Annotated in this window: 48 protein-coding genes and 2 pseudogenes (1 of these 50 running past the window's edge); 37 read left to right on the plus strand and 13 right to left on the minus strand. The window is 64.7% G+C overall.

The window, feature by feature from the left end; genetic code table 11:
- Both tnpA and HNE04_RS17555 read right to left on the minus strand, forming a co-directional pair.
- Positions 1–224 (minus strand): IS66-like element accessory protein TnpA (gene tnpA / locus HNE04_RS17550; protein WP_172221903.1); only part of this gene is annotated, 224 nt, incomplete at its 3' end.
- An 801-nt stretch (positions 225–1,025) separates the two neighbouring features.
- Entirely contained in the window at positions 1,026–1,493 is a 468-nt protein-coding gene (locus HNE04_RS17555; RefSeq protein WP_172221906.1) for a ferritin-like domain-containing protein, read from the minus strand.
- Between the two features lie 130 nt (positions 1,494–1,623).
- Between HNE04_RS17555 and HNE04_RS17560 the strand changes: the two genes are divergently transcribed.
- The 7 genes from HNE04_RS17560 (at position 1,624) to HNE04_RS17590 (ending at position 10,556) form a co-directional block, all read left to right on the plus strand.
- Positions 1,624–3,471, plus strand: coding sequence for an FAD-dependent oxidoreductase (locus HNE04_RS17560; RefSeq protein WP_172221909.1), 1,848 nt, complete (start codon positions 1,624–1,626; stop codon positions 3,469–3,471).
- Positions 3,472–3,559: 88 nt separating this feature from the next.
- Positions 3,560–3,961, plus strand: a complete 402-nt coding sequence (locus HNE04_RS17565; RefSeq protein ID WP_172221912.1) for an ester cyclase — start codon at positions 3,560–3,562, stop codon at positions 3,959–3,961.
- Between the two features lie 116 nt (positions 3,962–4,077).
- A complete protein-coding gene (locus HNE04_RS17570) occupies positions 4,078–4,413 on the plus strand; it encodes a helix-turn-helix domain-containing protein (protein WP_172221915.1) in 336 nt (111 codons plus the stop codon).
- Between the two features lie 435 nt (positions 4,414–4,848).
- Complete coding sequence (locus HNE04_RS17575) at positions 4,849–5,070, plus strand: hypothetical protein (protein ID WP_172221918.1); 222 nt, start codon at positions 4,849–4,851, stop codon at positions 5,068–5,070.
- A 109-nt stretch (positions 5,071–5,179) separates the two neighbouring features.
- On the plus strand, positions 5,180–6,574 hold the full coding sequence (locus HNE04_RS17580) for an HlyD family secretion protein (RefSeq protein WP_172221921.1): 1,395 nt from the start codon (positions 5,180–5,182) through the stop codon (positions 6,572–6,574).
- Entirely contained in the window at positions 6,571–8,751 is a 2,181-nt protein-coding gene (locus HNE04_RS17585) for a peptidase domain-containing ABC transporter (RefSeq protein ID WP_172221924.1), read from the plus strand. Before HNE04_RS17580 ends, HNE04_RS17585 begins: the two co-directional genes overlap by 4 nt.
- A gap of 32 nt (positions 8,752–8,783) precedes the next feature.
- The gene (locus HNE04_RS17590; RefSeq protein ID WP_172221927.1) at positions 8,784–10,556 is read left to right on the plus strand and encodes a lipid II:glycine glycyltransferase FemX; all 1,773 of its coding nucleotides are present in this window, start codon (positions 8,784–8,786) and stop codon (positions 10,554–10,556) included.
- Between the two features lie 13 nt (positions 10,557–10,569).
- On the opposite strand, the gene HNE04_RS17595 is transcribed toward HNE04_RS17590, so the two are convergent.
- Entirely contained in the window at positions 10,570–11,298 is a 729-nt protein-coding gene (locus tag HNE04_RS17595) for a GntR family transcriptional regulator (protein WP_172221930.1), read from the minus strand.
- Positions 11,299–11,456: 158 nt separating this feature from the next.
- On the opposite strand from HNE04_RS17595, the gene HNE04_RS17600 reads away from it, so the two are divergent.
- Genes HNE04_RS17600 through HNE04_RS17645 form a run of 10 tightly spaced genes read left to right on the plus strand, consistent with a single transcriptional unit; the run spans position 11,457 to position 20,836 of the window.
- Positions 11,457–12,305 (plus strand): SDR family NAD(P)-dependent oxidoreductase, encoded by an 849-nt coding sequence (locus HNE04_RS17600; RefSeq protein WP_172221933.1) that lies wholly within the window; start codon positions 11,457–11,459, stop codon positions 12,303–12,305.
- A 58-nt stretch (positions 12,306–12,363) separates the two neighbouring features.
- On the plus strand, positions 12,364–13,572 hold the full coding sequence (locus HNE04_RS17605; protein WP_235965134.1) for an ABC transporter substrate-binding protein: 1,209 nt from the start codon (positions 12,364–12,366) through the stop codon (positions 13,570–13,572).
- A gap of 54 nt (positions 13,573–13,626) precedes the next feature.
- On the plus strand, positions 13,627–14,529 hold the full coding sequence (locus HNE04_RS17610) for a branched-chain amino acid ABC transporter permease (protein ID WP_172221936.1): 903 nt from the start codon (positions 13,627–13,629) through the stop codon (positions 14,527–14,529).
- Positions 14,526–15,503, plus strand: coding sequence for a branched-chain amino acid ABC transporter permease (locus HNE04_RS17615; RefSeq protein ID WP_172221939.1), 978 nt, complete (start codon positions 14,526–14,528; stop codon positions 15,501–15,503). The genes HNE04_RS17610 and HNE04_RS17615 overlap by 4 nt, the downstream gene beginning before the upstream one ends.
- The gene (locus HNE04_RS17620) at positions 15,500–16,264 is read left to right on the plus strand and encodes an ABC transporter ATP-binding protein (RefSeq protein WP_172221942.1); all 765 of its coding nucleotides are present in this window, start codon (positions 15,500–15,502) and stop codon (positions 16,262–16,264) included. The genes HNE04_RS17615 and HNE04_RS17620 overlap by 4 nt, the downstream gene beginning before the upstream one ends.
- Positions 16,257–16,976, plus strand: a complete 720-nt coding sequence (locus tag HNE04_RS17625) for an ABC transporter ATP-binding protein (protein WP_172221945.1) — start codon at positions 16,257–16,259, stop codon at positions 16,974–16,976. The genes HNE04_RS17620 and HNE04_RS17625 overlap by 8 nt, the downstream gene beginning before the upstream one ends.
- 27 nt (positions 16,977–17,003) lie before the next feature.
- Positions 17,004–17,756, plus strand: a complete 753-nt coding sequence (locus HNE04_RS17630; RefSeq protein WP_172221948.1) for an SDR family NAD(P)-dependent oxidoreductase — start codon at positions 17,004–17,006, stop codon at positions 17,754–17,756.
- A gap of 7 nt (positions 17,757–17,763) precedes the next feature.
- On the plus strand, positions 17,764–18,498 hold the full coding sequence (locus HNE04_RS17635) for an SDR family NAD(P)-dependent oxidoreductase (RefSeq protein WP_172221951.1): 735 nt from the start codon (positions 17,764–17,766) through the stop codon (positions 18,496–18,498).
- Positions 18,495–20,225 (plus strand): FAD-binding protein, encoded by a 1,731-nt coding sequence (locus HNE04_RS17640; protein WP_172221954.1) that lies wholly within the window; start codon positions 18,495–18,497, stop codon positions 20,223–20,225. The genes HNE04_RS17635 and HNE04_RS17640 overlap by 4 nt, the downstream gene beginning before the upstream one ends.
- Positions 20,222–20,836, plus strand: coding sequence for a glutathione S-transferase (locus HNE04_RS17645; RefSeq protein ID WP_172221957.1), 615 nt, complete (start codon positions 20,222–20,224; stop codon positions 20,834–20,836). The genes HNE04_RS17640 and HNE04_RS17645 overlap by 4 nt, the downstream gene beginning before the upstream one ends.
- 47 nt (positions 20,837–20,883) lie before the next feature.
- Here the strand turns inward: HNE04_RS17645 and HNE04_RS17650 are convergent, their stop codons facing one another.
- On the minus strand, positions 20,884–21,810 hold the full coding sequence (locus HNE04_RS17650; protein ID WP_172221960.1) for a LysR substrate-binding domain-containing protein: 927 nt from the start codon (positions 21,808–21,810) through the stop codon (positions 20,884–20,886).
- A 109-nt stretch (positions 21,811–21,919) separates the two neighbouring features.
- Here HNE04_RS17650 and HNE04_RS17655 point away from each other — a divergent pair, with 109 nt between their 5' ends.
- The 5 genes and pseudogenes from HNE04_RS17655 (at position 21,920) to HNE04_RS17675 (ending at position 28,096) form a co-directional block, all read left to right on the plus strand.
- Positions 21,920–22,924, plus strand: a complete 1,005-nt coding sequence (locus HNE04_RS17655) for a Bug family tripartite tricarboxylate transporter substrate binding protein (RefSeq protein ID WP_172221963.1) — start codon at positions 21,920–21,922, stop codon at positions 22,922–22,924.
- A 3-nt stretch (positions 22,925–22,927) separates the two neighbouring features.
- Positions 22,928–24,451 (plus strand): UxaA family hydrolase, encoded by a 1,524-nt coding sequence (locus tag HNE04_RS17660; RefSeq protein WP_172221966.1) that lies wholly within the window; start codon positions 22,928–22,930, stop codon positions 24,449–24,451.
- Between the two features lie 70 nt (positions 24,452–24,521).
- Positions 24,522–26,006, plus strand: a complete 1,485-nt coding sequence (locus tag HNE04_RS17665) for an NAD-dependent succinate-semialdehyde dehydrogenase (protein WP_172221969.1) — start codon at positions 24,522–24,524, stop codon at positions 26,004–26,006.
- Positions 26,003–26,598, plus strand: a pseudogene (locus tag HNE04_RS17670) (aldolase/citrate lyase family protein). Before HNE04_RS17665 ends, HNE04_RS17670 begins: the two are co-directional and overlap by 4 nt.
- Before the next feature lie 13 nt (positions 26,599–26,611).
- Complete coding sequence (locus HNE04_RS17675; RefSeq protein ID WP_172221972.1) at positions 26,612–28,096, plus strand: FAD-binding oxidoreductase; 1,485 nt, start codon at positions 26,612–26,614, stop codon at positions 28,094–28,096.
- On the opposite strand, the gene HNE04_RS17680 is transcribed toward HNE04_RS17675, so the two are convergent.
- Together HNE04_RS17680 and HNE04_RS17685 are read right to left on the minus strand one after the other, a co-directional pair.
- Positions 28,056–29,120: a glycosyltransferase family 2 protein gene (locus tag HNE04_RS17680; protein WP_172221975.1), complete on the minus strand. Its 1,065-nt coding sequence runs from the start codon at positions 29,118–29,120 to the stop codon at positions 28,056–28,058. The two genes, HNE04_RS17675 and HNE04_RS17680, sit on opposite strands and share 41 nt — an antisense overlap.
- A 26-nt stretch (positions 29,121–29,146) precedes the next feature.
- Positions 29,147–29,974: a glycosyltransferase family 2 protein gene (locus tag HNE04_RS17685; protein ID WP_172221978.1), complete on the minus strand. Its 828-nt coding sequence runs from the start codon at positions 29,972–29,974 to the stop codon at positions 29,147–29,149.
- 90 nt (positions 29,975–30,064) lie between these two features.
- On the opposite strand from HNE04_RS17685, the gene HNE04_RS17690 reads away from it, so the two are divergent.
- From HNE04_RS17690 to HNE04_RS17725, 8 genes are all read left to right on the plus strand, one after another.
- The gene (locus tag HNE04_RS17690; protein ID WP_172221981.1) at positions 30,065–31,231 is read left to right on the plus strand and encodes a glycosyltransferase family 4 protein; all 1,167 of its coding nucleotides are present in this window, start codon (positions 30,065–30,067) and stop codon (positions 31,229–31,231) included.
- Between the two features lie 2 nt (positions 31,232–31,233).
- Positions 31,234–32,535, plus strand: coding sequence for an O-antigen polymerase (locus tag HNE04_RS17695; RefSeq protein ID WP_172221984.1), 1,302 nt, complete (start codon positions 31,234–31,236; stop codon positions 32,533–32,535).
- A gap of 578 nt (positions 32,536–33,113) precedes the next feature.
- On the plus strand, positions 33,114–34,319 hold the full coding sequence (locus HNE04_RS17700; protein ID WP_172221987.1) for a right-handed parallel beta-helix repeat-containing protein: 1,206 nt from the start codon (positions 33,114–33,116) through the stop codon (positions 34,317–34,319).
- Between the two features lie 54 nt (positions 34,320–34,373).
- Positions 34,374–35,945, plus strand: coding sequence for a chain length determinant protein EpsF (locus HNE04_RS17705; RefSeq protein ID WP_172221990.1), 1,572 nt, complete (start codon positions 34,374–34,376; stop codon positions 35,943–35,945).
- Positions 35,932–36,837, plus strand: coding sequence for a polysaccharide biosynthesis tyrosine autokinase (locus HNE04_RS17710; protein WP_172221993.1), 906 nt, complete (start codon positions 35,932–35,934; stop codon positions 36,835–36,837). The genes HNE04_RS17705 and HNE04_RS17710 overlap by 14 nt, the downstream gene beginning before the upstream one ends.
- 59 nt (positions 36,838–36,896) lie before the next feature.
- Complete coding sequence (locus HNE04_RS17715; RefSeq protein WP_172221996.1) at positions 36,897–38,126, plus strand: oligosaccharide flippase family protein; 1,230 nt, start codon at positions 36,897–36,899, stop codon at positions 38,124–38,126.
- Positions 38,123–39,241 carry a right-handed parallel beta-helix repeat-containing protein gene (locus tag HNE04_RS17720; protein WP_172221999.1) on the plus strand — a complete coding sequence of 373 codons (1,119 nt, stop codon included), beginning with the start codon at positions 38,123–38,125 and terminating at the stop codon, positions 39,239–39,241. The genes HNE04_RS17715 and HNE04_RS17720 overlap by 4 nt, the downstream gene beginning before the upstream one ends.
- Positions 39,242–39,257: 16 nt before the next feature.
- Positions 39,258–40,850 (plus strand): GMC oxidoreductase, encoded by a 1,593-nt coding sequence (locus HNE04_RS17725; RefSeq protein ID WP_172222002.1) that lies wholly within the window; start codon positions 39,258–39,260, stop codon positions 40,848–40,850.
- 22 nt (positions 40,851–40,872) lie between these two features.
- Here the strand turns inward: HNE04_RS17725 and HNE04_RS17730 are convergent.
- Together HNE04_RS17730 and HNE04_RS28115 are read right to left on the minus strand one after the other, a co-directional pair.
- Positions 40,873–42,057, minus strand: a pseudogene (locus HNE04_RS17730) (glycosyltransferase family 4 protein); the annotation flags it as partial.
- Positions 41,976–42,758 (minus strand): Rossmann-fold NAD(P)-binding domain-containing protein, encoded by a 783-nt coding sequence (locus tag HNE04_RS28115; protein ID WP_172222008.1) that lies wholly within the window; start codon positions 42,756–42,758, stop codon positions 41,976–41,978. The pseudogene HNE04_RS17730 and the gene HNE04_RS28115, both read right to left, overlap by 82 nt.
- Before the next feature lie 423 nt (positions 42,759–43,181).
- Between HNE04_RS28115 and HNE04_RS17740 the strand changes: the two genes are divergently transcribed.
- Together HNE04_RS17740 and HNE04_RS28560 are read left to right on the plus strand one after the other, a co-directional pair.
- Positions 43,182–44,567: an undecaprenyl-phosphate glucose phosphotransferase gene (locus HNE04_RS17740; protein ID WP_172222011.1), complete on the plus strand. Its 1,386-nt coding sequence runs from the start codon at positions 43,182–43,184 to the stop codon at positions 44,565–44,567.
- Between the two features lie 192 nt (positions 44,568–44,759).
- Positions 44,760–44,957, plus strand: a complete 198-nt coding sequence (locus tag HNE04_RS28560) for a DUF3606 domain-containing protein (protein WP_407926609.1) — start codon at positions 44,760–44,762, stop codon at positions 44,955–44,957.
- On the opposite strand, the gene HNE04_RS17745 is transcribed toward HNE04_RS28560, so the two are convergent.
- Positions 44,864–47,353: a cellulase family glycosylhydrolase gene (locus HNE04_RS17745; RefSeq protein WP_172222014.1), complete on the minus strand. Its 2,490-nt coding sequence runs from the start codon at positions 47,351–47,353 to the stop codon at positions 44,864–44,866. The genes HNE04_RS28560 and HNE04_RS17745 overlap by 94 nt on opposite strands.
- A 382-nt stretch (positions 47,354–47,735) precedes the next feature.
- Entirely contained in the window at positions 47,736–47,867 is a 132-nt protein-coding gene (locus HNE04_RS28325) for a hypothetical protein (RefSeq protein ID WP_268904914.1), read from the minus strand.
- Between the two features lie 130 nt (positions 47,868–47,997).
- Here HNE04_RS28325 and HNE04_RS17750 point away from each other — a divergent pair, with 130 nt between their 5' ends.
- Genes HNE04_RS17750 through HNE04_RS17765 form a run of 4 tightly spaced genes read left to right on the plus strand, consistent with a single transcriptional unit; the run spans position 47,998 to position 53,621 of the window.
- Positions 47,998–49,335: an aspartate aminotransferase family protein gene (locus HNE04_RS17750; protein WP_172222017.1), complete on the plus strand. Its 1,338-nt coding sequence runs from the start codon at positions 47,998–48,000 to the stop codon at positions 49,333–49,335.
- A 24-nt stretch (positions 49,336–49,359) separates the two neighbouring features.
- The gene (locus HNE04_RS17755) at positions 49,360–50,340 is read left to right on the plus strand and encodes a TAXI family TRAP transporter solute-binding subunit (RefSeq protein WP_172222020.1); all 981 of its coding nucleotides are present in this window, start codon (positions 49,360–49,362) and stop codon (positions 50,338–50,340) included.
- Positions 50,341–50,355: 15 nt separating this feature from the next.
- Positions 50,356–52,953, plus strand: coding sequence for a TRAP transporter permease (locus HNE04_RS17760; protein ID WP_172222023.1), 2,598 nt, complete (start codon positions 50,356–50,358; stop codon positions 52,951–52,953).
- Positions 52,950–53,621 carry an aspartate/glutamate racemase family protein gene (locus tag HNE04_RS17765; protein WP_172222026.1) on the plus strand — a complete coding sequence of 224 codons (672 nt, stop codon included), beginning with the start codon at positions 52,950–52,952 and terminating at the stop codon, positions 53,619–53,621. Before HNE04_RS17760 ends, HNE04_RS17765 begins: the two co-directional genes overlap by 4 nt.
- Before the next feature lie 541 nt (positions 53,622–54,162).
- Here HNE04_RS17765 and HNE04_RS17770 read toward each other — a convergent pair.
- Genes HNE04_RS17770 through HNE04_RS17780 form a run of 3 tightly spaced genes read right to left on the minus strand, consistent with a single transcriptional unit; the run spans position 54,163 to position 56,677 of the window.
- Positions 54,163–54,588 (minus strand): RNA-binding S4 domain-containing protein, encoded by a 426-nt coding sequence (locus tag HNE04_RS17770; RefSeq protein ID WP_172222029.1) that lies wholly within the window; start codon positions 54,586–54,588, stop codon positions 54,163–54,165.
- Positions 54,588–55,997: a sensor histidine kinase gene (locus HNE04_RS17775; RefSeq protein WP_172222303.1), complete on the minus strand. Its 1,410-nt coding sequence runs from the start codon at positions 55,995–55,997 to the stop codon at positions 54,588–54,590. Before HNE04_RS17775 ends, HNE04_RS17770 begins: the two co-directional genes overlap by 1 nt.
- A 5-nt stretch (positions 55,998–56,002) precedes the next feature.
- Positions 56,003–56,677 (minus strand): response regulator transcription factor, encoded by a 675-nt coding sequence (locus HNE04_RS17780; RefSeq protein ID WP_235965136.1) that lies wholly within the window; start codon positions 56,675–56,677, stop codon positions 56,003–56,005.
- A gap of 125 nt (positions 56,678–56,802) precedes the next feature.
- Between HNE04_RS17780 and HNE04_RS17785 the strand changes: the two genes are divergently transcribed.
- Positions 56,803–57,671, plus strand: the 5' portion of a protein-coding gene (locus HNE04_RS17785; protein ID WP_172222034.1) for a Bug family tripartite tricarboxylate transporter substrate binding protein. 91 nt of this gene lie beyond the right edge of the window; 869 of the gene's 960 nt are visible here — the first part of the coding sequence; its start codon is at positions 56,803–56,805; its stop codon lies beyond the right edge, outside the window.

Genomic DNA, 57,671 nt, shown 5'->3' on the forward strand with positions numbered 1-57,671 from the left:
GCGAGCTGCAAAGGCACGAACTCGCCGGCGCCCGCCAGCGCCGGGGCGACAGCCCCGCGCGCGTCTCGGCGCCACGTGTGAATCATGTTGGCATTAAGGCCATGGGCCAGCGCCACCTTGGCTATCGAGGCGCCGGGCTGGCTGCATTCGGCCAGCACTTTCGCCTTGAACTCCGGGGCATACGCGCGCACTCGGGTGCGCTTGGTGGGTTCGCTCGTGTCCATTCCAATCCTCTCGTGGACACGATGCTCGCCGCAGCGGGCTAAGTCGGCAAGGATGGGTTCGCCGGACGCTTACACTCCGGCGGTGCTTTGCTCACCTGCCATTGCCGAGGAGGAGGGCAGACTCTCGCGATGCAGTGGCAAACTAGGATCCCACACCTCGCGACCGGAACTTTTGCAAAGAAGGAAGAATGGCGGTTCGCTACTTTTGGGTGGCGACTGGCGGCACTCGACCCCCACAAGGTGTTTAGGCGGAAGAGGACGATCCCCGGATTGTGAATCCTTCGGTCACGGGAAGCGTCAGATTCCGAAGTCCCGGCTTGCGCGGGCGGATGCCGCGCGGCCTCCCTCCGACAGAACATACGAGTCAAACTTTTCGGGGTCTACAAACCAACGCCCGCTGATCATCAACAATGCCCCTATCTCGATGAGCGCCTCCTTGTGTTGCCGCAAGAACCAGGCCATTGATGTTTTAGACGGGAATAGGTGCACCCGCTCAGCCCCATACTCTTGTAGAGCCTTAAGTCGAAGCAATTCGTCCCTCATACGAGATAGGGTCAATGCGGGGAGACCTGCCTAAGCCTGCTCGTGCAGCCCCAATGGTCATTCGGTGCTCCTCGCGAGTAAACGTTTGGCGCGCGGCTTGTAATCGGTGGGTTCTAAGTTGGGTAAGTAGCGAACATCCCGCGAAGCCTCTCCACTCCTGGCGTTTGGTGGACTCCGTTTCCGCCAGATCATATCCTCCAAAAATGCCGGAAGGGTATTTCCATCGCGGCTTCTTCATTGGGAAAATCGGGGTAAAACCTAAGGCGCCGCCCCCGCCGAAAACGCCGCAACTTCCCCCGGCCTACGCAGCATTTTGTCGACGTCGGCCGCATGCAGTTCTTCCGCATAAATCATCTGCCGGGCGAACTCTTCAAGCGCAACAGAGCGGCCTTCCACACACGTCAGCAGCTCGCGATACAGCGCCAGCGCGGCAGCTTCCGCATCGGCCGATTCCCGCAACATGGCCGCTATGTCGTGCTTGTGCGAGTCAAGCAACGGGCCTATGGCCAGCGAAGGGTAGGCGCCGAGTGTGGTGATCCACTCGCCAACCTGCTGGGCGTGCAGCAGTGATTCGGTGGCCTGGTCACGCAGCCAGGACACGATCGGTATGCGGGCGAAGCCGAACACCAGAAGTGAGTAATGCGTGTATCGCACGACACCGGCCAGCTCGGCTTCGAGCAAACGATTCAGCACGCCGACGACCTGTTTCTGATCAATCTGTTGCATCGCAGGGCTCCTTGAGGCAGCGGGCCAGTTTACGCCTTTGACGCTGCGCTCCAACTCAGCAATGCTCCCGATAAACGGCTCTTAGCAAGTGACCGCTTTCGATTTACCGTATCGGCCAGGAGGAAACAAGATGAATGAACTCCCGACCAGAAGGCGGCTGTTGCACATCGCGGCGGCGGCGCCTCTTTTCCCGGGTACCTGGTTTTCGCTTCTCGCACCGAAGCGTGCCGCGGCCGCCGCCGCCAAGCCCCGGTCTCGCGTCAGGCCGGGCGATCCGGCATGGCCGTCCGAGGAGCGCTGGAGGAGCCTGGGCCAGGAAGTCCAAGTGGCGCTGATCAAAGTACAGTCGCCGCTGGCAGGCTGCCTGGCTGCGCCTGCGGGGCCCGCCTGCGCGCAGATGTTCAAGATGGCGAGCAATCCGTACTTTCTCGGTGATGAAGTCGGCCTCACGCAAACGCTCGCCTGGGTGGATGCCTGGACATCCAGGCCCAGCACGTATGCGGTGGCCGCCCGCACCACGAAAGATGTCGCCGCCGCCGTCAACTTCGCCCGGCAACACAACCTGCGCCTCGTCGTCAAAGGAGGCGGCCACAGCTATCAAGGCACGTCCAACGCGCCGGATTCGCTCTTGATCTGGACGCGAAAGATGAACGAGGTCACGCTGCACGACGCGTTCGTGGGCACGGGCTGCGAAGGGCGCGCGGCGCCGGTGCGGGCGGCCACGATCGGGGCCGGCGCTGTCTGGGCCCAGGCCTACGACGCCGTGTCGACTCGCTGGGGTGGGTATGTCCAGGGCGGCGGATGTATGACGGTCGGCGTCGCGGGCCTGGTTCAGAGCGGGGGCTTCGGCAGTTTCTCCAAGGCCTACGGCCTGGCCGCGGGCAGCCTGCTCCAGGCCGAGGTGGTCACCGCGGACGGGGTCGTGCGAATCGCCAACGCTTGCACGAACCCGGACCTGTTCTGGGGCCTCAAGGGCGGAGGCGGCGGCAGCCTGGCTGTCGTCACCCGGTTGACGCTGCGGGTCCACCCGCTGCCGGAGCAATTCGGTGCGGTCGACATGACGATCAAGGCCACTTCGGCGCCCGCGTTCCGCAAGCTGGTGGGCCTGATCATTGACTTCTGTAGCCAGAGCTTGCTCAACCCGAATTGGGGCGAACAGATCCGCTTTCGCCCGGAGAATGTTCTCAAGATTTCAATGGTGTTCCAGGGGCTCGACCGAAGCCGCGCCCGGGCGGTCTGGCAGCCGTTCCTGGACTCGCTCGCCACTGCGCCGGAAGACTTCAAGGTTGAACTCGGACTGTTCGGCATCGTGTCGACCTCGGCCCGAGACTTCTGGGCACCCACGCTGTTCAAGAAGCTTCTGGGCTTCATCAGTACCGATGACCGGCCAGGCGCGCCGCCGGGCAATGTGTTCTGGCCTGGCGACCAGGGGCAGGCGGGCCAGGTCCTGCATGGCTACCAGTCGGCGTGGCTGCCGGTGGCTCTTGTGCAGGACGCGCAGCGGCGGCAAGCCTTCTGCGATGCCCTCTTTGCCGCTACACGGCATTGGGGCGTGTCCTTGCACCTGAACAAAGGCCTTGCAGGCGCCCCCGCGGATGCAGTGGCTGCCGCCAAGGACACGGCCATGAACCCGGCGGTGCTCGATGCGTTCGCGCTGGCGATCTGCGGCGCGCAGGAGCCGCCTGCCTATCCGGGCGTTGCGGGCCACGAACCCAACGCGGCGTTGGCTCGCGGGCGTGTACTGGCGATACAACGCGCCATGGATGAACTGCGCAAGGTGGTTCCCAACGCCGGTTCTTATCTGGCCGAGAGCAATTTTTTTGAGCCGAACTGGCAGCAGTCTTTTTGGGGGCCGAACTATTCGAGATTGCTCGCGGTCAAGGCCCGCTACGATCCCGACGGCCTTTTCTTTGTGCACCATGGCGTGGGCAGCGAACGCTGGAGCGCTGATGGCTTCACACAACTCGCGCCGCCCTGATCAGCAAAAAACGGCATTGTCGGCTTGGGCGAATTTGCAAGGACCGGAATAATGATCCGGGCCAACAAATTCAACCAAGGAGAGGCAGATGAGCGAACTGAATCGGGCGCGCGCCATCCAGTGGATGGAAGACAACTGGAACAATCGCCGTGAAGAAGTCATCAACGAACTGATGCATCCAGCGTGCGTCGGCCGCATTGAAGGTGGGGAGATCAAGGGCCGCGAGGAGTGGCGCCAGGTTCGCAAGGAATTGCTGACCGCGTTCCCGGACCTCAAGATGGAGGTCGAGCAGTCGGTCGTCGAAGGCGACACCGTCGTCCTGCGATGGCGCGTGAACGGGACGCACGACGGCGACGCGATGGGACTCAAGCGCTCCGGCCGCAAGTTCGAGGCCGTCGGGTCAACCTGGATGAAGTTCGCCGACGGAAAGATGGTGTGGGGCTGCGACACCTGGAACCAAGGCGCCTTGATGACGAGCCTGGTTGCGTAGCAGGCTGTCCGTCACAACTCCTTGGCCGGGCCAACGAGCGAACAGATCCGCAGTTTTGCCTGTTCGCCCCCGCCGGGTCATCCCGAAAATAATACTGGTTTGGATATAATTCATTCATGCCGAAGCCGAAAGCTGCGATCCAAAAAACAGTTGCAAAACCAGCTGTCGCGAGGGCGGCGCAACGTTTCGCCAGCGTATTCGATGCACTGGCGGACACGCCACAAGAGGCGGCAAATATGCGCGCCCGCGCCCAGCTCGTTCGTCAGGTTACCGCTGCAATCAAGGAAAAAGGTTGGACTCAAGCAGTGGCTGCGGAGCATTGTGGAGTTACCCAGCCTCGGATCAATGACCTGATCAACGGTCGTATCTCTAAATTTTCCTTGGACGCTCTCTTCAACATCGCATCAGCAATTGGTGAAGTCAATGTTGAGTTGGAGCTTGAGCACGCCTGAGGGGCTCTAGCTGTTGAAACATCTGAGCGAGCGGCAACGCCGGACCATCCTGGGCGACAGCTTGGCGGCGCGCAGTTCCGCTGACTAGATCGACGCGCTGGCGCAAGCCCCGCGCTCTTGTACGGCAGTGCACAGTACTTCTTGCAGTTTCAAGCAACTTGAAATCTGTGTAACGACAATCTCTGCAGTAGTCGAGTTGCATGCGCGGACGGCCCGGGGCGGCCGACACTCTCGTCCCACCCGGCGACCGCACTTCTTTGCCCGGCGCCGGACCGGACTCGTCGCATTACAGTTCCTAACGCTGCTGAACCAGCCTGCCGCGATGTACTACAGCCTCAAGCTGTACTGCCTGCGACACGGTACCGGCTGACGAGCCGGGGAAGGAAGGAAGTTTGTACTGCCCCCGCGCTACTTTTGTCGCGATTAGGAGTTCACATGCGCAGCTTAAGGATTGAAGAACTGGAACTGGTTGCTGGCGGCGTCCCAGGCGAGGGGGGCGAACACTCACAATCAACGAAGAACAACGGCCTGGGGAATCTCGATCAAGGAGCTCCCGGCGGCTCCTTCCCCAACAACGGAGCCGAGAACAACGTCAACGGAGCCTCGACTGGAAACCCGCCCGGTAGCGGCAACTTCCCCGTGGTCCCCAACCTCTGAGCCCTCGTACTCAAGGGCACGCTCGGTGTTGTCTTCATCGGGTGTGAGCGGTGCGGGTTCCGTGAGTTACCGGGCCCGCACATCAACCTCAACTTGACGTCAAGCTCGAATGGCAGATCAAGCACATCTTCCCGCTGCACCGAGTGTGGCCGACGGCCAGGTCGACCGTTGGGTGCCGGCTGTCGCCGCGCGCACCGACGTCGAGCCCGGGAGCGCGGACTTGCGCCTGTTCCGCTCGGAGGTGCTGGAGGCGCGGCAGACGCAATGGCTCGGCACCGTGATGCTGGCGCCGCGGGCTTCATTCCGGCTGTTCACGCTCTTCGGTCTGGTCGCCGCCGCGGCGATCATCGCGCTGCTGTGCTTCGGCGAGTTCACGCGCACGGCGCGCGTCAATGGCTGGCTCCTGCCACAGGAGGGCGTGGTCCGCGTGCAGGCCCCGCGCCCAGGCATCGTCGGAAGTCTCGACGTCAAAGAGGGCGCCCAGGTGCACAAGGGCGATCGCCTGTTGACGCTCTCCGACGAACTGCAAAGCGCGCGCCTCGGACCCACGCAAGCCCAGATCACGCAGCGGCTCAGCGAGCGACGCGCCAGCATGACTGACGAGCGCAGCCAGCAACAGCGCCTGCTCGCCCAGCAGGATCGCGCGCTGGCCAATCGTGTGGCTGCCCTGCGCTCCGAAGAGGAACAGATCGAGCGCGAGATCGGCCTGCTTCGCCAGCGGGTCGAGATCGCCGTCCGCGCCGCCGCGCTGCACGCCCAGCTGCACGCCGATGGCTACCTATCCGAAATGCGCCTGCAGCAGGCGCAGTCCGAGCTGCTCGAACAGCGGGCACGGCTCGCCGCGGCCGGGCGCAGCCGGCTCAGCGCGGCGCGCGAGCGCATGAACATCGAAGCCGAGCGCGCCGACCTGCCGCTGAAGCTGGGACGCGACACAGCGCTCCTCGATCGCGGCATCGCGGAACTCGAGCAGCAACGCGCCGAGGCCGAAGCGCGGCGCGAGATCGTCGTCGTCGCACCCCACGACGGCACGGTGACTGCGATCCATGCCGTACCGGGCGCAAAAGCCGATGCGGGCACACCGCTGTTGACCATCGTGCCCCCGAACACCCGACTCGAGGCGCACCTTTACGCCCCGAGTCGTGCCATCGGCTTCGTGCGCGCCGGGCAGCGAGTGCAGCTGCGTTACCAGGCCTTCCCGTACCAGCGCTTCGGTCACTACGAAGGCGTGGTTGCGGCGGTCTCGCGGGCCGCGTTGAGCCCGGCTGAACTGCCGGCGCAGTTGGCCGGGCTCACGAGCGTGACCGGAGGCGCGGCCGGTGCCGCGGCAGAGCCGATTTATCGCATCACGGTGAGCCTCGCCAGCCAGACCGTCACGGCCTACGGCGCGAAGACGCCGCTGCAGCCGGGAATGACGCTGGAGGCCGACGTGGCGCTCGAGCGGCGGCGCCTGTTCGAGTGGATGCTCGATCCCTTGTACGCCGTGACGGGCGCGCAGCGCGGATGAACCCACTCGACAAACTCGCGACCAGCTGGGGGTCCCGGCTGCCGATGGTCATGCAGACCGAGGCTGCCGAATGCGGCCTTGCATGCCTGGCGATGATCGTCGGCTACCACGGCCAGCCCTGCGAGATCACCGAGCTGAGGCGGCAGCTGTCGGTCTCGATGAAGGGCACCAGCCTGAAGCACCTGGTTGGCATGGCCGAGCGGCTCGGGTTCGCCGCGCGCCCGGTGCGCCTGGAGCTGGATGAACTGCGCCAGTTGAGCACGCCGTGCATCCTGCATTGGGATCTGCACCACTTCGTCGTGCTCGCCAAGGTCACGGACGACGCGATCGTGATTCACGACCCTGCGGTCGGGGTGCGCCGCCTGCCGCTGGGCGCGGTGTCGAGGCATTTCACGGGCGTCGCGCTCGAGTTGACGCCGGTGGGCGAACTGGCGCCAGCCAAGGAGCCGGCGCGCGTTCGCCTGCGCTCGCTGGTGGGCCACGTGGTCGGGCTGCGGCGCTCGCTCGGACAGTTGTTTGCTCTCGCCCTGGCGATCGAGGTGTTCGCGGTCATGAGCCCGCTGTTCATGCAGTGGGTGGTAGACCATGCCCTGGTCAGCGCCGACCGCGATCTGCTGCTCGTGCTGGCGCTCGGCTTCGGCATGCTGCTGCTGTTGCGAACGACGGTCTCCGCCATGCGCGGCTGGATCGTGATCGTTCTTGGCGCCTCGGTGAAGGTGCAGGGCCGAACCAACATCTTCAGCCACATGATCAACCTCCCATCGTCGTACTTCGAGGCGCGTCACCTCGGTGATGTGGTGTCGCGCTTCTGCTCGCAGGACACCATCCTGCAGGCGATCACCACCGACGTCGTCGAGGCGGTTCTCGACGGTCTGCTCGTGAGCGTGACGCTGGTGATCATGTTCGTGTTCGCGCCGACCCTGACCTTCGTCGCCATCGCCGGCGCGCTCCTGTACGGCCTGCTGCGCTGGGTGTCCTACACGCCGTTGCGCCATGCCTCGTCCGAGGCGATCGTCTGGGGCGCGCGGCGCGACAGCCATGTGCTCGAGACGCTGCGCGGGGTCAAGACGATCAAGCTGTTCAATGGGCAGGACAGCCGGCGCGCCCACTGGATGAACCTGCTCATCGAAGCGACGAATCGCCAGTTGACAACGCAGAAGCTGCAGTTGCTGGTTCGCACTGCCAACGGGCTGCTGATCGGCATGCTCGCCATCGTGGTGGTGTGGCTGGGGGCGAATCTGGTGCTCGAGAAACAGATGTCGATCGGCATGCTGCTCGCTTTCATTGCCTACAAGGACCAGTTCTTCAGCCGCGTCAGCAACCTGATCGACCGCGCTGTCGATCTGACGATGCTGCGGTTGCACGCCGAGCGGCTGGCGGACATCGCGCTCACGAAGCCCGAGCCGCGCGGCGCCGCCGCCGACGCCTCCGAGACCGCGCGGCCGGTGGCGATCGAGGTGCGCAACCTGCGCTTTCGCTACAGCGAGACCGACCCCTGGGTGCTCGATCGCGTGAGTTTCAGGATCGAGCCCGGCGAGACGGTGGCGATCGTTGGCGCATCCGGATGCGGCAAGACGACGCTGCTCAAGATCCTGACGAGCCTGTTGACGCCCACCGAAGGCGAATTGCTGGTCGACGGTCAGTCGCTGGCGAGTCTGGGCGCGACGCGCTGGCGCTCGATGATCGGCGTGGTCATGCAAGACGATCAACTGTTCGCTGGATCGGTGGCCGACAACATTTGCTTTTTCGCCGACCAACCCGACAAGCGCAGCATCGAAGACTGCGCGCGCCTGGCCGCTTTGCACGACGAGATCGCCGCCATGCCGATGGGCTACCACACGCTGATCGGCGACATGGGAACCGTGCTGTCGGGTGGCCAGAAGCAGCGCGTGCTGATCGCGCGCGCACTGTATCGCCAGCCCGGTGTGCTGCTGCTCGACGAGGCGACGAGCGACCTCGACGTCACCAACGAAAAGCTGGTCAACGCGGCGATCCGCGCCACGCGGGTGACGCGCGTCATCGTCGCGCACCGGCCCGAGACGATCCGCTCGGCCGATCGCGTGATCAACCTCGACGAGATCGGCGGCCATGGTGTGGCGAACCTGTCCGTGCTGCAGGGCGCCGGCCGGGCCGCCGTCGGACACACCGGACCCGCGGTGCAGATCGGGGCGGCATGAGCGCTGCACAACCATTTTCGACGCCTGGCCGCTTGACCGACGACGCTGTCGCACGCTGGAGCGCCTGGGACCGCTTCGTCGCGGCAACGCCCGATGCGGGATTCATGCAGTCATCGCCGTGGGCGCAGTTTCGGGCGCGCGCCGGATACGAGCACTTCGCCGTCACGCTGAAGGACGGCGACGCGATTGTCGGTGGTGCGCTCGTTGGCAAGTGGACCTACGAGCCGGGGCACTGCTTTTATTACGTGCAGGAAGGGCCGGTGCTGCCCGCCGATGAGGCCGACGCGGCCGAAGTGTTCGACGCCGTGCTCGCCAGCATCGAACGCCATCGCAAGGCCGAGGATGCGACGGTCAGCCACCTGCGGATCGAGCCGCGCTGGCAGCACTTGCCGGACTTCGTGCGTGGCTTTCGGCCGGCGGCGCTTTCAGAGCGCTACTCCGAGCCACGCGATACGCTGTGCATAGACCTGCGCCCCAGCGAAGAAGAGATCCTCGCGCAGATGAAGCCCAAGGGCCGCTACAACGTTCGCGTTGCGCGCAAGCACGGCGTCACGATCGTCAGGGACAACTCGTATCAGGGCTTGATCGACTTCATGCGTATTCAACGCTGCACGCTTGTTCGCAAGGGCATGAAGCCGATGACGCCGGTCTACTTCCGCGCAATGCTCACCGAGCTTCTTCCGCGGGGCCAGGCCTCGCTGTTCTTTGCCGAGCACCGCGGGCGGCGACTCGCCACCGCGCTCGTCGTCACCTTCGGCCGGCGCGCAACCTACCTCTACGGCGGCTCGCTCCTGGCGCAGCGGCGCGTGATGGCGCCGTCCCTGCTTCATTTTGAAATCATGCGCAGGGCCAAGGCGTCGGGCTGCGAGTGGTACGACTTGTGGGGCGTCGCGCCATTCGACCAGCCGGACCATGCCTGGCAGCAGATCAGTGAATTCAAGCGCAAGTTGGGCGGCGTCGAGGTCCAGCTCGTGCCGACGCTCGACTACGTCTACGACGCCGCCGCCTACGACCAGTACCGGATTGCCGAAAGCGGCAGGGCGACGTCTCCGCGGACCATGGAGCGGCCGCCGGCGTCCGCACCACCGAGTGATACGAGCGATACGAACCGCGCCCTGGCGAGCGTCAGGCTGTTCGATCCGGCTGTGCCGCGCCGCGAGTTCAACGCGCTGCGGCGTGCCTTTCCGGAAAGCCATTTCCGGCGCCTGCTGCAGGAGGGGTTTCGCTTCTACCAGACGGCTTTCTGGTACCCGCTCGATCGCGGGCCGGAGAACGTTTTCGAATCGATCATCAACAGCCTGCGGCCGCTGGCACAGCCGTCTGCGAGCGTGATCGGCGTCGAGTGGTGGTTCAGCGTAACGCTGACGAACTCGACGCCGCAGTGGTTGCTGCCGTGCCACTTCGACCGCAACGACCTCGATGAACAGGACTTGCAGAAGATCAGGCACCCTGAAACGGCGAGCGTGCTGTTTCTCACCTCGCCACCCTACGGCGAGCTGGTGGTGACCGATCAGGTGCTCACCGACAAGGGGGCACACCCGCAGCAGCCGAAGGACATGCGTTTCGTCAGCCCGAAAGCAAACCGGTACGCCACCTTCCCCGGCCACCTGTACCACGGCGTCATTGGGCGCATGTGGCGCCCGGTGAAGGATACGAAGCTGCGCGTCGCGATGGCCGTGAACTGGTGGACCCAGAAACCGGAAGCCGCTTACCTCAACGACTCACGCGCATGCATGGCCGCGTTGCAACTCACAACTCCTTCGCCGCCTTCTGGATGCACTCCACCAACTGCTGCGTGGGCATAGCCCGCTGGAGCGCCTAAAGGTCTACAGCAGTTGCCTGCGGTCGTTTCGCCGGCTTCGCGCCCGGCGCTGCGTCGCCGGCATCCAGCAGTTTCTGGTAGTTCTTGCGAAGGATGACGCCGGCGTAGTACACATGCTCGCGCATCAGTTGCTCTGCCCGTGCACTGTCACGGGCGACAACGGATTCGACGATTCGGTGGTGGTCGCCGTGAGAGCGCAGGATGACCGCGTGGTCGTCCCACAGGATGATCCGGTCGGAGGCGAACGGAATGTTCTGCGCCTGCACCGCAAAACGCGTGACCCACGGGTTACCGGAGGCCTCCAGCAAGGTGTCGTGGATCGTGACGTTCATCTGCTGGTAGGGCTCGTGGTCCTCGGGACGTAGCTCGCCGCCGCCCAGGATGCGGTCGCCTTCCGCCAAGCTCGCCTTCAGCCGCATGGTCTGCGCTTCGGTGAGGCCGTGCACCGCGGCACTGCGGCACGCCAGCCCTTCCAGCACCGAGCGCACCTCGTACGCGGCGACTATCTCCTCCATGTCGAAGGCGCGAACCAGGTAGCCGCGCTTGGGCTGGTGATCGATCAGGCCCTCGCTTGCCAAAGTGCCGAGGGCAGCGCGGATGGGCGTGCGCGACACGCCCAGTTGCTCCGCCAGGGGGATTTCCTCGAGCCGCATACCGGGCCGCATCCGGCCATGGAGGATCCAGTCGCGAAGCGTGTCGGTGACGTTCTGGGCTAGTGTTTGCATAGACGTCGATTGTGTTCGTCGGCCTCAAGTATACATAGAAGGGTGGATTATTGGATTTATAGGGTAAATACGGATGTATTTGGCCTGTCATGTATACATAATCCATCTCCACGCAGTGGCTGGCCTGTTGTCAGCGCGATCCGAGGAGACCTCCAGACATGACGTCCAGCACCCCCGAACAGCCTCTTGGCGGCTGGCTTGGCTTGAACGACCGCACTTGTGTCATTACCGGCGCTGGCGGCGACATCGGTGCCGAGATCGCGCGTCAATTGGTCGACGCCGGGGCTCGGGTGGCCCTCCTGGATCGAAACGAGGAAAGGCTGGCCACGGTACTGGCCGGTTTGCAGGACACCTCAGACAAGGCGATGGCTGTCCCTTGCGACGTGACCAGTGCAGCCAGCGTACAAGCGGCGGCCGACAAGGTGCAGGCCGCCTGGGGTGGCACGGCCCTGCTGGTCAACAACGCCGCGTCCCTTTACGCGGATGCCGTGATGGACATCGCCCTGGACAAGTGGAACCAGCTGCTGGCCGTGAACTTGTCCGGGTACTTGACGTGCGCGCAGGTCTTCGGGCGCCAGATGATCGCGCGGGGCGGAGGCGCCATGGTGCATATCGCCTCCATCTCCGGGAGCGTTCCGCAGCCTTACAGCGGCGCGTACAGCGTGAGCAAGGCAGGGGTGAAGATGCTGTCGCAGCTGTTGGCGGTCGAACTGGGCGAGCAGGGTGTCCGCAGCAACGTGGTCAGCCCCGCGATGATCCGCACGCAGATGAGCGAGGTCATCTACAAAGATCCCGCGGTGCGGCTGCGGCGCGAGCAGATCGTTCCGGCCGGCCGCATCAGCACGCCGGCCGACATTGCCTCAGCCGTGCTGTTCCTGGCCAGCGACCGCGCCAGCTACATCAGTGGCCAGGAAATCCTGGTTGACGGCGGACTCACGCAGGCCTGGCTGAGCCTCATTCCCCGCCCCGGCTTCCAGAAGGAAGACGCCGCGGCTTCCGTCGCCTGATGGCGATTCATCGACCTACCCATCCCTTCCGTCCACCGAAACCCAAAAGGAGACATCCTTGAAGCTGACCAAGTCATTCATCGCGGCCGTCGCGACCAGTGCCGCTACCCTCTGCGCTTGGGCGCAAACCGATCCCGGACTCACCGACAAGACGATCAAGATCGGCATGTTCGGCCCCTTGTCGGGCAATTCAATGGCCTACGGCTTCGACGTCATCAATGCCGCGAAGATGTATTACGACAAGGTCAACAAGGAGGGCGGGGTCCACGGCCGCAAGATCGAACTGGTCGTCGAGGACGATCGCTGCAACGCTAACGACCTGCTGGCCGCGGTGAAGAAGCTGACCGAGCAGGACAAGGTCTTCCTGCTGAACGGCGGATCCTGCTCCGGTCCTGTCGTCGGCGCGCGCGAGTACGTCGAGCGGGCGCAGATTCCCCTGGTGATGCTCAACGCCTCCGGCGACGGCGCGCTCTACCCGCCGTCCAAATATATCTACGGCGCCTTCTCGATCTCCCAGCGCGCGGTGGGTGGCTCGATGGTCCAGTTCGCGGCCGAGCACCTGAAGGCCAAGAAGATCGGCTACATCAACCATGACGATGCCTACGGCGGCTGGAATCTCGAGGCTGCTGAATTCCAGGCCAAGAAGCTCGGCGCCAAACTGGAACTCCAGTCGATCAACCCCAACATCACGGACGTCACGGCGCCGATGCTCAAGATTCGCGCGGCCAACCCGGACGTGCTGGTCATCACGACCTACGCCCGGCCGGTGAGCCTGCTGGTGAAGAAGGCCCACGAACTGGGCTGGAACAAGCCCATCGTCATTGCCGTCAACGGCACGGCGGACCTCAAGCAGCTGGTGGAAAACGTCGGCAACAAGGAGGCCTTCAAGAACGTCTACCTGCAGGAAGTGATGCTGGACGTGGCCGGCGGCTCCAAGCTGCAGTGGGTGTACGACATGTACAAGGCCTACTATCCGGACCTGGCCGCCAAGCCCGGCCATCCGCAGACCTACATGCCGTACGGTATCCCGTCGGCGATGGCGGTGGTCAACGCCCTCAAGGCCGCCGGCCCGCAGCCCACGCGCGAGAAATTCCTCGGCGCCATGGCCCAGACCAAGTTCGATTCGAAGGTCATGGCCGGTCCGATCGAGCTGACGGCAACCGACCACGCCGGCCAGAAGTCGGCCATCTACCTCAAGTTCGACGGCGACAACAAGACGCCCGTGCCGGGCTCGTATCGCAGCGCCTGGACCTACCAGCCCAAATAACCAGCCTCGGAGGCGGCGCGTCGGCCTCGTACGGTTCGACGCCCGCTCATGATCATGACCTTTAGTGACGCTTGGTTGTTCCTGCAGCAGGGCTTGCTGTCCGGCCTGGTGACGGGCAGTGTGTATGCCTTGCTTGCGCTGGCCATCGTGGCAGTGTTCAAGACCACCGACGTGCCCAACTTCGCCCAGGGCGAGATGTTCATGATCGCCGGCTACATCGCCTTGAGTTTGCTGCTGATGGGCAAGCTGCCCTATGCGATCGTCATCCCGCTGACGCTGGCGGCGATGGCGATCGGCGGGGCGCTGTTCCAGCGGCTGGTGATGGAGCGCGTCACCGGATCGCGCGGCGTCGGCGTGCAGCTGGTGATCGCCACCCTCGGCCTCGCCTACGTCCTCAAGGGGCTGGTGCGGCAGACCGGGCTGGGCGACACGCCGCGCTCGTTGCCTGCACTGGTCTCAAGCGACCCAGTGTTGATAGGCGATGCGGCGCTGACCCGGCTGGACGTCGCCATCTTCGTGGTGGCCGTCGTGGTCATGGTGCTGATCTACCTCATGTTCACCCACACCCGCATTGGCAAGGCGATGCGCGCCGTCGGCATGAACCCGCGTGCGGCCCAGATCGTCGGCATCCGGCTGTCGCGCATCCGCATGCTGGTCTGGGCCATGGCTGGCCTGATCGGCGCGCTGGTGGCACTGCTGATCACACCGAAGGTGCTGATCACGCCGGACATCGCGCACATCGCCATCCTGGCATATGCGGCGGCCATCGTAGGCGGTTTCACGAGCTTGCCTGGCGCAGTGCTGGGCGGCCTGGTGATCGGAGTCGTCGAAAACCTGGTGGGGCTGTTCATCTCCACCAACGCGATCGTCGTCGCACCGTTCCTGGCCATTCTGGTAACCCTGATCGTGCGGCCGCAGGGCCTGCTCGGCGGCAAGACGCAGGTGAAGAAGGTATGAAAAAGTTCACCCCCGACCACGTGGCGCTGCTGGTCGCGCTGGCAATCCTTTGCGTGCTGCCGTTCACGGTCACCGGCTATGTGCTGTACGTGGTCAACCTGCTGATGGTGTTCGTGGTGCTTGCGCTGGGCATGCACGTGGTGATCGGCGAGGCAGGGCAGTTCGCGCTCTCGCACACCGCGTTCTATGGCATCGGCATCTACACCGCGGCCCTCATCAACACCACCTGGCACCCGCCGTTCGTGGTGTCCATCCTGGCCGGGGGCCTGCTCTCGGCGGTGCTGGGTTACGTGATCGGCTTCCTGGCGCTGCGCATGCGCGACATCTACCTGGCCCTGGCGACGTTCGCCTTCGGCGAGGCGATGCAGTGGGTTTTCCTGAACTGGGAACCGGTGACCGGCGGGTCCAACGGCATGCGCATGCAGCCGGCCGAGCTGTTCGGCCTCACGCTCACCAATGACCTTCAGGCGTACCCGTTCGTGGTCGGCCTGACGGCGGTGATGCTGTGGATCACGGTCATGATCTCGCGCTCGCAGTTCGGTTCCGCGCTGCGTGCAGTTCGCGAGAGCGACGTTGCGGCGATGGCCATGGGCATCAATGCCCGTGCAATGAAACAGTCTGCGTTCGCCATCTCGGCTGCCTTCGCCGGCATCGCCGGCGGCATGTACACGCTGTTCATCTCCTTCATCCACCCCGAGAGCCTGGGCTTTCAGACCACGATCCTGGTGCTGACCATGGTGGTGGTGGGCGGCATCGGCTCGGTGCGGGGCGCGGTGGCGGGGGCGATCACCTTCGGGATCATCTCGGAACTGCTGCGACAAGCCCTCTCGATCCAGGAAATAATTTACGGCGCCATTCTCATGGGATTCATGATGTTCAAGCCCCGCGGCCTGTTCGCCGACCGCAAGAGCCGCGTCGCGCGGGCGCCGGCCGCGGTCACTAGCGGGGGTGATGCCCAGGAGATCCGCGCATGAGCACCGTCCCCTTCCTCGACGTCCAGGGCATCACGGTGCGGTTCGGCGGGTTGACCGCCGTCAACAACCTGTCGTTCCAGGTGCAGAAAGGAACCGTGCATGCCTTGATCGGGCCGAACGGCGCCGGCAAGTCGACCACCTTCAACTGCATCTCGCGTTATTACCAGCCGAACGCCGGCCGCATCCTGGTGGACGGGCACGACGTGAGCCGGGCGCAGCCCCACCGCATGAGCGGCTTCGGTGTGGCGCGCACGTTCCAGAACCTGGAGCTGTTCGGCGAGCTGAGCGTCTATGAGAACGTGTTGCTCGGCTGCTACCGGCACAGTGCCAGTACCGTCGGGCGCCTGCTGCGGCGTCCGGACGGCGAGACGCGGGACCTGGTGGACAGCCTGATCGAGCGGGTGGGGCTCACCCATGACCGCAACACGACGGCCCGTGAGCTGGATTTCGGTCACCAGAAGCTGCTCGAACTCGCGCGGGCGCTGGCGCTCAAGCCGCGGCTGCTGCTGCTCGACGAACCGGCGGCCGGGCTGCGCAACCGGGACATCGAGAGCCTGGACCGGCTGCTGACGGAGCTGGCAACCCGTGAGGGCATTACCGTGCTGCTGGTCGAACACGTGATGCAACTGGTGATGTCGATCTCGGACCGCATCACCGTCATGTGCTTCGGCGAGAAGATCGCCGAAGGAACCCCGGCCGAGGTTGGCCAGGATGCGCGGGTGATCGAAGCCTACCTCGGCAAGGGAGCAGCCAATGAGTGACGTGATGCTGGAACTGCGCGGCGTCAGCGCCTCCTACGGCGCCATCCAGGCGCTGCAGAACGTGTCGCTGCAGGTGCCACGCGGGGCGATCGTCGCCCTGCTGGGGAGCAACGGCGCCGGCAAGAGTACGACCCTGAATGCCATCTCCCACTTGATCCAGCCGTCGCATGGCGAAATCCATTTCGACGGTGAGCCGATCCGCAAGGTCCCCTCCGAGGAGATCGTGCGGCGCGGGCTGGTCCAGGTGCCGGAAGGCCGCGAGGTGTTCAAGGACATGAGCGTGCGCGAGAACCTCGAGCTCGGGGCCTTTCTGCGCCGGGGCCGCAAGGACATCGCCGAAGACTTCGAGCGCGTCTACGCGATGTTCCCGCGCCTGAAAGAGCGCAGCGAGCAGCGCGCCTCCACGCTCTCCGGCGGCGAGCAGCAGATGCTGGCCATCGGCCGTGCGCTGATGGCGCGGCCGCGCATGATCCTCTTCGACGAGCCTTCGATGGGCCTGTCGCCGTTGTTGGTGGAGCAGATCTTCGAAGCCATCCAGCGCCTCAATCGCGAGCAGGGCCTCACCATCCTGCTGGTGGAGCAGGACGTGCGGCTTGCGCTGCGCGTCGCCAGCTACGCCTATATCCTCGAAAACGGAGAGATGAGCCTGCAGGGGCCCTCCGCCCAGCTGAAAAACGACCCGGCGGTGCGCCGGGCCTACCTCGGCGTCTGAACGGCGCCCGACCATGGAGATCATTTCGTGACCTTGCTGAAAGACAAGCTCGCCCTCATCACCGGAGGCGGCGGCGGCCTCGGAGCGGCCATGGCGCGCGGCTTCGTGCGCGAGGGAGCCCGCGTCATCGTGGCCGACGTGCAGGCGGACAAGGCGCAGGCGGTAGCCGATGCGATCCGGAGCGACGGCGGCGAAGCCTGGGCCGAGGTGCTGGACGTGACGGACCGCGGCGCCACGCAGCGCTTGGCAGAGTCGCTCACGCAGCGGCTCGGGGCCATCGACATCCTGGTCAACAACGCCGGCATCTCGGGCAAGGCCCGCATCGACGACCCGCACGCAGCCGAGGTATGGGACCGCCTGATCAACGTGAACCTGCAAGGTTTGTTCAACGTCACGCACGCGTTCGTGCCCGCGCTCAAGCAGTCCCGCGGCTGCATCATCAATCTGTCGTCCATCGTGGCGTTCGTCAGCGGCATCTCCTCGGCCGGCTATATCGCTTCCAAGGGAGCCGTGCGGTCCTTCACGCAGGCGCTGGCGCGCGACCTGGCTCCGTTCGGCGTGCGCGCCAACGCGGTGGCGCCGGGTCTGATGCTGACGGAAATGGTGGCTCCGCAACTGCAGGTGCCGGGCGGCACCGACTGGTACATGAAACGCGTGCCGATGGCGCGCGGCGGCGAGGTGGACGAGATCGTCGGCCCCGTGGTCTTCCTGGCCTCGTCGATGGCCAGCTATGTGAACGGCGTGGTGCTTCCGGTGGACGGCGGCTTCCTTTCGGCATGAGGCAACAATGAATACAAGCAAACCGATTGCGCTGGTCACTGGCGGTGCCAGTGGCATGGGGCTGGCAACCGTCGAGCGGCTGGCTCGCGACGGCTTCTCGGTCGTGATGGTGGACCGGGTCCACGACTTGGCCGCGCGCGAGGCTCAGCGCCTGCAAGACCTGGGATTGGATGTGCAGGTACGCGTGGTGGACCTCACCGACGAAGCAGCCGTCCGCAGCATGGTGCAGGCGCTGCCGCCGGTCACCGCGCTGGTGAACAACGCCGGGGTGTTCGACGAGCGCAAGTTCCTGGAGGTCACCAGCGACGACTTCCGCCGCGCCTACGAGATCAACCTGATCGCGGCCGCGACGCTGACGCAGGAGGTGGCGCGGCGCATGCCGGACGGCGGCCGGATCGTGAACATCGCCTCTCGCGCCTACCTCGGAGCCAGGAACCACCCCCACTACGTCGCCTCGAAGGCGGCCATCGTGGGCTATACACGCGCCAGCGCGATGGAACTGGCGCCGCGTGGCATTCTCGTTAACGCCATCGCCCCCGGCTTGATCGATACCCCTATCCTGCGGGCGCTCACGCCGGAGCGGTTGGGGGCACAGCTGGCCCTGCAGCCTACCGGCCAGGCCGGCCGGCCGGAAGACATTGCGCAGGCCGTGTCATTCCTGGTTTCGGCACAGACCGGATTCATCACGGGCCAGGTGCTGTTCGTCGACGGCGGCAAATCGCTCGGAGGGTCGGGCGCATGACTGCTGGCGGCTGGGAAAAGGAAGTAGACGTGCTGGTCGTTGGTGCCGGCGCGGGCGGCATGGCCGCTGCCATCACCGCACAGATCGGCGGCTGCTCGGTGCTGCTGGCCGAGAAGACCGACCGCATCGGCGGCTCGACCGCGATCTCCGGCGGAGCGGTCTGGGCGCCGTTGAACGCGCAGACCGACAAGGTCGGGCATCCGGACAGCTTCGACAAGGTCTGGACCTACATGCGCAACACCGTGGGTGATGCGGCGCCCGAGAGCATGCAGCGCGCCTTCCTGAAGTCTTGCGCGGCGGCCGTGGCCTTCCTGGAGAAGAACACCGAGGTCAAGCTCGCCGCCCGCAGCTATTCACCCGACTACTACCCGGATCGCGAGGGGGCGGCAATGGGCGGCCGGTCACTGGACCCGGTCATGTTCGACGGCCGCTTGCTCGGGCCGCACTTCCGCGAGCTGCGCGACCCTCTCCCCGAGTTCATGGTGCTGGGCGGGATGATGATCACCATGACCGATGTCAAGCACCTGCTGGCGGTTACTCGCTCCTTCACCTCCTGGAAGGAGGGAGTGAAACTGGTCCTGCGATACTTCGGCGATCGGCTTCGCGGCTACCACCGCGGCACCCGGCTGGTGCTCGGCAATGCGCTGGCGGCGCGGCTCTTCAAGTGCGTGCTGGACCGACGCATCGAATACTGGCTCAACGCGCCGCTCAGGACACTCGAGGTCGAGGATGGCCGTGTGACCGGCGCGACGATCGTGCGCGACGGCCGGCCGCTGCGGGTGCGGGCGCGGCGCGGCGTGGTCGTGGCCACCGGCGGCTTCCCGTGGAGCCCGACGCTCCGCTCGCAGCTGTACCCGCAGCCCACCGGCCCCTGGTCCATGTCACCGCAGGACAATGTGGGGGAGGGCATCGAAATCGCCCGCGCCGCGGGGGCCACGCTCGGCAGCGGCCACTTCGCCCCGGCCTTCTGGGCCCCGGTGTCGATCTTGCAGCGCCCGGACGGCACGCACGTGCGCTACCCGCATCTGGTGTGGGACCGCGCCAAGCCAGGCCTGATGGCTGTGAACGCGGCGGGGCGCCGTTTCGTCAACGAGTCCACCTCCTACCACGAGTTCGTGCTGGCCATGTACCGCTCGCACCAGACGGTGCCCACGCTGCCCGCGTTCCTCGTTTGCGACAGCGACTTCATGGAGCATTGGGGGATGGGCCTCGCGCTGCCCGGCGGCCGCCCTCGCGAGCACCTCGTTAGCGCCGGCTACCTGTACCGCGCCGACACGCTGGAGGAGCTCGCGGTGAAGCTGGGTATTGACGTGGCCGGCTTGAAGGAATCCGCGGAGCGTTTCAACCGGGCTGCCGATGCGGGCCAGGACGCGGAGTTCGGCAAGGGCAGCACGGCATACAACCGCTACCTCGGTGACCCCGAGCACGAGCCGAATGCCTGCCTGGGGCCGCTGCGCAAGGGCCCGTTCTACGCGGTCAAGGTCTACGCCGGCGACATCGGAACCGCCTGCGGCATCCGCTGCAACGAGGACGCGCAGGCGCTGGACGCGAACGGCCAACCGATTCCCGGCCTGTATGCGGCCGGCAACGACATGCATTCCGTGATGGGCGGGCAGTATCCGGCTCCCGGCATCACCCTGGGCCCGGCGCTCACCTTCGGGTGGGTCGCGGGCCGGCACCTTGCCCGACAGGCAGCGCAACAGCCGATGGCTCTGGAGACCGTATGAAAATCCTCTTCTCACCTTTTTCGCCGTACGTGCGCAAGTGCCTGGTCTCTGCGCACGAACTGGGGCTGAACGAGCGCCTGCAACTGCTGCCGTCCAATGCCCACCCGGTCAACCGCGATCGCGAGATCATTGCCGATAACCCGCTGGGGAAGGTGCCCACCTTCTTCAGCGACGACGGCCAGGTGCTGTACGACAGCCGGGTCATCTGCGAATACCTCAACGAGCTGGCGGGGGGTGCCCTGTTCCCCGCGTCAGGCAGCGCACGGTGGCAGGCGCTGACGCTGCAGTCCCTGGGTGACGGCATTCTGGATGCGGCCCTGCTCGCGCGTTACGAGGACGTGGCCCGACCGGAAGCGCTGCGCTGGCCCGATTGGCGCGCGGCACAACTCGACAAAGCCGAGACCGCGCTGGCGCACCTGGATGCGAGGCCAGCATTGCTGGCTGGGCGCGTGGACATAGGCGCCATCGCCGTGGGCTGCGCACTCTGGTACCTGGACCTGCGCTTTGGCGATTTCGGCTGGCGCGAGCGGCACCCGCAGGTGGCGCAGTGGTATGCCGGCTTTAGCCAAAGGCCAAGCATGCGCGCCGCGTGGTCTCTTGATCCCACGTAGCAGTCGCCGATACGAAGGTGACCCACGGTCCTCGGTAAGCCGGGCTGTCACAACTCCTTTGCCGCCTTCCTGATGCACTCCACCAACTGCTGCGTGGTCGTAGTCAGCCTGCGTCCCCTCAGGGTGATCAGGCCCACAGGCGGCAGCTCGAATGGCACCTTCAGGTTCACGATCTTGACGACACCCTCGGCCTGAAAGTGGCGGGCTACGGAGCGGGCCATAAAGCCCGCCGCGCCACGCTGGCGCAGGAAAGTGGTGAGCGCCAGGAAGGAGGAGGTCTCCACGATGTCCTTCGGCGGCTCCAGGCCATGCTTGAAGAATTGCTGCTCGATCTTGACCCGCAGTGATGCCCAGGGCGGCGGCAGCACACAGGGCATGGCGGCCAGGTCGGCCCAGGTGGTCTTGGCCTTGGGCGCATGTTGGGGCCCGACGACGACGACCATGGGCTCCTCGTACAGGGCTTCCGTCACCAGGTCGGGCGAGGCGTAGCCCGGCTCGAGGCGACCGACGAAAACATCGAGTTCTCCCAGGCGCAGTTTGGGCAGCAGGTGGGTCAGGTCGCCTTCCTCCACCAGCACGCTGGCCTGGGCCGAACGCTGCTTCAGCAATTCGACGGCGCGAGCCAGTAGCACGGGCATGGTCACCACCATCGAGCCGACGCGGGTGCGGCCCGCCGCGCCGCTAGCGACAGCGGTGATCTCGTCGCGCGTGCGATCGTATTCAGCCAGCACTGAGCGGGCGAACTCGATCAGTAGGACACCGCTTGCAGTCGGCTCGGTTCCCCGGGTCGAACGCTCGAACAGCGTCAGGTCGAGCATGCTTTCGACCTCGGTCAGCATTTTCGAGACGGCGGGCTGGCTGACCGACATGAACTCGGCCGTACGGCCCAGGTGGCGGAACTGGTCGAGCGCCACGACCAGCTGCAAATGGCGCAGCTTGATGTTGGAACGCAGGACGCGGTCGATCTGGGCCATGTCTTTATCTTAACCTTCAGCTTATGAAGACATGCTGATATCTGATTGGATTGTTATGTCCCGTTGTCGAACAATAGGGCGAACCGCCGATCCACCTGTGAGGAAGACAATGCAATTCACCCCCAAGACCCCCGTCAGCCGCCGCTCCATCCTGACCGGAGGGGCTGCCGGTACCGCCGGCCTGCTGCTGCCGGCCTGGGCCACCGCCGCCGAGGAATACCCGGCGCGTCCCATCACGTTCATCTGCCCCTGGCCGGCCGGCGGCACCGCTGACCAATCCATGCGGGCCATCTGCTCCGTGGCGGCGCGCGTGCTCAAGCAGCCGATCGCCGTGGACAACAAGGCCGGCGCCGCCGGCATGATCGGCGCCAAGGCCATTGCCAGCGCCAAGCCCGACGGCTACACCATCGGCCAGATCCCGATTTCGGTGACGCGCTTTTCGCAGCTGGGCACGCTGCAGGCTGACCCGCGCAAGGACTTCACGTACCTGGCCCGCACCTCCGGCCAGACCTTCGGCATCGCCGTGCTGCCGGAATCGAAGTTCAAGTCGCTGAAGGAAATGGTCGCCTACGCCAAGGCCAACCCCGGCCGCGTGACCTATGCGCACGCCGGTGTCGGCGGTGCCACGCACGTGGGCATGGAAGAGTTCGCGCTGGCCGCGGGCATCCAGCTCAACGCCATCGCCTACAAGGGCGGGGCCCAGGCCCTGTCGGACACGCTGGGTGGCCAGGTCGACATGCTGGCTGACTCCAGCTCCTGGGCGCCGCACGTCGAAGGCGGCAAGCTGCGCCTGCTGGCCACCTGGGGCGAGCAACGCACGCCGCGTTTCAAGGACACCCCCACGCTCAAGGAGCTGGGCTACAAGGTGGTGGTCGATGCGCCCAACGGCATCGGCGCCCCCACGGGCCTGGACCCGGCGGCTGAGAAGCGCCTGCGCGACGCCTTCCGCTTCGCTGTGAACAGCGACGAGTTCAAGGCGGTGGCCGGCAAGATCGATGCGCCGCTGATGTACCTGGACGGGCCCGACTACTACAAATACGTGCTGGCCACGTACGAGAAGGAAACGCAGCTCATCGAGCGCCTGAAGCTGAAAGAACTGCTGGCGAAGGGCTGATCGATGAACGCGAGCCCGCTGATCCGGCTTCACCCCCATGACAACGTCCTGGTGGCGAAGGCACCCCTGGCCCTGGGCCAGGACCTGCCCGAGTTCGGGGTGCGGGTGCGCGCGCAGGTGCCGGCGGGGCACAAGATCGCCTCCTGCCGCATCGCCGCCGGCGAGCAGGTCCGCAAGTACAACGCGGTGATCGGCGTGGCCGCGCGCGATATCGAGGCCGGCGACTACGTGCACACGCACAACCTGTCGATGGTCGAGTTCGACCGCGATCCGGGGTTCGGCCAGGACGTGAGGCCGGTGGCCTATGTGCCCGACGCCGAGCGCGCCACCTTCATGGGCTATGTCCGCGAGGACGGCCGCGTGGGCACCCGCAACTTCATCGGCCTCCTGTCGTCGGTCAATTGCTCGGCCACGGTCATCAAGAACATCGCCGCCTACTTCACGCCCGAGCGGCTGGCGGCGTATCCCAATGTGGATGGCGTCGCTGCGTTTGCGCAGACCAGTGGCTGCGGCATGTCCTCGCCCAGCGAGCACTTCGACGTGCTGCGCCGCACACTGGCCGGCTATGCACGCCACCCCAACCTGGCGGGCGTGCTGATCGTGGGCCTGGGCTGCGAACGCAATCAGGTGTCGTCGCTGGTCGAGTCGCAAGGCTTGGAGGCCGGGCGGCTGATGCGGACGATGGTGATGCAGGAAGTGGGCGGCACGCGCGTCACGATCGAAGCGGGCATCCGCGCGGTCGAAGAGATGCTGCCGCTGGCGAACGCTTACCAGCGCCAGCCGGTGCCGGCCAGCCACATCAAGATCGGCCTGGAGTGCGGCGGCTCGGACGGTTTCTCGGGCATCACCGCCAACCCCGCGCTCGGCGCGGCCATGGACATCCTGGTTCGGCACGGTGGCACGGCCATCCTGTCGGAGACGCCGGAGATCCACGGCGTCGAATACATGCTGACGCGCCGCGCGGTGACGCCGGCGGTGGGCCAGAAGCTGCTGGACCGTCTGGCCTGGTGGGAGAACTACACGCGCGGCCACAACGGCCAGTTCAACGGCGTGGTCGGCCCGGGCAACCAGGCCGGCGGCCTGGCCAACATCTTCGAGAAGTCGCTGGGCTCGGCCATGAAGGGCGGCACCACGCCGCTGCAAGCCGTGTACGAGTACGCCGAGCCGATCGACCAGCCTGGCTTCGTGTTCATGGACTCGCCGGGCTACGACCCGGTCGCCTGCACCGGTCAGATCGCCAGCGGCGCCAACCTGATCTGCTTCACCACCGGCCGCGGCTCGATGTTCGGCTCCAAGCCGGCGCCCACGATCAAGCTGGCCAGCAACACGCCGATGTACCGCAAGCTCGAGGAAGACATGGACGTCAATTGCGGCGCCATCCTCGATGGCGAGGTGGACGTGGAGCAGATGGGCCAGCGCATTTTTGAAGCCATCCTGCGCCACGCCTCGGGCGAGCCGACCAAGAGTGAAGCGCTGGGCCTGGGCGACCATGAATTCGTGCCCTGGCATCTGGGCATCGTGAGCTGACATCTGCCTTGTCATTGCGGACTCGATCCGCAATCCACCTCGGCGCGCCATTCCTTATTCGGAGATTCCCATGCTGGACACCCTGTCTCGCAGCGAGCTGCTGCGCACCCAAAACTTCATTGCCGGCCGCTGGCAGGCTGCCTCGGGCGAAGAGCTGCTCGACGTGGTCGATCCCGCGACGCTGGACGTCATCGCGCGCGTGGCCGACAGCACGGCTGCCGATGCGCAGGCTGCGGTCGATGCGGCGCAGGCCGCCTTTCCCGCCTGGCGCGAGTGCAGCGGGCGCGAGCGGGCCCAGCTGCTCAAGCGCTGGCACGCGCTGATCGTGCAAAACCAGGACGACCTCGCCCGCATCATTTCGGCGGAGCAGGGCAAGCCCCTGGCCGAAGCGCGCGGCGAGGTGCTGTACGGCGCCTCCTATGTGGAATGGTTCGCCGAGGAAGCGACCCGCACCCACGGTGACATCATTCCCGAGCCGGTGCGCGGCAAGAAGCTGATGGCCGTGAAGGAGCCGGTGGGTGTGGTGGCCGCCATCACGCCCTGGAACTTCCCGCTGGCGATGATCGCCCGCAAGATCGCTCCGGCCCTGGCTGCCGGCTGCACCGTGGTGGCCAAGCCCGCCGAAGACACGCCGCTGACGGCGGCGGCGCTGGTGCGCTTGGCCGAGGAAGCGGGCTTTCCCGCGGGTACGGTCAACCTGGTGTGCGCCTCGCGCCAGCAGACCCCCGAAGTGGTCGATGTCTGGCTGGCCGACTCGCGCGTTCGCAAGATCACCTTCACCGGCTCGACGCCGGTGGGCAAGCACCTGGCCCGCCAATCGGCCGGCACGCTGAAAAAGCTCTCGCTGGAACTGGGCGGCAACGCGCCCTTCATCGTCTTCGAAGATGCCAACCTGGATGCGGCCGTCGAGGGCCTGATGGTTTCCAAGTTCCGTAACGGCGGTCAGACCTGCGTGTGCCCGAATCGCGTGTTCGTGCACGCGGCGGTGCACGACCGCTTCGTCGACAAGCTGGCGGCCCGCGTCGGCGCCCTGCATGTGGGCCCCGCCAGCGATGAGCGCTCGCAGATCGGTCCGATGATCAACGAACGCGCCGTCGACAAGATCGATCGTCATGTGCGCGACGCGGTGGAGCAGGGCGCCAAGGTGGTGGTCGGCGGGCGCAAGCTGGCCTCGCCGCAGGTCGCAGGCGCCGGCCACTACTACGCGCCCACGGTGTTGGTGCAAGCCGGGCCGACCATGGCGCTGGCCCAGGAAGAAACCTTCGGCCCCGTTGTGCCGGTGTTTCGCTTCACCGCCGAGGACGAGGTCGTGGCGCTCGCCAACGACACGCCATTCGGACTGGCGGCCTATTTCTACACGCAGGACCCGGCGCGCATCTGGCGCATCGCGGATCAGCTGGAGACCGGCATCGTCGGCATCAACGAGGGCGCGCTGGCCGCCGAGGCAGCGCCTTTCGGCGGCGTCAAAGAGTCGGGCTACGGCCGCGAAGGCTCGCGCCACGGCCTGGAAGACTATATGCATATCAAGTACCTGTGCCAGGGAGGCCTGCGATGAAACCCGGAAACCCCTTCAAGGCGGCCTTGGCCGAGAAGCGGCCGCAGATCGGCCTGTGGCTCTCCATGGCCGAGCCCTACCTGGCCGAGGTCAGCGCTACTGCCGGCTTCGACTGGCTACCCGCTACCCGCCACTGGGCATTCGCGGCGTGGGCAGCGCCGTGGGCCGCGCATCGCGCTGGAGCGCACGCACCGACTACCTCGATGCGGCGGACGGCGAAGTCTGCCTGCTGGTGCAGGCCGGGACGGTGACCGCGCTGCGCAATCTCGAAGCCATCTGCGCCGTCGATGGCGTGGACGGCGTCTTCGTCGGCCCGGCGGACCTGGCGGCGTCGATGGGCTACCGCGGCCGGCCCGGTCATCCCGAGGTGCAAGCGGCGATCGAGCAGGCGATGAAGACCATCGTTCGCTCCGGCAAGGCTGCCGGCACGCTGACGTCGGATCCCAAACTGGCGCGGCGTTATCTGGAACTGGGCTGTACCTTCGTGGCTACGGGCGTGGACATCTTGCTTTTCGCCGGCGCGGCGCGCAAGCTGGCGGCAGATTTCATCGGCGGCGGCGCCGAAGCAGCGGGGCCGTCCGCCGCTTACTGACGCGAGGACCATCATGAACGCAGCCTCTGCCCGAACCATCGCCGACGCGCTCACGGCCATCGTCGGCCCGCAGGCGTGCCTGACCTCCGCTGCGGATACCCAACTGTTCGCCACCGACTACCGGCGGCTGTACCACGGCAAGGCCGTGGCCGTTGTGCTGCCATCGACCACCGAAGAAGTCAGCCGCGTGATGGCTTGGTGCTACCAGCATGACGTGCCGGTGGTGCCTCAAGGCGGCAACACTTCGCTCATGGGCGGGGCTGTTCCGGACGACACCGGCAAGGCGGTGATCATCAGCCTGAGCCGCATGAACAAGGTGCTCGCTGCCGATACGATCAACGACACCCTGACGCTGCAGGCCGGCGTCACGCTCAGCGCGGCGCGCAGTGCCGCCGAGGCCGCGGGCCGCTTGTTCCCGCTGCGCATCGGGTCGGAAGGTTCCTGCCAGATCGGGGGCAACCTGGCAACCAACGCGGGCGGCACGGCCGTGCTGCGTTACGGCAACATGCGCGACCTGGTGCTGGGCATCGAAGCAGTACTGCCCGATGGCCGCGTGATGTCCGCGCTGCGCGGGCTGCGCAAGGACAACACCGGTTTCGATCTCAAGCAGCTCTTCGTCGGTTCGGAGGGGACGCTCGGCATCATCACGGCCGCCGTGCTCAAGCTGATGCCGCTGCCCCGATCTTCATCGGTGGCGTTCGTCGCGGTGGAAAGCCCGGAGGCGGCGGTGAAGCTGCTGGGTGAGGCCAAGCAGGCCGCCGGCCAGTCCGTGAGCGGCTTCGAGCTGATCTCGGGTCCCGCGCTCGAGCTGGTTCTGGACTACCTGGGCGGCATGGCGTCGCCATTGGCGCAGCGGCACGACTGGATGGTGCTGATCGAGCTGACCTCGGGTGGCCAACAGGATGCGCTCGAGCAGACGATGGTGCAGTTGCTGGAAGCCGGGCTGGAAGCAGGCCTGGTGCTCGACGCCGCCGTGGCGTCCAGCGTGGCCGACGCGCAGGCGTTCTGGCGCATCCGCGAAGAGATATCGGATGCCCAGACGCGCACCGGCGGCAGCATCAAGTGCGACGTCTCCGTGCCGCTCTCGCGCATCGCCGCCTTCATCGGCGACGCCACCGCCAATGTGCTGCAGCTCGAGCCCCGAACGCGCATGGTGATTTATGGCCACATGGGCGACGGCAACGTGCACTTCAATCCTTTGCGGCCGAAAGACCAGTCGGCGGCGGAGTTCCTCGGAGCGCACTACCAGGCGATTTCGACCGTCGTCGATGGCCTCGCCCATGCGGAAGGCGGCTCGATCTCCGCCGAGCACGGGATCGGCGTCGCCAAGCGCGATGACCTGGTCCACTACAAGTCGAGCGTCGAGCTCGAATTGATGTGGCAAGTCAAACGCGCGCTGGACCCGAAGAATCTGCTGAACCCCGGGAAGTTGCTACCGGCGCAGCACCATGCGCCTTCTACGGGAAGTGGGCTCCATCAAGCTTCAGACCTTCCCTAGACGCGGCGTTACTGACATATCGCGCCAGTGGCAACGCGAGCGCCCGGGGCAGAACGACGACTAACACCGCCCAGATCACAAGGCAAGATTTGAACAAGACCGAGAAGTCGGGCGAGTTCTTGAGCGCGTACCAAAGAGGGGCGGCCTGTGCTTGGCCAATTACCAGGCGCCTCACATATCGGGTTTCCCGAAGCGCCTCAACGACAAACTCTTGTTTCTGCGTACTGAATGACACCAACCGTTCCGGCAGGTCGATGCCCAACCGTCGCTTGATATGCAACCTGAAGAGCGAGATCCTCGCTTTCAGTCTCTCCCTTTCATTGCCTAGCTTGGCTGCGTTTCCAAAGACCAGCGACGCCTTCTCCTCGCTGCGGGATCTGTGCAGACGATAGTGACCCAACACTGAATCCACGGCAACCACCATGCCCTTCAAACAACTGCCATAGACGGTAAAGAAGTCCGCACCGTGCTTGTCCTCAGTGACGGGAAGTGGGAAGAGATCCGTAAGCGCTTCCCGTGCGTATGCGTTGCCAGATCCCGGCGCGGAGGAATACAGCAGACCTCTGGTAGCAAGCAGGTGCCCCACGGCGCCGGACGACAATTCCCTGGGGGTATGTCCGTCTCGCTCCTCTCCTTGTGGCCCGATGAAAGAGAGCCGAAAGTGGGCCTTTGCCGTACCCGCATTCATGGCCGCCACAACCATACGAGCCGCGTCTGGCAGATAAATATCGTCGGCATCCAGAAACATCACAATGTCCCCGGATGAAGCAGCAAAGCCTGCGTTGTATGCGGAGTACTGCCCCTCGTTATTCTGATAGATGGCCTTTACAGCGCCCGTCAAGACGAATTCATCGATGGCCGCTCTTGATGAATCAGTGGAACCATCGTCGACAACAATAATTTCTATGTTTTTGTATGTTTGCGCCAATGCGGAACAGACAGCGCAACGAATCAATCGAGCGTAGTTGTAGTTGCAGATGACTATGGAGACGAGGGGGCCTTGGCCCGATTGGAGAATCAGCATATGCGCGGGCGCCTTCCTGCGCCAGATCAGTAGTCGGACCTGTTGCGGGTGACCTGGCGCCGGCCGAAACTCAGGATGTACTTGGCCAGCTTGGATTTAAGCAGGCGAAACTGGCCATTGCGCGCCATCCGGCTTGCGCGCCCGAGCTTGGTCCCCCAGTAATCCCGGAACAGCGGAAAGAAGTCGGCTCCGTGTTCCTTGGTCATCTGTCGCGCCTGGATCCAGAAGTCGTATTTGTAGAGGTCCGACCGCTGCCCCTCGCGAACGCGAAACGCGCTCCAATGGTCGTCAACGTAGAGAATCGGAAACTGCTTGCTGATCCGCAGAAACAGATCCCAGTCCTGTACCAGCGGATACCGTGTGTCGAGGGGCCCCACCCGCTCCAGCGCCTCGCGCCGGATGAACGCGCTTTCCACGGGGATGTAGTCACGCGCCAGCATCTCCTGCCAACTCGCCTGCTTCGTAAGTTCCCTGTCGATTTCGACGCTGTGCTCGTCGACCTGCAGGAAGTTGCAGTACACCAGGGCGACCCCCGGATTGCGCTTCAACGCATCCACCGCCTTGCTGATGGCGCCGGGCAGGTAGAAGTCATCGGCGTTGATCCAGGCAACGATCTCGCCGCGCGCGATCGAGAACCCGTGGTTGACCTTTGCGCTCAGCCCCTGCGGCGCGGGCGTCACGAGGCGCACCGAAGGGTGGCGCGCCAAGATGGCCAGCGTCTCGTCAGTGGAGCCGGAGTCGAGCACGATGTGTTCGATGCGCGGGTAATCCTGCTGCTCGACACTGCGCAAGGTCTCCTCGATGAAGGCGCCGCAGTTGAAGGAGGGCGTCACGATCGACACAAGAGGATTCAAGGTGCGCTCTCCTATTCAGGTGCGTTCGCGACCATCCTATCCGCTCCGGCAGCTGGATGGGAGATGTTGGTGCCCCAGCACAAATGTCCTATGTCGATCGGGACAAAGCTCCCTTCTTGCGGCCCGCGGCTACGTTTTAATGCAATCGTGCGTGCAGGCATTGTCATCAACGGGCGGTTTCTGACCCAGAGGACGACGGGTGTCCAGCGCTATGCGCGAGAGATGGTCCATGCGCTTGACGAGCTCGACATCCCCGACGTCGCGCTGGAATTGATCTGCCCGCCAGGTGCCGAACGGTTGCCGGGCCTCAGGCACATCCGCCAGAGCTTTTCCGGGGTGGGTGGCGGCCAAGCGTGGGAACAGCTGCAATTGCCCTGGCTGGCGGCTGGAAGGCCCCTGCTGTGCCTGTGCAACCTCGCGCCGCTTGTCGGAAGGAACCGCGCAGTCGTGATTCACGACGCGGCAGTGTTCGATGTGCCTGCGGGCTACAGCCCGCTCTTCCGGGCCTGGTACCGCTTTGCCCAACGCGCACTGGTCGCAAGCCGCGCCCAGATCATCACCGTCTCGCAATTTTCGCGTGGCCGGCTGGCCAAGGCCCTGAACGTGCAGCCCGAGCAGATCGAGGTCGTCGGTGAGTCGGCTGATCATGTCGCCCGAATCGAACCTGACCTGTCCTTGGCCGAGCGCCTGGGCCTGCGGGGCAGGCAGTTCATCCTGGCCATCGGAAGCTTGCACCCCAACAAGAACATCGCCACCCTGGAAGCGGCGATGAAGGATCCCCGCCTGGCCACACTCCAGCTCGTTGTCGTCGGTGGCCAGTCGCCATCGGTCTTCCGCGCCGGAACACAGGGGGGCTGCGCGTCGAACGTTCATTACACCGGCTATGCAACGGATGAGCAGCTGGTCGGATTGCTGCAGAGCGCCACCCTGTTCGTGTTTCCGTCACGGTACGAAGGGTTCGGTCTACCGCCGCTTGAAGCCATGCGCCTGGGCTGCCCCGTCCTGGTGTCCACCGCGGCATCAATCCCGGAGGTCTGCGGACGTGACGCCGCCGCCTACTTCGATCCGGAGGATGCGATGCAGCTCGCGTCCGCCATTGCGGATCTCGTCTCGAACGATGCGGAACGTGCCCGGCTGATCGCAGCCGGACATCGCCGCGTCGAGCAGATGAAGTGGCCTGTCCAGGCGCAAATCCTCTTGAACCTGGTCCGGGATCGCTTTCCGGCGTTGGTGCCCCACCGGCCGAACTCGGCGTGAGCGTGGACCTCGCCAGCCCATCCACCGGCCCGGTCCTTGCGCGCGAGCTGCCGTGGTGGACGCGCCCTTCGGCTCTCAACCTGCTGTTCGTCTTGCCCATTCTGATAGCAGTCATTTTTTGGGCAGGGGGGAGCGGCCTGGAGGTCCGGTCGCGCAACTACCTTTCGGCTCCGTACATCGCTCTCTACGTCGGGTTGGTCCTTGTCTCGGCCGCGGGCGCCTGGCTCGGCGAGAACGTCCGGCAGCGTGGCCTGCTGCAAAGTCCCGTTCAGCACCTGGCGCGCGCCGCCATCTCGGTGGGCGTGCTCGTTCTCGCGACGTATGTGTTCTGGTACCGGTCACTGATATTCGACCCGGCCTTGCTCATGAGCATCCTCATGGGCGGGGAGAAGCCCGAACGCGAAGCCATTGGTACCGTGACCGGCATCACCTCGCTCGTCAACTTGGCGCCCGTGTTCTTCTCCCTGGCCGGGTACGTGCTTTTCGTGCGCGGAACGCGGGATCGCATGCTGGCCGCCTTGACCATTGTCCTGTTGCTGTTCACCTTCTTCCGCGCCTACGTCTGGACCGAGCGCCTCGCAGTCGCGGAGGCGCTCATTCCGCTCGTCCTGGCGTTGCTCGGCAATGCCAGCCCGAAGCCGCATCAGCGCGTGCGCAGATTGTTCTGGCGCCTGGGACCCTATGCGGCGCTGCCAGCCGTGTTCCTGTTCTTCTCCGTGGCTGAATTCTTCCGGAGCTGGTCCTTCTACGCGGACCGCATGGCGTTCTGGGAATTCGCGTTCGGCCGGTTCGTGAATTACTACTACACGTCGCTCAACAATGGAGCCGGCATGTTGGCGACCGCCGCGGACTGGCCGACCGGGACATTCGAGCAGGTCCTGCGCTGGTTGCACTCGTTTCCTCTCGGCATCGGACCCTGGTTTTCGGAGACGGTTGGCCTGCACACCTACGTCGACGAGGTCTTTCTCCAGCGATATGGCGACCCGGAGTTCAACACGGCATCCAGCTTTGCCGGCGTCACTCTGGATCTCGGCGTGGCAGGAGCGACCCTGTACTTCTTCCTTTCCATGTTCTGCTCGGGCATCCTGTACTCACGCTATCTGAAAAGTGACCCGCTGTCCGTGATGCTGTTCCCGTCCGTGCTGGTCGCGCTGTTCGAAAGCCTCCGCTATCCGTATTGGGGCACCTCAAGGGCGTTCGTCTGGCTGCTGGGAACCCTCGTCGTCCTGGCTGTGCTCTGGATCTGCGGCTCGATCGGAGCTGCGACGCCGTCCAGCAAAGCGCACCGATCTGCGACTTCGTGACTCGGCCAACGGCCAAAAGCGGCTCTGCAGCCCGGTACTTTGGCACTACAAAATGTGACAGTGGGCTGATCAGCTCGGCAGTATGTGTCGATTTCTAACCGGCAAAAACCTGCTGGCCACCCCGCAGCTGATCAATTACCTCAGCCTCAGCCGTTTTCCTACTGAAAGGTGACCTTTTTTAGACACAGATTCCAGCAATTGCATACGGGCGCGTCCGTTACTGTAGAGCTCTACAACTCATCGGTAAGGTCAGTATGCAGTTCTTGTCCAGTTCGAAGTCTTGGTCGCTAGAGTCCCACGGCATTGTTTATTCAGCTATTTTCGCCGCTCTGCTGAGCGGCTGCGGCGGTGGCGGTTCCACCGATGTCGCGGGCGTCGACTCAGACCTCACTGCCCAGATTGAGAGCGCGAGGAAGAAGCCTTCCGCAGCGCCCCCGTCAGCAACTGCTGAGAGTGCTCATGGAACGACCGTTCCTGATGCTACTAGGCTCGTTGACGCCTCCGGCGTAACGTGGACTGTAGTTGGGGGCGTCATTTACAGAAACACCACCGCTACCGTTTCGTCCAGCGTTACGTTGTTGCTTTATTGGAACCACACGATCTACCAGCAGAACTCCTTTGGTGGCTGGTGGCTGTGGGTCGATACCAGCGGATGGCAAGCAACGACAGACCCGCGTGGGACTTCCGCTCCGGCACCTGCACCCGCACCTGCTCCGGCACCGGCACCCGCACCCGCACCCGCACCCGCACCTGTTGGGGTCAACCTGACCGACTACGGCGGCAACTGCAATGGCGTGGCCGACAACAACGCTGCTATTGCGGCCGGCTTGGCCGCGGCCAAGTCGAGGGGCGTGCCATTGGTCATCCCGACCGGGCAGTGCAACTTCAGCGACATCATCCGCATGGATGGGGTGAAATTGGCCGGTAGCGGCGCAAGTTCGGTGCTGTATGCGACAAACTGGCAACGCTCTGCCATCTTCATGTCGGGCGCGGCGCCGTCGGTCTCCAACGTCAAGCTGACGGGCGTGGCCGCACCGTCGCGCCAGGCGCCTTGGGAAATGACCAAGATCACCATCTTCGGTGCCACCGACTTCGTGATCGACCGCGTCACTATCGAAGGCTCGCCGGCCGCGGGCATTCAGACCGCCCAGAAGCCGGCGCGCGGGCGCATTACGAACAACGTGGTGCGCAATACACTGGCCGACAGCATCCACATGACGGACGGCGCGAGTCAGATCCTCGTCGAAGGCAACCTGATCGAGAACGCCGGTGACGACGGCATCGCCGTGGTGAGCTACAAGTACGATAGCGCCCGGGTCAACAACATCACCGCGCGCAACAACGTGATCCGCAACAACAAGTGGGGGCGCAACATGAGCGTCGTCGGCGGCAGCCAGGTGGTCTATGAGAACAACCTCATGCAGGGCAATCAGGCCGGATATGCATGTCTCTACATCGCGCAAGAGAACAGCTGGAACACCTACTCGGTCCTGGACGTCCAAGCCCATCACAATACGCTCGAGAACTGCGGCAGCTTGAACACGGGACACGCGGCGGCCATGGTCTTCAGTGACGGCGCCGAAGCCAACAACAACATCACGCTGCTGAGCAACGACGTCATCCAGAACGGCCAGGACGGCATCCGGTACTTCGGTACGCAGACCAACGTCCGGCTCGAACAGAACCGGATCGCGGGCGCCCGTACGGCCTATGTCGGTGGCACCGTCTCCGGCGTGACGGTCATCCCGTACACCAGCGGGTCGGTCGGCTACGTCGCACCTTGACGCCAACGCGGCACTGACGCGAAAAACGAAAGCTGCCTTCGGGCAGCTTTTTTTTTGGCCGGTCTTGATGGCGCTTCCCGTTGGCTAGCCGGGCACACGGCTTGCCCTGCAGTTGAAGTTGGTGAATTCCTACAAACTGTCGAGCGAGCAAATGTGCAAAATTACCAAGGCTTGGTCCAAACCAATATGACCGTCCAACAGTTCTTTCTTGCCCTTCGGTACCGCTGGCGCACCGCGCTCGCGGTCTGGGGCGCAGCTCTGCTGATAGTCGCAGGGCTCGCGTCCTTGCTCATGCCGATCCAATACCGCGCCACTTCGGAAATGCTGATCGAGGAGGAAAACCTTGACCCCATCGACGGTGTGACGCTAGCGGGATCCGGCCTGAGCGTGCCAAGCCGCATGGCGACGCAGGTAGACATCCTGCGAAGCGAACGCGTCATGTTGCGGGCCCTGCGAACGATGGGCCTGCAGAACGACCGTGCACTGCGGGACCGCTGGACCTCCCAGGCCGGCGGCCGAGGTGACTACGAAGCCTGGCTCGTGGAACGCCTGCAAAAGAAGACCGACATACGCCCTTCGCGCGACTCCAAGGTGCTGTATGTGTCTCATTCCGCGAAGGACCCCAAGTTCGCGGCACAGTTCTTGAACGCCTTGGTCGATGCGTACGTCCACACGGGACTCGAACTGCGGCTCGAGCGGGCGCGGCAGTACAACGCCTTCTTTGACGAGCGCTCACGCCAGCTGCGCGAACGGCTCCAGGAAGCCCAGAAGAAAGCATCCGAGTTCTACCGCCTCAATGGCATCACCGGCGCCGACGAAAAGGCCGACGTGGAGGAAGCCCGGCTGGGGCTGCTCAGCGCGCAAGTGGTGGCGCTACAAGCCAGTGCCGAGGAGGCGCAGAGACGTCGAAGGGAGGCCGCCTCCAACCCGGACCGGATGGAGGAAGTGCTCAAGGACCCGCTGGTTGCTTCGCTGGAAGCCACACTGTCGCTCCAGGAACTGCAACTGAACGAAAACACGTCGCGGATGGGCGACCGCCATCCGAAAGTCCTTGAGTTGCTTGCCACCACCGCCGGGCTGAGGGCGCGCCTTCAGGCTGCCAAGCGCCGTGCGGCCACCGGCTTCGAGGGAAGCAGCAACGTGTCCGCCAGTCAGCTGGCCGAGCGCACCCGTGCATTGGAGGCTCAACGCGAGAAGGTGCTGCAGCGCAAGGGCATTCGTGACCAGGCCCGGCTTTTGCAAAACGAGGTGGACGGGGCGCAAAGGGCATTCGACGCGGTGGTCGCACGCCTGAACAAGACCGCAATGGAGAGGAGCGACACGCAGCCCAACGTATCCATCTTGAAGGTGGCCACAGTTCCGTCGGTGACCGCATCCGCCTCTCACATTGCGACACTTTCAGCCGCGGCCGTGGTCGGCCTGCTGCTGGCTCTCTTCACGATGGTGATCATCGAGATGCGCGACCGCAGGCTGCGCAACGCAGAGGACGTGGAGTCCACACTGAAGCAACCCCTGCTCACAGTCCTGCGGCGGCGGCGCCCGCCCGGAGCACCTTCGTCGGTGCGCCAGCTGCTGATTCAGCCCCGTCCCGCCCTCCCCAACGAAGGAATCCATGCTGGAAATTAGTTCCATTCCCGTGAAACCGAATGCGGGCAACGGCGAGGACCAGTTGCCGGCTCTCTCGCGCGACCGTCCGATTGGCTATCTCCTTTGCCAGTCCAAGGGACTGCAGCCCTCCCAGGTCGAGCAGATCCTTGTGCATCAGCGCCGGCATGGCGGGAGATTCGGCGAGGCGGCAATCGCTTTGGGCCTGGCGACGGAAGAAGACATTCTCGAGGTACTGGCCAGGCAGTTCGAATACCCCTACGTGCGCACCTTCGACGACAGCGCCATCGATGCTGAACTGGTCTGCGCTTGCGACCCCCTTGGGGAAGATGCGCAATCCTTTCGCGAACTTCGAAGCGAGCTTCTGACGGGGGTGCTGGACAGATCGACGCCGCGCGCCCTCGCCGTATTGAGTCCGCAAATCGGAGACGGACGCAGCTACGTGGCGGCGAACCTGGCATTGGCCTGCGCGCAGCTTGGCGGCAGGACCTTGCTGGTCGATGCGGACATGAGGACGCCCCGGCTGCACACGCTGTTCGAGATCGACGATTCCGTGGGCCTGAGCAAGCTGCTGCGCGGCGGTGTGATGCAGGAAGTCGTCCAGCAGGCTCACAAGTTCCCCGGCCTTTTCCTGCTCGCGGCCGGACCCACCCCGCCCAATCCCCTGGAACTGTTGCAGCGGTCAGCCTTTTCCAAACTGTTGCGGGAATGGCTCGCCAAGTTCGATCACGTGGTGCTGGATACACCGGCGGCCAGCTATGGGCCGGAGGCGCGGGTGATCGCTGCCACTGCCGGAGCGGCGCTGGCAGTCGCGCGGCCGCACGCCACGCGGATTGCCGACTTGCAGCGCCTTCTGTCCTCCATCGAGAAAGGTCCCGCAGCGCTGGCAGGTGTCGTGATGAACGAACACTGATGAACCAAGACGGGGCAAGCCCTTCAGTTTCAGTCCCGCTCAGCCGGGACCCCCGGCACATGGCGGGTACTGGCATCAAGATGGCGGAGCTTTCGATTGCGCAGGTTGCCATCTACGCCTTTCCCCTGATCTTTGCAGTGGTCTGCGCGCGAAATCTTGGGCCGGCCAATTACGGTGTCGTCGCCTTCTACACGGCGCTGACTTCATTCCTGTGCATGTTCATCGAGTTCGGGTTCGACTCTATCGGGGTGCGCGAAGTCCATGCAATGAGCAGGCGCGAGGACCCAGAGCAGGTGATGTGGAACGTGACGTTGGCCAAATTGATCGTGTGCCTGCTGACTTGCATAGTGGCCGTGCCGGTGCTCCTGGCGACCAGAAGCTCCGCGGAGGCGTCGATGTCTTATGCGATGCTGATCTACATGGTTGCATTTGCTCTCGACACGAGCTGGTACCTGCGTTCGCTGGAGCTGATGCGGTCGGTCATGTTCGTGGCTGCGGCGTCCCGGTTGGCCGGCATCGTCTTGCTGGTCTGCGTGGTGACCGGGCACGACGACGTGGGCGCGGCGATGTGGACCTACGCCTTCGTGGCTTGGGCGAATGCCATCGTGGGCTGGCTGCTCATGCGCCAGTCGCTAGGGCTCGGCAAGCCGCGGCTTGAGGTGCCACACCTGAAGTCGCTTTTCAGGAGCGGGGCCGCGATCGTGGTCGGCAATCTCAGCGGGGCCTCGCTTACCAGTGGCGGAATCGCCGTACTCGGTGTGCTCGCAGACCCGGTGCTGACGGGGGCGGCCAACATGGCCCTGCGGATCAAGACCGCCGGACAAGCCGTCATGCTGCCGCTGAGTCAGTTGGGCTTCGTTCGACTGAGCACCCTGGTGGGATACGACCCCACGGCCGCCGTAGCCCTCGGGCGCCGGCTGTTCTACGCACTGATGGCCATCAGCCTGACAGTCGCATTGCTGATCATCATCAATGCCGACTTGATAGCGGCGCTCGCCTACGGGCTCCCAAAAGCCCCGGAACCAGCAGGTGTGCTGGTGCGTCTTCTCGCGGTAGGCATCCCGGCTAGCGTAGCGGGGAACTTGTTTGGCTTGCAATGCCTGACCCTCTTCAAGCAGGAACGTGCTTATGTGCTCGTGTTGTTGGCTGCGGCGGCCATCTTCTTCGGACTGCTGCTGTTCTCCGATGCCAGCAACTCCCCGAACTACGGTTGGGCCTTTCTGACGGCCGAATCGTGGGTCTTCCTGGCCGCAGGGCTGCATCTTCGCCGCGTTGTCAGGGCCTCATGATGACGCATGATTTTCGCAGCGGCGCCCCCGGGCTGATCGCGTGCGCGCTTGCATCTTTCCTTGCGACCAGCCATTCATCGGTTGGGGTCAATCTGACCGACCACGGCGGTGTGTGTAACGGGGCGACGGATAACTCGGCTGCTATCGCGCTTGGCTTGGCGGACGCCAAAGCGAAGAACCTGCCCTTGGTGATCCCCACCGGGCAGTGCAATTTCAGCGACATCATTCGCCTGGACGGGGTGAAGTTGACTGGTAACGGCGCAAGTTCGGTGCTGTACGCGACGAACTGGCAACGCTCTGCCATTTTCATGTCGGGAGCGGCGCCTTCCGTCTCCAATGTCAAGCTGACGGGGGTGAGCGCACCGTCGCGTCAAGCCCCTTGGGAAATGACCAAGATCACCGTGTTCGGTGCCACCGATTTTGTCATCGACCGGGTCGTGATCGAAGGCTCTCCGGCCGCCGGCATCCAGACGGCGCAGGCGCCTACTCGCGGGCGCATCACCAACAATGTGGTCAGGAACACGCTGTCCGACGGCATTCACATCACGGGCGTGGCCAGTCATATCCTTGTGGAAGCCAATTTGGTGGAATACACCGGCGACGACGGCATCGCAGTAGTGAGCTACCGGAGCGATGCGGGTCGGGTCAACAACGTCACGGCTCGCAACAACGTGGTACGCAACAACCGCTTCGGCCGCAACATGAGCGTCGTGGGTGGCAGTCAGGTGCTCTACCAGAACAACCTGATGCAGAACAACCTGGCCGGACTGGCCTGCCTCTACATCGCTCAGGAGGGAGGAGGGATGCCAACCCAGGGCAACGACGACGTCAAGGTCGAGCGCAATACTTTGGAGAACTGTGGCGGGCCTGCCGCGGGCCACGCTGCAGTGATGATCTTCAGCGACGGCAACGAAGCCAACAACAACATCTGGCTGCTCTACAACGACATTCGGCAGTCGGGACGGGCTGGCATTCGCGTCTACAGCCCCCGGAATCTCGGTGTGCGCCTGGAGGCCAACCGCATCACTGGTGCTTCCTTACCCTTGAACGTCAGCAGTCCTTCTACCACGGTCATCCCGTACACGAGCGGGCCGGTCGGCTATGTGAGTCCGTGATCTCAAGGGCGGTGGGATGGCTTTAAGGGCACTGGACCAAACCCCTTCTCAAACTACTGAGCTGGCTGCCTCAGTTTGTATCATCGGCGCAGGGATCGCGGGCCTGATTGCGGCGGTTCGCCTTGCCCGGAACAAGCAGCGACGAATCATCGTAGTGGAAAGCGGCCTGAAGAATGGCGACCCCGCTCTTAGCGCTCTCAACGAGATCGACAATCCCGCCAACAACTACGAGGGGGCTCTGGCGGGGAGATCCAGAGGTTTGGGAGGCACCTCGTTGCTCTGGGGCGGAAAACTCCTTCCTCTCAGTTCGCACGATACGCTGCCCCGTCCCTACCTGGACCTGGACGGATGGCCCTTCGATGTTGCGGAACTCGCTCTGTACTACCAGGAGATCGAGTCGCTGATGCGAGTGGATGGTGAAGCTCACGATGGTGAAATAACGGAACAACTCGATCCCAGGGGGTTCCTTCCCAGAGACGATGTCGATTTTTTCCTTCGATGGCCCAAAAGGCCGACTCCCAGGAATCACAACCTGGCCTATATCTTTCGAACCGAAATTGAACGACTCGACAATCTCGAGATCTGGGTCGGGGCGACCGTGTCGGGTTTTGACTTCGACTTGTCTTCCAGAATCAAAGCGCTTACCGCCATCAACCATGCCGGAAAGACCTTGCGCGTGCTCGCGAACGAATATCTCATCACCGCGGGGACATTGGAGTCCACTCGGCTGCTCTTGATTGCAGACCAGCAATCGAACCACACCATATCTCGTGACTGCAACGCGCTCGGTCGCTACTTCAACGATCATTTGGGGTTCAATGCAGCGATTCTTCGCCCGCGCGACAAAACGTTAACCAATCTCATCCTGAGCGACCGCTACATTTTCTCCACGCAGCGACATTTGCATTTTGAGCTGCGTGCCGAAGCCCAGGAAAAGAGCGGCATTGGCAGCGCCTACTTTGATGTGGGGGCGGAGCTCCTGGACGATTCCGCTTTGACAAAAGCCAAGCACGTGGTGCAAGGACTGAAGCGAGGAAAACTGGACTTTACTTTCGTGGATCTAAAGGCAATCCTTGAAGATTCGCCCTCCTTGTTCTCGACGGCGCAATGGCAATGGACGCGAAAACAAAAATATTGGCCGCCGAATGCAGTCCTGCAAATCAAGATTTGGGTTGAACAGCTGCCTCGATGGCAAAACCGCATTTGCCTTTCGGACCACAAGGATGCCCTGCAGCTTCCCAAGTTGAACCTCGAGTGGACGAAAACGGCTGCGGAGGAAAAGAGTTTCAGGACGATGGTCGAGAAAATCCGTCGATATTGGGATCGCCACCTGGCGCGCGTTTGCGAGTTGGAGTGGAAACCTGAGGCTTTGAATCCTGAATTGCGGATCGTAGATTCGGCGGGTGACCATTTCCACCCCGCTGGCTCGACTCGAATGGGAAGGGATCCTTCGGATTCGGTCGTGGATTCGCATTTGAGAGTTCACCGCATCCCGAATCTAAGCGTTGCCAGCGCTTCTGTTTTTCCAACCTCCGGGAGCGCCAATCCGACGTTGACCGTCATGTGCCTGGCCATGCGTGCAGCCGATGCGCTCGCCAAGCACTGTTAGCCGACCTTCATGGACGCGCCTGCAACGCTTCGTCGACCAGCCGCTTCAACGAGGTCCGGAACAGGTCGAGCGAAAAACGCTCGGCGTTGTTCCTGCACGCTTGCGGGCAGATCTGCGCGCCGGCCTTCTCGAAGCGCGTCACCGCATCGACGATTGCCCCGGGCAGCTGCTCGTCGAAGAAGACGCCGGTGGGCGCCGGCGAACTGCCGAGCGGCTGCACGATCTCGCGCGCGCCCCCGCGGCCGAATGCGATGACGGGCGTTCCACAGGCCTGCGCCTCGACCAGGGTGATGCCGAAGTCCTCCTCCGCGGCGAATACGAACGCTCTCGCGCCTTGCATGTACTCGCGCAGCTTCTCGAACGGCATGTAACCGACGAGTTCGATGTTCGGCGTCGCAAGCTTGCGGCAACGGTCCAAATCGGGGCCTTCGCCGACAACCACGAGGCGCTTGTCCGGCATATGCGCGAAGGCTTCGACGATGACGGGCATTTTCTTGTACGGGACCATGCGCGCGGCGGCGAGGTAGTAGTCGCCTTTCTGGCGCCGGAAGGTGAACGCCTCGATATCCACCGGCGGCGGCAACACGGTGCTGTCGCGCCCGTACACCTTGCGCACCCGCCTGCCGATGTAGGCGGAGTTGGTGAGGAACACGTCCACACCGGACGCGGTGCGCACGTCCCACATCCGGATGTAGTGCAGGACGATCCGCGCGAGCACGCCGCGCACCCCGTTCAGGCGCGACTCCTCCAGGTATTGATGCTGCAGGTCCCAGGCGTACCGGATTGGCGAGTGCACATAAGAGATGTGCAGCTGGTCCGGCCCGGTGATCACGCCCTTCGCGACAGCGTGGCTGCTCGAGATCACCAGGTCGTACCCGCGCATGTCGAGCTGTTCGATCGCGAGGGGCATGAGCGGCAGGTAGGCTCGGAACATGCGCCGTGCGAACGGCAGGCGCTGGATGAAGGTGGTTTTGACCGTACGACCGCCGAGGAAGGCGCGCTCGTCCAGGGAGAGGAAATCGGTGATCGCGAAAACGTCCGCCTGCGGAAACACCTGGAGGATTTGCTCCACGACACGCTCCGACCCAGCGTATGTTGCGAACCACTCGTGTACTACGGCAACCTTCAACTGGAGCCTCGCTCGCGTTCGAGGGTAGGCACGCGAGGTCGTACTCGGGCCGTGGTGCCGACGAACGGCGGATCGCACACGGACACCAGGGGCAGTCCGGCGATCATGGTCACGCTTACCTGGGTCAGGTCGTGGATGAAGATGTCCGGAACGAAGCAGACCGAGGCTGTGGTGTCGCGCAAACTGTCCAGCAGGCCGTGGACGCGCGCGCCCCGCGACATGGGCAAGGAAATATAGATGACATCGATCGCATGCTTCTTCACGTACTCTGCGACGCTGTCGATGCGGCCGAGCAGCGGCAGCGGACCGGGAGCGTCGAGACGCTCGGTGCTGCGGTCCTCGAAGTAGCCGACGAAGTGCTGCCCTTCGGCCTCGCGGTCCTCGATCAGCTGGGCCATGCGCAGCGCGACACTGGTCACGCCGACCACCACGACCCGCCTCTTCGCGTAAAGCGGCCAGAACAGCGGCGCGATTCTGGGCGACGCCATATGCAGCAGCAGCAGGATGCCTGGCGCCGTGAGCAGCCAGTACATCACGACGGCGGGCTCTGTCCGGAAGTTGTCGCGCAGGTACAGCTTGGCAGCCCAGAAGAAACACACGCCGCAAACCACCTTGAGCCAATTACCGAGGAGGTGCCCCGCGACCCCCGTGGAGAAGCGGCGGAACGGCACTTCGGCGGGGAAGCCGATGGTGAACGCCAGGACCATGAGGATCAAGTCGTCGTGCGAGAAAGGCCGGGCATACAGCTTCAGAACGGCGACGTACGCCAACACAGCCACGAGCGGGTCAATCGCCGATCGCACTAGCGACCAAGGGTGTCCCGCGCAAGATACTGCCGAGGGCAGGCTGTGCGAGTGGATTCGCGAGGTGGCGTGCTTCATCCAGCCTCGCCCGGTGTGCGCGACAGCACCAGAAAGTGAAGCGTCTTATTGTTTTCCACGTAACAGGTTATAGAAGGCGCTCATCCCGACCGGTGAAACAGTTCATTGTTGGCCGATCAAGCCCGGACGTGGGCGCAGGGGATATAAGCGAACCCCAGCAAGGACAAACTGCTCGAGCGGTAGCGTGCCGTTGTTTGTGCAAATTACAAGCCGCTACAGGTCGGCATCGGGCGGCATCGAGTAAGTTGCCGCGACCGCCGGCGATGGGACTCGGGCACACCGTTTGCCCTGCTAAGAGTCCGGCGGCCCGCAACAACTTAAATGAAGATTTACGCCAACGAATCCCCTGCCACGATTGCCAGGTCGGGGCGGCCTTGGTCGGTGCTTCGGTCGCTGATCGATCCCGTCATCATCGTGGGTACCTATCTGGGCATCCTGGCCTTCGTCCGCAAGCCGTGGGCTGAAGCAGACTTCCTCGTCATCTTGCTTGCCCTGGTGCTCACCTATCCCGGAAAGGTCCCGTTCAACCGGTTCTCCGCGCACATTGCCTTCGCCATCCTGAGCCAATGGTTCTGGGTGCTAGTGGTGTTGCTCTTGTTCCGCTGGGCCATCGGTACCGAGCACGCCCCCATCTTCTCGGTATGGGGTGCTACCGCGCCGCTGGTCCTGCTCGGCATTCATTGGCTGTCGCCCGTGCTGGCGCCTTACCTGCGATGCTTCTACAAGCAATCGAAGGTCGTCATCGTTGGTGCCAACGAAATCGGCTGGCGGTTTTTCGAGCTGATCCGCAGGGGCGAGGCGGACGGGCAGAACGTCATCGGATTCTTCGACGACCGGGAAGCCCATCGGCTGGACCTGATCGGCCCGCATTTGTTGAAGGGACGCATCGACGAGGTGAGCGGGTACGTGAAACGCCACGGCATAGACGTGATCTACATCGCCTTGCCGATGTCGTCGCAGCGCCGAGTCGTCTCGCTGCTGGAGCAGTTGCGGGAGACAAGGGCGTCGATCTATTTCATCCCCGATATCTTTGTGGCCGACCTGATCCAGGCGCGTGTCGATACGGTCGGGGGCGTGCCCCTTGTGTCCGTCTGCGATACGCCGTTCCAGGGTATGCCCGGTGCCATCAAGCGAGCATTCGATCTCATCCTCACGCTGCTGGCACTGCCGCTTCTGCTCCCCGTTCTTGGCTTGGTGGCGCTGCTGATCCGGCTCACCTCACCGGGGCCGGTGATCTTCAAGCAACGGCGCTACGGGCTGGACGGGAGGGAGATCCTGGTGTGGAAGTTCAGGACGATGAAGACCCTGGAAGACGGTGACAAGACCTACCATCAGGTGACCCGCGACGACGACCGCGTGACGCCGCTGGGAAGGCTGTTGCGCAAGACTTCACTCGATGAGTTGCCGCAGCTGCTCAATGTGCTCGCTGGGAACATGAGCCTGGTAGGGCCACGCCCCCACGCGCTGGCCGTGAACGAGCAGTTCCGAAAGTTGATTCCCGGCTATATGGTGCGACACAAGGTAAAGCCGGGCATCACCGGCTGGGCCCAGGTGAACGGGTGCCGGGGCGGCGACGACCTGGAATCGATGCGCAGGAGGACCGAGTACGACTTGGAGTACCTGAGGTCGTGGTGCCTGACGCTGGATCTGGTCATCATCTGGAAGACCGCCAGGCTGCTCATCGTGGGCGATGAGAAAGCGTATTGACAGCATCAAAGGGTTTTTTCTCACAGGAAACAGCGGCACCCTGTCGCAGGCAAAAACCGTGTCAGGTTCCTAAACTCGCGGGCGTCTATTCAGGAGAGCAGGAGAGCCCGCATGCGCAACCGGTCCGAATACCCGCTCGCCGCCCCGGCGGAGTCCGTCCATTCTGAGGCGGAAAGCCGGCGAAACCGCGAAATGCGCACTTGGGCAGCCAGCATGGGCACAACTGTCGAGCGGCTCGAAAAAGCAGTCAACGCGGTCGGAATCTCGCCCCGAAAGGTGCGCTCTTACCTGAGGGCTTACAGCGAGATGCCTGCGGTCGTTCCCAGGTACCGCTCGAGCACGGCCATCTCGGCGGCGCTGGGTGCGCCCTTGCCGGTGATCACCGAATAGACATTGCCCATGAAGCTGTCGCGCGGGTAGTAGCCCAGGAAGCCCCAGCCGATCAACATCTGCGTGAACTGGCTCGGGGCCAGGCTGGCGTAGCTGTTGGCAACGACGGCGGTGTTCACGCGCAGCGTTTGCGCGCCCGGCCGCGACGTCATGGCCACGACCGATGGGGTGTTGGCCGGTAGCTGTGACGGGCTGGTGATCTCGACGGTCTGGCCGCCGGCATCCACCCAGCGGGCGCGGGGCTGGCCGTTGCTGAAGCCCAGATCGGCGTTCTGGTAGTCCTCGCTCTTGGAGGCCTGGAAGACGGAGCCGGTGTTGCCGTTGCCCGGGATGCTCACGGCGGCGATGGCGAAGTGCGCATCCTCGACGTTGTACGGCACCTTGTTCTTGGGGTTGGCCTGTACGCCGGGCATGCTCTCGGCCTTCTTGCACCAGAAGCCGAAGGTGTCGTAGGTGGTGTGGTCAGAGTTCTTCTTGCCGTTGGTCACGCGCATCACCGGCACGGACATGGTGCCCGTGGCGCCCATTTCCTTGTTGATCCAGTTGAGCATTTCCATCGCGTTGCCCGGGCTGGAGCCAAAGCCCGAGTCGGAGACGGCGCGCACCGGCTGGCCGTCGGCCGCGGGGCCGCCTTGCAGGTAATCGGTGTAGCCGTCGGCCATCTCCCACTTGCAGGCGCTGTACTTGGCCAGGATCGCCATGGCCGCATCGGACAGGCTGGTGGCCGCGTAGGCGACCGGGTCGGCCAGCGAATAGACCTTGCGCGCGGGCGGCACCTGGCGGCCATCGCTGCTGCTGTAGCTGAGCGTGGTGACTGTGTTGGAGGCCGCGGTGTAGGTGTAGCTGTCCTGGCCGTTGGCACCGGCGGGGATCGTCAGCACCGATTTGCTCAAGGTGCCGCCGTTGTTGGAAGACACCGTGATGTTGACCGGGCTGGTGAGGTTGCCGCGGGCATAGACGGTGATGGTCACCGACGTGCCGGCCGGTGCGAAGCCGCCACCGGCGTCGAACAGCGTGGCCTGCGAAATGCCCGCCGACGCCTTCATCGGGCCGGACACGGACGGCTCCAGGGTCTTGTTCTGGTGCCAGCCGGGCACATGGTTGATCGGGTGGGCGCGGATCGGCCAGTGATTGCCGCCCATCCAGCTGTAGATCTCCACGCCTTCCTGGCGGGCGTGTTCCATCGTGCGCTTGAACATTTCCTGCCAGCGCGGATCGTCGATGGGCATGCCTATTTCGGTCAGCGCCAGCTTCACGCCCTTGGCACGGGCCCAGTCGGTGGCCAGCTTGAGGCGGTTCAGGCCGGTGTCCACATGGATCGAGCCCACGCCGAAGCCGGCGCTGTAGTTCTTCGCCACTTCGGTGTCGTAGTCGAACCCGAAGCCGTTGCTGAACGCGTCCAGGTACATGTGAACCTCATAGATGAGGTTGCTGCCGGCCAGCGGCCAGGCCGGGTTCTTTGTCGCCAGCGACATGGCGGCCTGCCACTCGTTACCGGCTACATAGATGGGGTTGGTGCCGTCGACGGCGCGGATGGCAGCGATCGCGGCCTGGGCGAAGACGGGCCAGATCATCAGGTCTTCGCCGCCGCCGTAGGCAGCGTCGGTCCCACCGGGCGCGGGCAAGTCGTGCGGCTCGTTCATGAGGCCGTAGCCGCCAAAGCCGGGGTGGTTTTTCCACCGGTTGGCCGCGCGGGTCCAGAAGTCGGCGAAGTTGGCGGGCTTGAGCGTGGCGCCGGGCGCCAGCGCGAAGATGCGCTCGTGCACCTGGGAAGAGTCCGTGGTGTACGGGCGGATGAGCAGGTTGCCGGGTTGCGTCAGGCCGATGACGGAGCCGTCGCCCTGGAACCTGAAGTCCTGGTAGCGGCAGTAGTTGTGCAAGTCGATGATGCACTTGGCGCCGACGGCGGCGTGGGCGTCCAGCACGCCGGTGATGTAAGCGGCGTAGCCTTCATGGAAGACACCGGGTGCGCCGATCAGCGACCGGGCCGTGCCATTGGCAAAGGTGTCGTGCAGCATGGGCTGCAGCAGTTCCCACTGGATCGGCAGGCGATTCTTGTTGTAACCGTTGGAGGCCAGGTACGCCACGTCGGCCGCGCGGGGCACCGTGAAGTTCAGGTTGGGCTGGGTGCTCTGGCCGTAGCGCAGGCCGGGCCGGGTCCATTCCATGCCGGACAGGTTGGTGCCGATCGCCAGGCCGGAGAGGCTGATGGCCGTGGGCAGGTTACCGCCGCCGTTGCTGCCGGATGAGCTGGAAGCTGAGCCGCCGGTGGCGGACCCCAAGGTTCCCGCGCTGCCTGCGGTGGTGCCGCCACCTCCGCCTCCGCCACACGCGGTGGTGGTAAGGGCTACTGCAGCGGCAGCGGTCGCGACCTTGGAAAATTCACGTCTTTGCATCTTAAATCCATGTAAAGGCGCGGTTCAAGGTGCGGGCTGTGCGGCCCGGTGCTCATCCGCGCGGATGATTTTTGTTGGGTGCCGCAGGCTCAAGCTCAACGGCTGCGCGGATCGTAGTAGGACATGTCCGACACGGCGATAAGCATCCGCCTACAGAACGTAAGCAAAGGGTGTAAGCGGTTACCGCTGAGTTGACTCATCAGCAGGTGATCGATCTCAAGCTCAGCCGCATAACTTACGTTATGTCGCAACTCGAACGTTATGAAAAACGGCTTTTGACCAAGGGGGCCGTTTATCCAAGGATGAGTAAGCGGTCCGGGCGCCCCTGGAAAAACAAAAAAGCCGCCCGAAGGGCGGCTTTGTGCTGGCCGAATGGCGCGGGTCAGTGTGCGAGCGACACCGTTTCACGTACGGCCCGGGCCTGGGACTGGACCGGCAGGCCGTAGGAAGCCGCCGTCACTGCCAGGATCACCGAAACGCGTTGCAGGATCGAGGTGGTCCTGTGTTGGTTCATTGAATGTCTCTCCCTGTTTTCGAACTACAACGATGAGTATGAGCTTCCAATGTTCAACTGCCGTGACAGAGCGGTACGCCAGACAAAGTGGGACGGTGCTTACACTTCGCGGCATCATCTGGGGATTGACATGAGCAGCAACACTCGAGTTTTTCACCGCCATCTGCACTACACACCGCCCACGGCCACCGGCGGAAGCGGGGTTTACCTCACAGACAGCACCGGCAAGCAGTACCTCGATGCGTCGGGCGGGGCCGCCGTGTCCTGCCTGGGCCACGGACACCCCGACGTCCTCGCCGCGATGCACGCCCAGATCGACAAGCTGGCCTACGCGCATACCAGTTTCTTCACGACCGAAGTGGCGGAGGAACTGGCGCAGCACCTGATAGCCCGTGCGCCCGAGGGCATGAGCCACGCCTATTTGGTCAGCGGTGGCTCCGAGGGCGTCGAGGCCGCGATGAAGATGGCGCGCCAATACTTCGTGGAGATCGGCCAGCCGCAGCGCAGCCACTTCATTGCGCGCCGGCAGAGTTACCACGGCAATACGCTGGGCGCGCTCTCCGTGGGCGGCAACCAGTGGCGGCGAGAACCGTTCGCGCCCATACTGATCCCGGCGACCCACGTGGCGCCGTGCTATCCGTATCGCGAGCAAGGGCCCGGGGAAACACCCGAGCAGTACGGCCAGCGGCTGGCGCGCGAACTCGATGCCACCATCGAACAGTTGGGCAGCGACAAGGTCATTGCGTTCGTCGCCGAAACCGTGGGTGGCGCGACCGCGGGCGTGCTCACCGCGGTGCCCGGTTACTTCAAGGCCGTGCGCGAGGTCTGCGACCGCCACGGCGTGCTGCTGGTCCTCGACGAGGTGATGTGCGGCATGGGGCGCACCGGCAGCCTGCACGCCTGCGAGCAGGAGGGTGTCGTGCCGGACCTCCTCGTCATTGCCAAGGGCCTGGGCGGCGGCTACCAGCCGATAGGGGCGGTGCTCGCGCAAAAGAAAGTCGTCGAGGCGATGTCCAGGGGCTCCGGCTTTTTCCAGCACGGCCATACCTACCTGGGCCATGCCGTAGCCTGCGCCGCGGCGCTGGCCGTGCAACGGGTGATCGAGCGCGACGGGCTGCTGGCCCGGGTGCGCGACGGCGGTGCCAGGCTGGAGCGAATGCTGCGCGACGCTTTCGGCTCGCATGCCCAGGTGGGCGACATCCGCGGCCGCGGGCTGTTCTGGGGTATCGAGCTGGTGCGGGAGCGAGGCAGCAAGGCCCCGTTCGATCCGGCGCTGCAGCTTCACGCCCGGATCAAGAAGGAAGCCTTCGCCCGGGGCTTGATGGTTTACCCGATGGGCGGCACGGTTGACGGCCGCTATGGTGACCACGTGTTGCTGGCGCCGCCGTTCATCGCCAGCGATTCCGAGCTCACCCTCATTGCGCAGCGCCTGCATGACGCAATTCAGGCCGCTCTTCGATCCGTCTGATTTTTTCAACCCAGGAGTGTCCCCATGTCCCGCAAATTCGTGTTCCATACGCTGGCCACCGCGGCCATCCTGTCGGCCGGCTTCGGCAGCGCGCCCGCCTTCGCGCAGCAGAAGTTCGTCACCATCGGAACCGGCGGCGTCACGGGGGTCTACTACGCCGCCGGCGGCGCGATCTGCCGCCTGGTGAACAAGGACCGCGCCAAGCACGGCATCCGCTGCTCGGTGGAGTCGACCGGCGGCTCGGTATTCAACGTGAACACGATCAAGGCCGGCGAGCTCGACCTGGGATTCACCCAGTCCGACGTGCAGTACAACGCGACCAAGGGTCTGGGCCAGTTCAAGGACCCCGGCGCCTGGGGCGACCAGCGTGCGGTGTTCTCGGTGCACCCGGAACCATTCACGGTCGCGGCGCGCAAGGAGGCCAACATCAAGGCCTTCACCGACTTCAAGGGCAAGCGCTTCAACGTGGGCAATCCCGGCTCCGGCACCCGCGCCTCGATGGAAGAGCTGCTCGTCGCCATGGGTTGGAAGCTGAGCGACTTCTCGCTGGCCTCCGAACTGAAGGCCGATGAGCATGGCTCCGCACTGTGCGACGGCAAGATCGACGGCTTCTTCTATGGCGTTGGCCATCCCAGCGCCAACATCCAGGACCCGACCACCAGCTGCGGTGCCAAGCTGGTTTCGATCACCGGCCCGGCGGTGGACAAGCTGGTCGCCGAGAAGCCGTACTACGCCAAGGCGGTGATCCCGGGCGGCCTGTACCCCAACAACCCCGAGCCGACCAACACCTACGGCGTGCTGGCGACCGTCGTGGCCTCGGCCAAGACGCCGCCGGATACGGTCTACCAGGTGGTGAAGGCCGTGTTCGACAACTTCGACGAATTCAAGAAGCTGCATCCGGCACTGGCCAACCTGAAACCCGAGAACATGGTCAAGGACGGGCTGTCGGCACCGCTGCACGAAGGCGCTGTGCGCTATTACAAGGAAAAAGGCTGGATCAAGTAAGCGGCTCGCGTCCCCATGGCGCAGCTTGAAAAGCTTTCCACCGAGGAACTCGACCAGCTCGTCAAGGAGGCCGACCTGGGCGGGCGCGAGCCCGGCGGCGCCATCGGCATGGGTCTGGCCGTCGTGGCGGCGCTCTGGTCGCTGTTCCAGGTCTGGTACGCCTCGCCGCTGCCGTTCACCTTCGGCTTCGGCATCCTGAACGACACCGAAGCGCGGGCCATCCACCTGGCCTTCGCGGTGTTCCTGGCTTTTTGCGCCTTCCCCGCCTTCAAGCGGTCTTCGCGCACGGTCATCCCGTGGAGCGACTGGGTGCTGGCGCTGGTCGGCGCCTTCTGCGCGGCCTACCTGTTCCTGTTCTACCGGGAGCTGGCTACGCGGCCCGGCTCGCCCACGACGATGGACGTCGCGGTGGGGCTGGCGGGCGTGGCCATCATGCTGGAGGCCACCCGCCGCGCCATGGGCTTCGGCATGCTGGTGACCACGGGCGTTTTCATCGCGTTCGTGTTCCTCGGGCCCTACATGCCGGAGGCGATACAGCATCGGGGCGTTTCGTTGTCGCGCTTCATTTCGCACATGTGGCTGACCACCGAGGGTGTGTACGGCGTGGCTCTGGGCGTGTCGGTGCAGTTCATCTTCCTGTTCGTGCTGTTCGGCACGCTGCTGGACATCGCCGGGGCCGGCAACTACATGCTGCAGGTTTCGCTGGCTTTGCTCGGCCACCTGCGCGGCGGGCCGGCCAAGGTGGCGGTGATGTCGTCGGCGCTCAACGGCATGGTGTCGGGCTCGTCGGTCTCCAACGTGGTTTCCGGCGGCATCTTCACCATTCCCCTGATGAAGCGCACCGGGTACTCGGGGGTGAAGGCGGGGGCGATCGAGGCCGCGTCCTCCATCAACGGGCAGATCATGCCGCCGGTGATGGGCGCCGCGGCGTTCCTGATGGTCGAGTACGTCGGCATCCCGTACTCGGAGATCATCAAGCACGCGGCCTTGCCCGCCATCATTTCGTATGTCGCGCTGTTCTACATCGTGCACCTGGAAGCGCTGAAGTACGACCTGAAGCCGCTGGTACGGGATCGGCAACCCACCTGGCGCGAGCGCATGCTGGGCTGGGCCATGGGTCTGTCCGGAACGATGGTGGCCTTCGCCGCGATCTACTACCTCATCACCGCGGTGCAGGCGCTCGCCGGGCCGGCAGCCGGCTGGGTGTTGGCGCTGGTGGGCCTGGTGGCGTATGTGGTGCTGATGGCCTATTCGTCGCGCTACCCGGACGTTGCCGTCGACGATCCATTGGCGCCTGAAGTCAAGCTGCCGCTGCCGTGGCCCACGGTGCGCGCCGGTCTGCACTTCTTCATACCGATCGTGGTGCTGCTGTGGGCCTTGATGGTGGAGGAGCTGTCGCCGGGCCTGTCGGCGTTCTGGGCCACCGCCACCACCATGGCGATGGTGGTGCTGCAGCCGGTGATGCTGTCGATCTTCCGCCCGGACGGGGCAGGGCGCACCGTGGTTCAGGGCCTGCTGCGCGGCGTCGCGGACTTATGGAAGGGACTGGTGCTGGGCGCGCGCAACATGATCGGCATCGGCGTGGCCTGCGCCAGCGCGGGCCTCATCGTCGGTGTCATCACGCTGACCGGCATGGGCCTCATGATGACCGACTTCGTCGAGGTGGTATCGGCCGGCAACGTGCTCGTGATGCTGGTCCTCACGGCCTTCATCTGCCTCTTGATCGGCGCGGGCGTGCCCACCACCGCCAACTACATCCTGGTGGCCACGTTGATGGCGCCTGTGATCGTGGAGCTGGGCGCGCGCAGCGGGCTGGTGATCCCGCTGATCGCGGTGCACATGTTCGTCTTCTATTTCGGCATCCTGGCGGACGTGACGCCGCCGGTCGGCCTCGCCTCGTATGCGGCGGCTGCGATCTCCGGCGACGACCCGAACGCCACCGGCTGGCAAGCGACCTGGTACAGCCTGCGAACCACGGTGCTGCCGTTCGTCTTCATCTTCAACCCGCAACTGCTGCTGATCGGCCTGGGTTCGTGGGCCGAGGTGGTCATTGTCTGCATCACGGGCACGGTGGCTTCGCTGCTTTTCGCGGCGGCCACGATGCGCTGGTTCCGCACGCGCTGCACCTGGCTCGAGGTGGGAATGCTCCTTATCGCGACATTCCTGTTCTTCCGGCCGGATTGGGTGATCGACCGCTTCTCACCGAAGTACGTAGCGGCGCCCGCAGCCGACATCTACAAAGTGGCGGACCGCCTGACCGAAGACCAGTGGCTGGTGGTCGGCATCGCAGGCGAAACACTGGATGGCAAGCCGCAGACCAAGACGGTGGCCATTCCCATGGGCAACGGCGCCACCGGCCGCGAACGGCTGCGCGATGCCGGGGTGACCTTGAGCCAACTGGGCGCCGAGTTGGAGGTCGCTCAGGTCAAGTTCGGCAGCCGCGCCAAGAAGCTGGGCCTGGAACAGGGCTACAAGATCATGGAGTTGAAACTGCCCAACCCGGCCCGTCCGTCGCAGCATTGGGTCTTCATCCCTGCCGCGGCCCTGGCGTTCGCGGTGTGGTGGCTGCAGGGCTTGCGCGTGCGGCGCGATACGACGCTGGCGGCGGCATGAGTGGAGGCCGACCACGGATCGCCCTGATCCACGCGCTGGCGCATTCGATAGCGCCGATCAACGAGGCGATGGCGCGGGATTGGCCCGAAGCCACTCGCATGAACGTGCTGGACGACAGTTTGTCGGCGGACCTGGCCGCCGGGGCAGGGCTGGATGCGGCCATGCACGAACGCTTCCAGCGTCTTGGGCAGTACGCCATCGATTGCGGCAGCGATGCCATCTTGTTCACATGCTCGGCGTTTGGCTCTTGCATAGAGCAGGTCGCCAAAAGGCATGCTGCGGTTCCCGTGCTCAAGCCCAACGAAGCAATGGTGGCGGACGCGGCGGCGCTGGGGTTGCGCGTCGGATTGATCGCCACGTTCGCGCCGACGCTGCAATCCATGCCAGCGGAGTTTCCGGCCGGCGCGCAGCTGGAATGCATCCTGGCCGAGGGCGCCTTGGCTGCGCTCAACGAAGGCGATGCGCAGCGACACGATGCTCTGATTGCACAGGCGGCGATGGACGCCGCGCGGCGCGGTTGCGGCGTGATCGCGCTGGCCCAGTTCAGCATGGCGCGTGCTCAGGCGCGAGTCGCCGCCGAAACGGGCTTGCCGGTGTTGACGACGGTGGAGAGTGCGGTGCGCGCCCTCAAGCGCCTTGTCATGCCGGACCTGATCCGGCATCCATAGCGGAGATGGATCCCGGGTCAGACCCACTACTGTCCGGAGATTTCAGCTATTGCAGGCCTGCGGGTGGGCGGCGAAGCCGCGTGCGGGCGGGCTTCAGACTAATCGTGGACTGTCCTCGCACCCCGGAGAGGCCCGCGCGCTGATCGCGCGCAACGCCCGCAAGTCCATTCCCCGACGCCTCGGGCAGCCCTGATTGCGCGCCCCAGCCCGCCCACACGCGGCTTCGCTCGAACTTGGTTGGCGCGCCGAGGGCTTTCGCACGCCAACCGCGCTTGTGCAAGGCTGTGCGTCGGTCGGCTGCGGCGCGCAATCGGGACCAGGCGAGATGCGGAGGTCGAGTTTGCGGCCGTTTGCGCGCGATCAGCGCGCAGGACATCTCCGGAGCGCGGGGACAGACCACGATTAGTCTGAAGGCCGCAAACTCGACCTCCGCATCGTTTCGGCGCTCCCGGCGCCGAACGGCTGGTCCGCGCGCCGCAGCCGACCGGCGCACAGCCTTGCCGCGAGGTGTTGGCGCGCAACTTAGCGATCGCGCGTGACTCTAGCTCTTCCCGTCGTTGTCGACCGACGCGCTCCAACGGTCGCCCCAGCCCCGCTGCGCATCGTCGAGTTCACGCCGCCCGCGTTTGGTGGGCCGGCCCTGCTCGATCGAATGGGCGGGTTCGGGCGCCAGCCGGCGCTGCTCGGCGGCCTGCTCGCGTGCCTTCAGGCTCTCGGCGGTTTCCTCATACAGCATCTGGGCCACGGGCGCTGGGCCTCGCATGCCCGAGAGCGCCTTGACCACGACGCTGCGTGTCACGGGCCCCTGGCGCATCGATACCGTGTCGCCGACTTTCACTTCGCGCGCCGGTTTGACCTCTTGCCCATTCACTTCCACACGGCCCTTGACGACCTCCTCGCTGGCGAGCGTTCGCGTCTTGTAGAACCTGGCGGCCCACAGCCATTTGTCGATGCGCAGTTTGTCCATTACGCCTGATTCTCCGCCAGCGGCAACCGCACGGTGGTATCCAAACCTTCGCAACGTCCGTGGGCTTCGCGATTATCCAGGCTGATCGTGCCGCCGAGTACACGCACGATTTCGTTGCAGATGGCCAGGCCCAGGCCCGAGCCGCTGCGCGCATTGCCCGGCGAGAACGGCTGGAACAGCCGGGGTCGAAGCTCGGCGGGGATGCCCGGCCCGCTATCGGCCAAGGTCAGCGCAACCGAGTTCGCGTCGGCGATGACTCGCACGGACAGCGCGCCGCCGTCCGGGCTGTGCTTGATGGCGTTGTGCAGAAGGTTGCGGGTGAGCTCGCGCAGCATCCACTCATGGGACCGGACCGGTGCGGACATGGTGTCGATGTCGAAATCGAGGTCCTTGTCGGCGATCAGCGGCGAAAGCTCGAGCGCGACCGAGCGCACCACTTCGGCGAAGTCGTTCACCGACGCATCGGGCTGCTGGCGCAACTGCTCGACCTTGGCCAGCGACAGCATCTGGTTGGCCAGCACGGTGGCTCGCTCGACGGTATCGCTGATTTCCAGCAGGGCCTGGCGCGGCTCCACGTCGCCGCGCAGCGCCGACTGCACCTGGGTCTTGAGTACTGCCAGCGGCGTGCGAAGCTGATGCGAGGTGTCGCGCACGAAGCGCTTCTGGTTGTCCAGCAGATGTTGCAGCCGGGTCATGACGTGATTGGTGGCGTCGAGCAGCGGAAGCAACTCTCGCGGCGCGTCGGCCGCCGAGATGGGCGTCAGGTCGCCCTCGGCCCTGGCCTGCAGTTCCTCGCTGACGCGGCGGACCGGGCGGGTGGCCCGCTGCACCACGATCACGGCCACCAGGGCGATCACCGCCACCAGCACGGCTTGGCGCCACAGGGTGTCGATCAGGATCTTGCGGGTGAGGGTCTGCCGCAGCTCCAGCGTTTCGGCCACCTGCACCACGGCCATGCCGCGGCCGTTGGCGCTGGCGACGGGCTGCAGCAACACGGCGATGCGCACCGGTTCGCCACGGAACGAGTCGTCGTAGAAGTCGACCAGGGCTGCATAGGTGTTGCGGTCGGGCAGGGTACCTCGCCAGAATGGCAATTCACCAAAGCCGGACACCATCTCGCCGCCCAGTGTGGACACCCGGTAGAACATGCGGCTCTGATTGTCGGCCTCGAACGCTTCCAGGGCGGCGTAGGGCACGGTGACGCGCAGCTCGGCGGCCTCGTCATAGCCGCGCACGTCGAGCAGCTCGCCGATGGACTTGGCCGATGCCAGCAGGGTGCGGTCATAGGCTGTGTTCACAGCCCCCAGCGTCTGGCGGTACAGGCTCACGGCATTGACCAGGACGAACAGGCCCACGGGCAGCAGGATGCCCAGCAGCAAATACAGGCGAAGCGATACGGCGCGGCGCACCTGCTTCACCCGCTGGTCTTGAGCAGGTAGCCCAGGCCGCGCAGCGTCATCAACGTCACCCCGGTGTCCGCCAGTTTCTTGCGCAACCGGTAGACGACGACCTCCACGGCCTCGTACTGCACATCGGCCTCGCCCGGAAATACCAGTTCGAAAAGGCGTTCCTTGCTCACTGCATGGCCGGGCCTGGCCATCAGGGCTTGCAGCAGCGCCAGCTCGCGCGGCGTGAGTTCCAGCACCTGATCGCCGTGGTAGATGGCGCCGCTGTCGCGGTCGTAGCGCAGCGCGCCCACGCTATAGGAGGGCGCCTGGTCGCCGCTGGGCGGGCGGCGGCGGTGCAGGGCGCGAAGGCGCGCCTCCAGCTCGTCCAGGTCGAAGGGCTTGGGCAGGTAGTCGTCGGCGCCGGTGTTCAGGCCTATCACCCGGTCCCCCACGGTGCCGCGCGCGGTCAAGATCAGCACGGGCGTCTGCATGCCGGCCCGCCGTGCCTGCTCCAGGACCTGCAGCCCATCCAGCCCTGGCAGGGTGAGGTCCAGCAGCACCACGTCGGGGGCGCCGGTGCGCCAGCGCTCGAGCGCAAGGCGCCCGTCGGCGCAAGCCGTGACCTCCATGCCGCGGCGGCTCAGTGTGCGCTGCAGGGTGGCCTGCATCGATGGGTCGTCTTCGACGAGCAGAAGTTTCATGGAAGCTGCCGAGGTTAGCGCCCGCCGGCGCGGGTTGTTCAGTAGTTTCCCCAATAAGGGGGACAGCCGAATGACAGGCAGACGGCGCATGATGGCGAGGTTTCGAATCCCCAAGGAGACTATAGATGCGCCGCGATACCTTCCTCAAGACCCTGGCCGCGCTTGCCGCAGCAGGCGCCTTGCCCCTGACGGCCCGTGCGGCCGCCAACGTCAAGATGATGATTCCCGCCAATCCGGGTGGCGGCTGGGACACGACGGGCCGCGCGCTCGGCAAGGCGCTGGTGGACGCCAAGGTCGCCGACAGCGTGAGCTACGAGAACAAGGGCGGCGCCGCCGGCGCGCTGGGCTTGGCGCAGTTCGTCAACGGCAGCAAGGGCGACCCGAACGCGCTGATGGTGATGGGCGCCGTCATGCTGGGCGGCATCATCACCGGCAAACCGCCGGTCAGCCTCAGCCAGGCCACGCCGATCGCGCGCCTGACCAGCGAATACAACGTGTTCGTCCTGCCGGCCAACTCGCCGCTCAAGAGCATGGCCGACGTGGTCGCGCAATTGAAGAAAGATCCCGGCAGCGTGAAGTGGGGCGGCGGTTCGCGCGGCTCGACCGAGCACATCGCCGCGGCCATGATCGCGCGCGAAGTGGGCGTCGATCCGGCCAAGATCAACTATGTGGCCTTCCGCGGGGGCGGGGAAGCGACTGCGGCCATCCTGGGCGGCAACGTCACGGTGGGCGGCAGCGGCTACAGCGAGTTCGCCGAGTACATCAACACCGGCAAGATGAAGGCCATCGGCGTCACTTCCGCAAGCCGCCTGAAGGGCATCAACGTGCCCACGCTCAAGGAGCAGGGCATCAACGTGGAAATCGGCAACTGGCGCGGCGTCTACGGCGCGCCTGGCATCACGGCCGAGCAGCGCAAGCAGCTGACCGACTTGGTGCTGGCGGCCCTGAAGACCAAGAGCTGGGCCGAAGCGGTTGAAAAGAACAACTGGACTCC

The organism is Caenimonas soli (assembly GCF_013155545.1).
In the GTDB taxonomy this organism is placed as follows: domain Bacteria; phylum Pseudomonadota; class Gammaproteobacteria; order Burkholderiales; family Burkholderiaceae_C; genus Ramlibacter; species Ramlibacter soli.

Coding starts and splice junctions, on each gene's coding strand:
- HNE04_RS17555 (WP_172221906.1), bottom strand. CDS start 1,493: ATGCAACAGATTGATCAGAAACAGGTCGTCGGCGTGCTGAATCGTTTG.
- HNE04_RS17560 (WP_172221909.1), top strand. CDS start 1,624: ATGAATGAACTCCCGACCAGAAGGCGGCTGTTGCACATCGCGGCGGCG.
- HNE04_RS17565 (WP_172221912.1), top strand. CDS start 3,560: ATGAGCGAACTGAATCGGGCGCGCGCCATCCAGTGGATGGAAGACAAC.
- HNE04_RS17570 (WP_172221915.1), top strand. CDS start 4,078: ATGCCGAAGCCGAAAGCTGCGATCCAAAAAACAGTTGCAAAACCAGCT.
- HNE04_RS17575 (WP_172221918.1), top strand. CDS start 4,849: ATGCGCAGCTTAAGGATTGAAGAACTGGAACTGGTTGCTGGCGGCGTC.
- HNE04_RS17580 (WP_172221921.1), top strand. CDS start 5,180: ATGGCAGATCAAGCACATCTTCCCGCTGCACCGAGTGTGGCCGACGGC.
- HNE04_RS17585 (WP_172221924.1), top strand. CDS start 6,571: ATGAACCCACTCGACAAACTCGCGACCAGCTGGGGGTCCCGGCTGCCG.
- HNE04_RS17595 (WP_172221930.1), bottom strand. CDS start 11,298: ATGCAAACACTAGCCCAGAACGTCACCGACACGCTTCGCGACTGGATC.
- HNE04_RS17600 (WP_172221933.1), top strand. CDS start 11,457: ATGACGTCCAGCACCCCCGAACAGCCTCTTGGCGGCTGGCTTGGCTTG.
- HNE04_RS17610 (WP_172221936.1), top strand. CDS start 13,627: ATGACCTTTAGTGACGCTTGGTTGTTCCTGCAGCAGGGCTTGCTGTCC.
- HNE04_RS17615 (WP_172221939.1), top strand. CDS start 14,526: ATGAAAAAGTTCACCCCCGACCACGTGGCGCTGCTGGTCGCGCTGGCA.
- HNE04_RS17620 (WP_172221942.1), top strand. CDS start 15,500: ATGAGCACCGTCCCCTTCCTCGACGTCCAGGGCATCACGGTGCGGTTC.
- HNE04_RS17625 (WP_172221945.1), top strand. CDS start 16,257: ATGAGTGACGTGATGCTGGAACTGCGCGGCGTCAGCGCCTCCTACGGC.
- HNE04_RS17635 (WP_172221951.1), top strand. CDS start 17,764: ATGAATACAAGCAAACCGATTGCGCTGGTCACTGGCGGTGCCAGTGGC.
- HNE04_RS17640 (WP_172221954.1), top strand. CDS start 18,495: ATGACTGCTGGCGGCTGGGAAAAGGAAGTAGACGTGCTGGTCGTTGGT.
- HNE04_RS17645 (WP_172221957.1), top strand. CDS start 20,222: ATGAAAATCCTCTTCTCACCTTTTTCGCCGTACGTGCGCAAGTGCCTG.
- HNE04_RS17650 (WP_172221960.1), bottom strand. CDS start 21,810: ATGGCCCAGATCGACCGCGTCCTGCGTTCCAACATCAAGCTGCGCCAT.
- HNE04_RS17655 (WP_172221963.1), top strand. CDS start 21,920: ATGCAATTCACCCCCAAGACCCCCGTCAGCCGCCGCTCCATCCTGACC.
- HNE04_RS17660 (WP_172221966.1), top strand. CDS start 22,928: ATGAACGCGAGCCCGCTGATCCGGCTTCACCCCCATGACAACGTCCTG.
- HNE04_RS17665 (WP_172221969.1), top strand. CDS start 24,522: ATGCTGGACACCCTGTCTCGCAGCGAGCTGCTGCGCACCCAAAACTTC.
- HNE04_RS17675 (WP_172221972.1), top strand. CDS start 26,612: ATGAACGCAGCCTCTGCCCGAACCATCGCCGACGCGCTCACGGCCATC.
- HNE04_RS17680 (WP_172221975.1), bottom strand. CDS start 29,120: ATGCTGATTCTCCAATCGGGCCAAGGCCCCCTCGTCTCCATAGTCATC.
- HNE04_RS17690 (WP_172221981.1), top strand. CDS start 30,065: ATGTCGATCGGGACAAAGCTCCCTTCTTGCGGCCCGCGGCTACGTTTT.
- HNE04_RS17710 (WP_172221993.1), top strand. CDS start 35,932: ATGCTGGAAATTAGTTCCATTCCCGTGAAACCGAATGCGGGCAACGGC.
- HNE04_RS17715 (WP_172221996.1), top strand. CDS start 36,897: ATGGCGGGTACTGGCATCAAGATGGCGGAGCTTTCGATTGCGCAGGTT.
- HNE04_RS17720 (WP_172221999.1), top strand. CDS start 38,123: ATGATGACGCATGATTTTCGCAGCGGCGCCCCCGGGCTGATCGCGTGC.
- HNE04_RS17725 (WP_172222002.1), top strand. CDS start 39,258: ATGGCTTTAAGGGCACTGGACCAAACCCCTTCTCAAACTACTGAGCTG.
- HNE04_RS17740 (WP_172222011.1), top strand. CDS start 43,182: ATGAAGATTTACGCCAACGAATCCCCTGCCACGATTGCCAGGTCGGGG.
- HNE04_RS28560 (WP_407926609.1), top strand. CDS start 44,760: ATGCGCACTTGGGCAGCCAGCATGGGCACAACTGTCGAGCGGCTCGAA.
- HNE04_RS17745 (WP_172222014.1), bottom strand. CDS start 47,353: ATGCAAAGACGTGAATTTTCCAAGGTCGCGACCGCTGCCGCTGCAGTA.
- HNE04_RS28325 (WP_268904914.1), bottom strand. CDS start 47,867: ATGAACCAACACAGGACCACCTCGATCCTGCAACGCGTTTCGGTGATC.
- HNE04_RS17750 (WP_172222017.1), top strand. CDS start 47,998: ATGAGCAGCAACACTCGAGTTTTTCACCGCCATCTGCACTACACACCG.
- HNE04_RS17755 (WP_172222020.1), top strand. CDS start 49,360: ATGTCCCGCAAATTCGTGTTCCATACGCTGGCCACCGCGGCCATCCTG.
- HNE04_RS17760 (WP_172222023.1), top strand. CDS start 50,356: ATGGCGCAGCTTGAAAAGCTTTCCACCGAGGAACTCGACCAGCTCGTC.
- HNE04_RS17765 (WP_172222026.1), top strand. CDS start 52,950: ATGAGTGGAGGCCGACCACGGATCGCCCTGATCCACGCGCTGGCGCAT.
- HNE04_RS17770 (WP_172222029.1), bottom strand. CDS start 54,588: ATGGACAAACTGCGCATCGACAAATGGCTGTGGGCCGCCAGGTTCTAC.
- HNE04_RS17780 (WP_235965136.1), bottom strand. CDS start 56,677: ATGAAACTTCTGCTCGTCGAAGACGACCCATCGATGCAGGCCACCCTG.